The sequence below is a fragment of the Verrucomicrobiia bacterium genome (genome assembly GCA_019634635.1).
Taxonomy (GTDB): domain Bacteria; phylum Verrucomicrobiota; class Verrucomicrobiia; order Limisphaerales; family UBA9464; genus UBA9464.
In genome coordinates, this window is the sequence record JAHCBB010000010.1 from 1 (window position 1) to 57,671 (window position 57,671).

At 66.1% G+C, this 57,671-nt stretch carries 43 protein-coding genes (1 of these 43 running past the window's edge); 14 read left to right on the top strand and 29 right to left on the bottom strand.

The genetic code is table 11. From position 1 onward, the window contains the following. From KF791_08810 to KF791_08830, 5 genes are all read right to left on the bottom strand, one after another. A partial coding sequence (locus KF791_08810; GenBank protein ID MBX3732681.1) for a hypothetical protein occupies window positions 1–501 on the bottom strand: 501 nt, incomplete at its 3' end. Continuing rightward, the gene (locus KF791_08815; protein MBX3732682.1) at window positions 501–1,673 is read right to left on the bottom strand and encodes an AAA family ATPase; all 1,173 of its coding nucleotides are present in this window, start codon (window positions 1,671–1,673) and stop codon (window positions 501–503) included. The genes KF791_08810 and KF791_08815, both read right to left, overlap by 1 nt. A 479-nt stretch (window positions 1,674–2,152) precedes the next feature. Further along, the gene (locus KF791_08820; GenBank protein MBX3732683.1) at window positions 2,153–3,667 is read right to left on the bottom strand and encodes a sigma-70 family RNA polymerase sigma factor; all 1,515 of its coding nucleotides are present in this window, start codon (window positions 3,665–3,667) and stop codon (window positions 2,153–2,155) included. A gap of 328 nt (window positions 3,668–3,995) precedes the next feature. Further along, window positions 3,996–4,403 (bottom strand): type II toxin-antitoxin system death-on-curing family toxin, encoded by a 408-nt coding sequence (locus KF791_08825; GenBank protein MBX3732684.1) that lies wholly within the window; start codon window positions 4,401–4,403, stop codon window positions 3,996–3,998. Then, window positions 4,400–4,627 (bottom strand): transcriptional regulator/antitoxin, MazE, encoded by a 228-nt coding sequence (locus tag KF791_08830; protein ID MBX3732685.1) that lies wholly within the window; start codon window positions 4,625–4,627, stop codon window positions 4,400–4,402. Before KF791_08830 ends, KF791_08825 begins: the two co-directional genes overlap by 4 nt. A gap of 336 nt (window positions 4,628–4,963) precedes the next feature. Between KF791_08830 and KF791_08835 the strand changes: the two genes are divergently transcribed. After that, window positions 4,964–6,307 carry a hypothetical protein gene (locus KF791_08835; GenBank protein MBX3732686.1) on the top strand — a complete coding sequence of 448 codons (1,344 nt, stop codon included), beginning with the start codon at window positions 4,964–4,966 and terminating at the stop codon, window positions 6,305–6,307. Between the two features lie 214 nt (window positions 6,308–6,521). On the opposite strand, the gene KF791_08840 is transcribed toward KF791_08835, so the two are convergent. From KF791_08840 to KF791_08880, 9 genes are all read right to left on the bottom strand, one after another. Continuing rightward, window positions 6,522–7,544, bottom strand: coding sequence for a haloacid dehalogenase-like hydrolase (locus KF791_08840; protein MBX3732687.1), 1,023 nt, complete (start codon window positions 7,542–7,544; stop codon window positions 6,522–6,524). Window positions 7,545–7,587: 43 nt separating this feature from the next. Continuing rightward, window positions 7,588–7,797, bottom strand: a complete 210-nt coding sequence (locus KF791_08845) for a hypothetical protein (GenBank protein ID MBX3732688.1) — start codon at window positions 7,795–7,797, stop codon at window positions 7,588–7,590. Between the two features lie 7 nt (window positions 7,798–7,804). Then, window positions 7,805–8,332, bottom strand: coding sequence for a hypothetical protein (locus KF791_08850; GenBank protein MBX3732689.1), 528 nt, complete (start codon window positions 8,330–8,332; stop codon window positions 7,805–7,807). 300 nt (window positions 8,333–8,632) lie between these two features. Next, a complete protein-coding gene (locus KF791_08855) occupies window positions 8,633–10,042 on the bottom strand; it encodes a tetratricopeptide repeat protein (GenBank protein ID MBX3732690.1) in 1,410 nt (469 codons plus the stop codon). A 339-nt stretch (window positions 10,043–10,381) separates the two neighbouring features. After that, a complete protein-coding gene (locus KF791_08860; protein MBX3732691.1) occupies window positions 10,382–13,738 on the bottom strand; it encodes a sigma-70 family RNA polymerase sigma factor in 3,357 nt (1,118 codons plus the stop codon). Window positions 13,739–13,907: 169 nt separating this feature from the next. Continuing rightward, the gene (locus KF791_08865; protein MBX3732692.1) at window positions 13,908–14,642 is read right to left on the bottom strand and encodes a sigma-70 family RNA polymerase sigma factor; all 735 of its coding nucleotides are present in this window, start codon (window positions 14,640–14,642) and stop codon (window positions 13,908–13,910) included. Next, window positions 14,639–18,103, bottom strand: coding sequence for a serine/threonine protein kinase (locus KF791_08870; protein ID MBX3732693.1), 3,465 nt, complete (start codon window positions 18,101–18,103; stop codon window positions 14,639–14,641). Before KF791_08870 ends, KF791_08865 begins: the two co-directional genes overlap by 4 nt. Window positions 18,104–18,433: 330 nt before the next feature. After that, window positions 18,434–19,801, bottom strand: a complete 1,368-nt coding sequence (locus KF791_08875) for a hypothetical protein (protein ID MBX3732694.1) — start codon at window positions 19,799–19,801, stop codon at window positions 18,434–18,436. Window positions 19,802–19,925: 124 nt separating this feature from the next. After that, window positions 19,926–21,353: an arylsulfatase gene (locus tag KF791_08880; protein ID MBX3732695.1), complete on the bottom strand. Its 1,428-nt coding sequence runs from the start codon at window positions 21,351–21,353 to the stop codon at window positions 19,926–19,928. 293 nt (window positions 21,354–21,646) lie between these two features. Between KF791_08880 and KF791_08885 the strand changes: the two genes are divergently transcribed. The 4 genes from KF791_08885 (at window position 21,647) to KF791_08900 (ending at window position 28,613) form a co-directional block, all read left to right on the top strand. Continuing rightward, window positions 21,647–23,290, top strand: a complete 1,644-nt coding sequence (locus KF791_08885) for an FAD-dependent monooxygenase (protein MBX3732696.1) — start codon at window positions 21,647–21,649, stop codon at window positions 23,288–23,290. Window positions 23,291–23,616: 326 nt separating this feature from the next. Then, on the top strand, window positions 23,617–25,977 hold the full coding sequence (locus KF791_08890; GenBank protein MBX3732697.1) for a serine/threonine protein kinase: 2,361 nt from the start codon (window positions 23,617–23,619) through the stop codon (window positions 25,975–25,977). Continuing rightward, on the top strand, window positions 25,974–26,720 hold the full coding sequence (locus KF791_08895; protein MBX3732698.1) for a sigma-70 family RNA polymerase sigma factor: 747 nt from the start codon (window positions 25,974–25,976) through the stop codon (window positions 26,718–26,720). The genes KF791_08890 and KF791_08895 overlap by 4 nt, the downstream gene beginning before the upstream one ends. 588 nt (window positions 26,721–27,308) lie before the next feature. Then, entirely contained in the window at window positions 27,309–28,613 is a 1,305-nt protein-coding gene (locus tag KF791_08900) for a hypothetical protein (protein ID MBX3732699.1), read from the top strand. 167 nt (window positions 28,614–28,780) lie between these two features. On the opposite strand, the gene KF791_08905 is transcribed toward KF791_08900, so the two are convergent. After that, on the bottom strand, window positions 28,781–31,531 hold the full coding sequence (locus tag KF791_08905; protein ID MBX3732700.1) for a hypothetical protein: 2,751 nt from the start codon (window positions 31,529–31,531) through the stop codon (window positions 28,781–28,783). Between the two features lie 154 nt (window positions 31,532–31,685). Between KF791_08905 and KF791_08910 the strand changes: the two genes are divergently transcribed. Continuing rightward, the gene (locus KF791_08910) at window positions 31,686–31,943 is read left to right on the top strand and encodes a DUF433 domain-containing protein (GenBank protein ID MBX3732701.1); all 258 of its coding nucleotides are present in this window, start codon (window positions 31,686–31,688) and stop codon (window positions 31,941–31,943) included. Window positions 31,944–32,089: 146 nt separating this feature from the next. On the opposite strand, the gene KF791_08915 is transcribed toward KF791_08910, so the two are convergent. From KF791_08915 to KF791_08950, 8 genes are all read right to left on the bottom strand, one after another. Then, complete coding sequence (locus KF791_08915) at window positions 32,090–32,893, bottom strand: hypothetical protein (GenBank protein MBX3732702.1); 804 nt, start codon at window positions 32,891–32,893, stop codon at window positions 32,090–32,092. 38 nt (window positions 32,894–32,931) lie between these two features. Next, window positions 32,932–34,713, bottom strand: coding sequence for a hypothetical protein (locus KF791_08920; GenBank protein MBX3732703.1), 1,782 nt, complete (start codon window positions 34,711–34,713; stop codon window positions 32,932–32,934). Between the two features lie 807 nt (window positions 34,714–35,520). After that, complete coding sequence (gene typA, locus KF791_08925) at window positions 35,521–37,356, bottom strand: translational GTPase TypA (protein MBX3732704.1); 1,836 nt, start codon at window positions 37,354–37,356, stop codon at window positions 35,521–35,523. Between the two features lie 69 nt (window positions 37,357–37,425). Further along, window positions 37,426–37,872, bottom strand: a complete 447-nt coding sequence (locus KF791_08930; protein MBX3732705.1) for an RbsD/FucU family protein — start codon at window positions 37,870–37,872, stop codon at window positions 37,426–37,428. 35 nt (window positions 37,873–37,907) lie between these two features. Continuing rightward, the gene (locus KF791_08935) at window positions 37,908–38,624 is read right to left on the bottom strand and encodes a type II secretion system protein (protein ID MBX3732706.1); all 717 of its coding nucleotides are present in this window, start codon (window positions 38,622–38,624) and stop codon (window positions 37,908–37,910) included. A 101-nt stretch (window positions 38,625–38,725) separates the two neighbouring features. Further along, window positions 38,726–40,117, bottom strand: coding sequence for a twin-arginine translocation signal domain-containing protein (locus KF791_08940; protein MBX3732707.1), 1,392 nt, complete (start codon window positions 40,115–40,117; stop codon window positions 38,726–38,728). An 80-nt stretch (window positions 40,118–40,197) separates the two neighbouring features. After that, window positions 40,198–40,620 (bottom strand): type II toxin-antitoxin system VapC family toxin, encoded by a 423-nt coding sequence (locus KF791_08945; GenBank protein MBX3732708.1) that lies wholly within the window; start codon window positions 40,618–40,620, stop codon window positions 40,198–40,200. Then, a complete protein-coding gene (locus KF791_08950; GenBank protein ID MBX3732709.1) occupies window positions 40,617–40,919 on the bottom strand; it encodes a type II toxin-antitoxin system Phd/YefM family antitoxin in 303 nt (100 codons plus the stop codon). The genes KF791_08945 and KF791_08950 overlap by 4 nt, the downstream gene beginning before the upstream one ends. A 152-nt stretch (window positions 40,920–41,071) precedes the next feature. Between KF791_08950 and KF791_08955 the strand changes: the two genes are divergently transcribed. From KF791_08955 to gap, 3 genes are all read left to right on the top strand, one after another. Next, window positions 41,072–42,241 (top strand): glycosyltransferase, encoded by a 1,170-nt coding sequence (locus KF791_08955; GenBank protein ID MBX3732710.1) that lies wholly within the window; start codon window positions 41,072–41,074, stop codon window positions 42,239–42,241. 256 nt (window positions 42,242–42,497) lie between these two features. Continuing rightward, window positions 42,498–43,340 (top strand): polysaccharide deacetylase family protein, encoded by an 843-nt coding sequence (locus KF791_08960; GenBank protein MBX3732711.1) that lies wholly within the window; start codon window positions 42,498–42,500, stop codon window positions 43,338–43,340. Between the two features lie 69 nt (window positions 43,341–43,409). Then, window positions 43,410–44,474 (top strand): type I glyceraldehyde-3-phosphate dehydrogenase, encoded by a 1,065-nt coding sequence (gene gap / locus KF791_08965; GenBank protein ID MBX3732712.1) that lies wholly within the window; start codon window positions 43,410–43,412, stop codon window positions 44,472–44,474. A 104-nt stretch (window positions 44,475–44,578) separates the two neighbouring features. Here gap and KF791_08970 read toward each other — a convergent pair whose 3' ends face one another. Beyond that, the gene (locus tag KF791_08970) at window positions 44,579–45,976 is read right to left on the bottom strand and encodes a S8 family serine peptidase (GenBank protein MBX3732713.1); all 1,398 of its coding nucleotides are present in this window, start codon (window positions 45,974–45,976) and stop codon (window positions 44,579–44,581) included. 663 nt (window positions 45,977–46,639) lie between these two features. Between KF791_08970 and KF791_08975 the strand changes: the two genes are divergently transcribed. Continuing rightward, window positions 46,640–47,188 (top strand): redoxin domain-containing protein, encoded by a 549-nt coding sequence (locus tag KF791_08975; protein ID MBX3732714.1) that lies wholly within the window; start codon window positions 46,640–46,642, stop codon window positions 47,186–47,188. Between the two features lie 115 nt (window positions 47,189–47,303). On the opposite strand, the gene iscX is transcribed toward KF791_08975, so the two are convergent. From iscX to KF791_09000, 5 genes are all read right to left on the bottom strand, one after another. Then, on the bottom strand, window positions 47,304–47,504 hold the full coding sequence (gene iscX / locus KF791_08980; GenBank protein ID MBX3732715.1) for a Fe-S cluster assembly protein IscX: 201 nt from the start codon (window positions 47,502–47,504) through the stop codon (window positions 47,304–47,306). A gap of 87 nt (window positions 47,505–47,591) precedes the next feature. After that, on the bottom strand, window positions 47,592–48,917 hold the full coding sequence (xylA, locus tag KF791_08985) for a xylose isomerase (protein ID MBX3732716.1): 1,326 nt from the start codon (window positions 48,915–48,917) through the stop codon (window positions 47,592–47,594). 348 nt (window positions 48,918–49,265) lie between these two features. Then, window positions 49,266–49,991 (bottom strand): response regulator transcription factor, encoded by a 726-nt coding sequence (locus KF791_08990; GenBank protein ID MBX3732717.1) that lies wholly within the window; start codon window positions 49,989–49,991, stop codon window positions 49,266–49,268. Beyond that, window positions 49,988–51,994, bottom strand: a complete 2,007-nt coding sequence (locus KF791_08995) for a hypothetical protein (protein ID MBX3732718.1) — start codon at window positions 51,992–51,994, stop codon at window positions 49,988–49,990. The genes KF791_08990 and KF791_08995 overlap by 4 nt, the downstream gene beginning before the upstream one ends. A 50-nt stretch (window positions 51,995–52,044) precedes the next feature. Then, a complete protein-coding gene (locus KF791_09000; protein ID MBX3732719.1) occupies window positions 52,045–52,818 on the bottom strand; it encodes a hypothetical protein in 774 nt (257 codons plus the stop codon). A gap of 1,030 nt (window positions 52,819–53,848) precedes the next feature. Between KF791_09000 and KF791_09005 the strand changes: the two genes are divergently transcribed. The 4 genes in view from KF791_09005 to KF791_09020 are tightly spaced (at most 58 nt apart) and all read left to right on the top strand, a layout consistent with a single transcriptional unit that may run on beyond the window. Continuing rightward, window positions 53,849–54,892, top strand: a complete 1,044-nt coding sequence (locus tag KF791_09005) for an SDR family oxidoreductase (GenBank protein MBX3732720.1) — start codon at window positions 53,849–53,851, stop codon at window positions 54,890–54,892. Then, window positions 54,889–56,124 carry a methyltransferase domain-containing protein gene (locus KF791_09010; GenBank protein ID MBX3732721.1) on the top strand — a complete coding sequence of 412 codons (1,236 nt, stop codon included), beginning with the start codon at window positions 54,889–54,891 and terminating at the stop codon, window positions 56,122–56,124. Before KF791_09005 ends, KF791_09010 begins: the two co-directional genes overlap by 4 nt. A gap of 4 nt (window positions 56,125–56,128) precedes the next feature. Continuing rightward, complete coding sequence (rfbC, locus tag KF791_09015) at window positions 56,129–56,686, top strand: dTDP-4-dehydrorhamnose 3,5-epimerase (protein ID MBX3732722.1); 558 nt, start codon at window positions 56,129–56,131, stop codon at window positions 56,684–56,686. A gap of 58 nt (window positions 56,687–56,744) precedes the next feature. Continuing rightward, window positions 56,745–57,671, top strand: partial view of a Tm-1-like ATP-binding domain-containing protein gene (locus KF791_09020; GenBank protein ID MBX3732723.1) — the 5' portion only. It continues 327 nt past the right edge of the window; 927 of the gene's 1,254 nt are visible here — the first part of the coding sequence; the start codon lies at window positions 56,745–56,747; its stop codon lies off the right edge, out of view.

Here is a 57,671-nt window from a genome sequence, read left to right on the forward strand (position 1 = left end):
AACAAAATCCGACAGCAAATCATTGTAGTTGGGCCCGATTGTAGAGAGTCCAAGCGGAGTCAACCCGAGCCTGATTTTGCGGGGAGCTTTCCGGGCAAGCTGGATGAGTTTCGCTTTGGGGTCGGGGAGTGACTCGGGAGCAGACGGCAGTTTGGCGCATGGCACCTCCAAAAATCCCGCCATTGCGTCCCGGTCCGCCAGGAGCCACGCTTCAATTTCGCGAACACAGATTCGAAAAAGAAACCCTTGGCTGGGCGTGCGCCCGAGCCAGTTCGCGACCTTTCCGGAGGGGCAGGGATCGGCGTCGAGGTCTGTGAGCATGAGCACCGGAAGACCGCACTTCCCCATCTTGTCGTAGTTGGGTGTCTTGCTTTTCAAATTAGGCCAGCCACCAGCGTTTTCCTCTCGATAGATGTCTAGCTCGGGCCATTCTGCCACGAGTTTACGGCCAACGGCCAGGCCCGGCACGTCTTCGGCGGCGAGATAGACCGTGCGAAGCATCACTTCAGCGCGAGGGTGAGTTGTTCAGGGTTTGTCGGCTTGATCGAGGGCAGCAGGACGTCGGCCACGTTTAGGCCACTGGCAAACATGATCTTTTCCTGGTCATCAAGGGGCTTGATCTCCGTGCCGTCCCGCGTAGTGACCAGGCGCAACACCTCCTCCGGCGGGATGCTCCGATCGGAGAGCAAGGCCTCGCTGTGAGTCGTGATGAATACCTGCCGTGCCGTCTTGTTTTGCGCCTGAATGCGACGGATGACTTTGGGCAGTTGACGCACGATTTCTTCGTTGAGCGAGAGTTCCGGCTCTTCAAGGAGGAGAGTCGAGTTTCCTTCCATGAGTGACCAGAGCAAGCCGATCAGGCGGAGCGTGCCGTCAGAGAGCTGATTTTCCCTCTGCCAAGCGCCGGTTGGCCGCCAATGAGTGAAATTGGCCTCCAAGTGCGGCAGGCCGGTGACTTTGTCCTGCACGAACTGCAGGTCCTTGAACTGGGGGACGACGGTATCCAGCGCCTTCTGGATACGCCGAAGTCGGGCAGTGCGGGTCGTCTCGTGGGAGGCCGCAATGCGCTGGAGAAAGCCCTGGCCGAAAGGATCACTCTCGATCACGTTGCCGCCGATTCTTGAGCCATACTTGAGCAACTGCGGGACGAGGTGCAGGTAGGTTGTCTCGCTAAAAAAATGGGACAACTCGCGGAAGTCCTTGTTGGCATTGGTGAGTTCAAGCCGGGTCTGCGTGAGTTGCGCAGGGTCGCCCCTGTCCGGATCGTCAGGACGACTGAACAGCTTCACGCCGCCCTTCGTGACAGTTTCGCGGCTGACCGCGATGCGGTTGTTGGCCCGTCCCTCGCCTTTGAAGCCGAGATCGTAGGTCCACTCCACATTCCCTGCGGAGCGAAGCCAGACGGTGATGCGCACTTCGGTGTCCATTCTGGCGTTGAGGCATCGGAGCTTGGAGAGTCCGTCGCGCAGCTCTGCCACGGCATTTTGCAGACCGCCGCCCTGAGGCTTTTTACCGGCGGGTAATGCCACGTCTCGCAGAAAGCGCAGGGCGTCGAGGAGATTCGATTTCCCCGCGGCGTTCGGACCGATGATGAAGACCCGATCCCCGAGTTCTCCTGTGTTCAGTTTTTGGAAGTTGAGCCAATTTTTCAGTTCGATTCGGGTGATGCGCATGGCTTGGGTTCCCTATTCACGATTGCCAACTCTGAATGATTCGATTCCGCGGTCGGCAATGACCTATACTGTCCCGCGGCGGTGGTCGCCAAGGGGGAAGGGCATCGAGACTGTTCCGCGGAAGGCTTCCAGCTTTTCTTCATCGAGTTGAGCCTTCGAATCTTTCGAGAGCCGCGGTACAGGACGGCCGCTAGCGGGAAGCTTGGCGAAATCTGTTCTTCACTTCCAGAGGAAACAAATTGATCAAGCGACCCAATACGCTGCCCAATTTGGGTTAAGGTGAGGTTCAGCCCCTACCCGATCGCCCCTCACTGCGCAGATCCCGGGGCACTCACGGGCTCCGAGCAGGCCTTGCATCGGCAGGGCGCCGTCGCGGTGCCGGTGACCCCAGCGCGTCCGCAGGGCGTGGGACACCCCATTGCCAGCATGCGCCGTCGGCTCCAGGCAGCCGTACCCCGGTGGGTAGCGTCGCTTCCGGATCAGGGCGGACTCGCATTCTCGGGAGGTTTGGGTTCGGTCCGGAACTCCAGTTCCATGTTCACCTGCCCGTCCGCTGTGACGGTGGGGATAATGTCAACCACCATGACATCGGGCAAATCGTCCGACACCATGCCGACGGCGCCCTGACGACCGCTGATCGTGGTGAGGTGTGTATTCCCCATAATTTCGATATCCGGGCGATTTTCCACGCGGGAAAACAGGTCGGCACGTTGCACATCGGTCAGTGGCCGGTGCGAAGATCCGTGGTCCGAGGACATCCCGAGATTTTGGAAGCCGAACTCGTCCATCACCGCGTCCGTCATCAGCAGAATCCGGGACTCGACATCCACCTGGGTCTGCCCGTCATCGCCCAAGAGATGGGTGGGCGTGACGATCAACACGGCGCGGCGCCCTTCCGTCCAGTCCACCCCCCCGGTGACCAGTGAGTGGCCAGCGGGGAGGATGGCGTGGACCGGTGCCGGAAGGGGGTGCGGCGACGCGGCGGCGGGCGGCGGCGGCGGTGGTGAAGGCCTTTGGGAGGATGCGGCGGTCTCGCGCCGGAGGCGGGCGAGTTCTCCGCGCAGACGAAGCAGCTCCTGCCGAAGGGCGTCGCGTTCGTTGTCTCCGGCGGATGGCTCCCGCAGTCGCGCTTCCGCTGAAATCCGGCGGGCATCACTTTCGGTCAATAGCTGGCGGAGCGCCTCGGTTTCCGATCGGAGCCTCTCGAGGCGATCGCTCTGGATCCAGAGCCCGGTGCCGAGGAGTCCAATCACGACGGTGGTAGCGCCCATTTTCAACGCGGTGGAGTTCATCAGGGTAAAAAGGCCCGGGACCGGCGCCGCGACGATCACCGGCGGCAGTGCGAGGCTGCCAACGAGAGGTGCGAGCCCGGCAGGGGCGTCGGTGACCGCGGAGCCTTCGAGCGCCACGGTGATGGCCGATGCCGGCGAGGTAATCCCGCGTCGTTTCAAGCGGGCGCGGAGCTTGCCGAGCGCGCGCTCGACGCGCATCCGGGCGCCATTCTCGCCAAGCCCAAGGCGCCCTCCGATTTCGGGAAAGGAACGGCGCTCAAAGTAGCGCCAGAGGATGGCCAGCCGGTCCGATTCCCGGAGCTCGTGCATGGCTTCGTCAAGAAACGGTTCCAGGCGTTCCCACTCCACCGCCGGTTCGCTGTCGGACCCGAGCGTGTGCATTTCATGGGCCTCATGGCCCTGCTCCTCCCGCCGGCGCCGGTCGCGCATCCGGCGCAGAGCCATGCGCCGGGTGGTCGTGTAGAGCCATCCCACCGGGGCCGGATGCCGGGCAATGCGAGCGGCCTTGCGGGAGAGTTCGATGAACACCTCCTGGGCCACCTCCATCGCCTCGGAGGCGTCTCCGTTTACCTGCCGCAGCGCCGCCGCATGGACGAGGTTCGCGTGGCGACGCACCAGTTCCGCAAACGCGTCCCCGGAGTCGCCCTGTACGTGGCGGTGGAGCAACTCCTGATCCGGAACCGGGGTCGCGAGCGTGGTCATCCTCAACAGGAAATGCCTCCTGGCGGCCGATCCGCACGGAAATTCTACGCCTTCGGCACGGAGTCTCGACGTTTGGAAAACCAAGGGTACTGGCAGGAGCACCCTTTAGTCACGGAGGCACCCGCCCAGGATGCCAACGCCGTGGGCACTCTCCGACGGGTCCGCATGAAGTACCGCGACGGCTGCAAGATTTTGATGGACGTTCAGGAGCGGGACAAGTCCGCCGCATTCCTGGAAGGATCCGGCCACCCAGCGCATGGTCGGCGACGCTGCCGCGAACGGGTACAGCCACCCGCCGATGCGCGGCACCTGGTCGCTCACCTGAGGGTTACTTCCCGGGCCGCACCAAGGCCCGCAGGCGACGCGTGGTTTCTTCCCGGTCCAGACGGCCTGCCGCCACGTCCAGGGCCAGGGATTCCCATTCGGGACCGTCTTCCTGAGGCTGCAGGCCGTTCAAACGGAGAAACACCAGGCACGCACCCAGCGCGGCCCGTTTGTTGCCATCAATAAACGGATGATTCCGGCACAGGTGGAAGAGGTATCCGGCAGCCATCTCCTCTAGATCCTGGTAGGGCGACACCCCGCCAAAGCTGGCCTGTGGAGCCGCCACTGCCGATTCCAGCAGGGCAGGCGCCCGGGTGCCCTCCGAGCCCCCAAAGCGTGAGATCGCCGCCGTGTGGATCTGGCGGACCATTTCGACGGTCAGGTGCAGGCAGTTTGCGGGTGAAGCCCTCATGCGAGCCGCTTCATCGTCCGGGCATAGTCGTCCATCGTTTCTCGGATGACCCGGGACACGTCCTCTTTTAAAGGCCGCGGCCGCAACGGCGTCAGGGTGATCGTCCCGCCCTCATGGACTTCCACATTCACCTCGTCGCCCACCTTCAGATGGGCCAAGTCCATCAGGGCCGCGTCGAAAATCACACCCTGTGAGTTCCCCACCTTGGTGATCGTTTTAACCATGACGTTAAACTACGTTTTACGCCGGGGAACCGTCAAGAGAACTCCGGGCGGCACGTCCCCAGGCGGGGCTGCCTGCGGCCCGCCAAGGACTCGAAGATCCATGCGAAGCAGGCGGACTCCGTCGTGGCGTAAACTGGACGGTCCGTGACGTTGGTGCGGTTCTAGAACCGAAAGCACCGCCTCCCGCGTAAGTCCGTTTCGCGCCGCGCTATCGTCCGAAGCTGTTCCTTCCCACCCTTCCCCATTTCCGAAATGATCTACGGATAGATGTCCTGTCCCGGTTGGTCCCATCCTTCGTGACATCCGTCGGGCGGCGTGGTCCAAATCGCCAATCTCATGAGTTTCCTGCGGCAGCGACGGTTGGGACGCCTTGTATTGATCGCGGCGCTCGGCTTGGCGGGTCTCGTCGCAACCCTCGCGATTCTGAACCACCGCAGTGAGACCCAGGAACGCATCGCCGGGCTGCGTGCTGCTGGATATCCGGTGACGTCTGTCGAACTCGACGCCTGGTACGAATACCCGCCGGCCGACAAGAATCTGGCCACCCCCCTGTTGAACGCCATGGGGGCGTTCCGCTTCGACAAGGACGACACCAATCTGCCGACACTGGGAAGGTATCGTGAGGAACCCGCAGGAAGCCCATGGTCACCCCGTGCGCTGGACGCGGCGCGGGAATGTCTGGCCATAAATTCCGGGGCCCTGGCTCGGCTGCATGCGGCATTGGAGCGGCCCAAATCCCGGTACCCGATCAACCTCGCCAAGGGATATCTGGCAACGCTCGCCCCGCTCAGCATCATCAGGGATGCCGGACGTGGTCTGGCGCTGGAGGCCATCATCGCTGCCAAAGACAACCGCCCGAACGAAGCGGTGAAGGCGCTTCTGCTGGCCCAGCATCTGGCCGACACCCTCGAGGCAGAGCCCGTTCTCATCTCGTACCTCGTCGCGGTCTCCATCCGCGGGGGCAATCTGAAGGCGGCTGAAACCGTCCTGAGCCAGCGTGGACTCTCCCCGACCAATCTGCTGCAACTGCAGGAGGCCTTCCTGGCGTCGGCGGCCAGCACCTCCCCCGAGCGGGCGCTCGCGGGGGAGATGGCGAACTTCCTTGATTGGACCGGGCGGAGAACGCCCAACGTACGTGATCTGGACGTTCTCGGATTCGACAAGCCAGAGATGCTCGCCGTGTACTGGGCGCTGGGTCTTCGCCATCGCGACCGCCGCTTGGCCGCCTGTTATTTCGACGATTTGCTCGCCGCCCAGCGCTTGCCCGCAGATCAGCGGAGTGCAGCCGCACGAGGCGTCGAGGCCCGTCTCAGCCACACGCTTTCCGCGGGCCGGCATCCTCTGGCCTCGATGATGCGGCCCAGTGGGGGACACACGACAGCGAAGCATGCCAGCGATCTGACGCGCTTGCGGGCCGCTGCGGCCGCATGTGCCCTCGAGCGATTCCGCCAGAACGCAGGGCGCCTGCCCGAATCGCTGGAAGCGCTGGTGCCGGCGTACATGGCATCAGTCCCCACCGACGCATTCACCGGCCGGCCGCTCCATTTTCGCCAATGGGACCGCGGCTTCGTCGTGTACGGCGTTGGCGAAAATGGCGCTGACGACGGCGGACGGCCTTCCGAGCGGCGGCCCAAGCAGGGCGACCGACGTTTCGACGACACGTTCACGGTGTCCTGGTGAGCGGCAGGCAGGGACCACTTTCCACCGCCACAAGCGAATACACGTCATTCGAGTACTCCGAAAGGGCCGGTGCTGGTCTCGATGCGTCGCCGGGAGCGGGAGATGTCATACATTTAGATGCGACCCCATTGCTTCCCGGCTGTCGTTCTCTTCGAGCATTTGGCGGTGACGCCGGTCGCCCCGCACCGTCCCGCGCGTCTGGTGGCGCGGCACCCTAAAGGTCTGGGAGAACTGGAGGAGAAGGCGCCGTGACTGGAACGAAGATCGTGGACCAGTCCTTCTTCATGTCGACGACGGTCCAGCCATGGCGGTTGGCCGCGTCAAGCGCCTTGTCGAGCCGGCCGATACTTGAGTCGCGGTCGTAGCGCCATTCGCGTCCGGCATCGGTGTGGTGGACGAGCAGGCAGAGATGGGCGCCACCTCTTGCCGCGGTCCACTGCAGCATCTGAAGATCGCCGTCGGAATTGCCGAACGCCGCGATCGGGCGACGACCGATGTGCAGGTTGATGTTGACCGGCTTTCCCGGACCGTCGGTGACGCTGCCGATCTCGGGCTGCTTCACGAGCACCGGAGTGCCGTCGCGCAGTTCGAAGGTGGTCTTCAGGCTCGAGCCGATCACGCGCTCGGGCGGAACCCCGTAGGTGGCCTCCACCCAGGGTCGCATGAACTCGATTCCGCCGCCGGAGACGATGTACGTGGTGAACCCGTTCAGGCGCAGGTACCCCAGCAGTTCGAGCATTGGCTGGTAGATCATCTCCGTGAAGCGGCGCCCGGTGACCGGATGACGCGCCGTGGCAATCCACTCCCGGACCGACGCCTCGAACTCGGCAAGGGTCATCCCCGAATGCGTGGCGGCGACGATCTCCATCACCGCCTTCTCCCCTCCCGCAAGCGCCGACGGAACGTCTCCAGCGAGGAGCGATTTGAAGGGCTCCTGCGTTTTCCACTCCGGATGCCCGGTCGCCATCGCCTTCACCCGATGGATCGCATAGAAAAGCTGGAAATAGGCCGGCTGCTCTGCCCAGAGCGTGCCGTCGTTGTCGAAGACGGCGATTCGGTCCTCGACCGCGACGAAGTCTGGTGAGCCCACTTTGGTGACCTTCTCCACGAACTCGACGATCGCGGCGCGGGAGGGAACCTCGTTCCACGAGGGGAGCTCATCGGCACGCGCGGGAGGAGCGGAGGGGGCGGACAGGAGAATGCCCGTTGCGGAGACGATGGCGATCAAGCGGTGCACGTTGGCGGGGGAAGGGGCTGTCGCGATTGCGGCAAAGGGCTGGTCAGTTGCCGGTGGGCAGCGGAATGGCGAAGCCGCCCTTCTCGAGCTGCTCGCGGACGTACTGGAATCGCTGGTACGCGCTGAGCCTGATGGGACCGTTGTACACCTCGCTCTGGAGCCTGCGCGGAGGATGCTCGATGCAGGTCTTCATGAGATCCGAGATCGCCTTGTTGAAAATGACCAGCTCTGGTGCGCGAGCAGCAGTTGCCACGGCTGCTTCAAGTCCATGCGGAGCAAGCCGGATGCGGTTGGAATCGTGGTTTTGGCCGCGGGCTTGCGGAAGAGGCGGAACAGTCAGGGCCAGGACATCCCTTGTCCCGGCGAGAGGGTGCCGTATCAACGGTCGGGTCTGCCCGCCGCCGAACAACGATACGGTGGATCCCCGCGGCAAACAAGACCGCCATGCTCGCCAGCCAGAAATAGAAACCCAATCCGTACCCGACGACCCTCGTCAGGGTGCCGGACGAGTTCCTGGGTACTTCCTCGATGGAAAGCGTCGTTGCCGCGACGGCCAGCGCCGCCACCGAAAGGATCGTGGTCAGGACATCCTTCTTCTTCAGAAAGGCGATGTAGGCCGCCAGCAGGATCGGATTGGCATACCACGCGAATTTTCCCCAACCAAAGAGGAGGCAAACCATGCCCAGGATGAAACTCGAATCGCCCTCCGCGAACGCGAACGCAGGGGTGAAGAGCGCGATGGTATACAGCGTCGCGCTTGCGAGGCAGGTGAGGACCCTGGGCTTCATGGGCGGCAACACCCCTCATGCCCCTCGCGCGGAGACTTTCAATCGCGCTCGCGGATGTTGACGCCGGTGTCCCGATTGCCAGCGGTGATTGTTCATTTCAGCAGGAGGGAGCGACACTCGAACGGATGCTGATTGTCCGGCCTGTTGCGATTCATCGGAAGCGGGAGGTCGGTTCCGCCACCCGCACCTGCGCGATGTCTATCCGGCGATTGGATCCGCTTCAATGGTAGATTTTCGGGCGGCAAGGGCTGGGCTCGACCGCTTTGAGTTCTGTCCCTTGGGTGTTTGTCCTTTGGGTGTTCAAGGGCGGACGGATGCCTCGCCGGCTTGTACCTGGTGCAGGAGTTCCTGAAACTGGACGTTTTCCGGTGCAGCCCGGATCGCGGATTCTACAAGACGCGTCGCATCGTTCCAGCGTCCCTGGGATGTCAGCAGTTCGAGGTGGCGGAGGACCACATCCGGGTAGCCTGGTGACAGGTCGCGGGCCACCCGGTATATGGCCTCCGCCTCGGATCCCAGGCCGCGGTCTTGGAGCAGGGATCCTTGGGCGAGGGCCAGGTTGGCCCACGAGTCGCGGACCACGGGCGCATCCACCACCGCTGGATCATCAAGCAGACTGCCTGCCCTGGAGATCCAGTAGTCCACTGAGTTCCGGGCGTGATCAGCATCCAGGCCGTCGCCGCCCCCCAATTGGATCAGCGGGCCACTCGGGACCGCATCGGATCGAAGGCTTGGCAGCGGGAATGACTCCTCCATGAAGAAGGGAAGGTCCGGGTTGAGATCGATCAGCCGGGAGACCAGCGCTTCATTGATGGCCATTACCGCCGCCTGGCCGCCGACGTGCACCCTCCCGTCGGGATGCACTTCAATTTGCTCGCCCGGGCGAATTTGTCGCGCGTCCTGAGGGGACCCCCGATCGTGCTCGAACCGTTGCATGGCGTCCGCGATGTACGCTTGAAAGGCCCGGCGGCTGTCGTCCTGGCTGGGGAGATGCAGCCGGTCGCCATGGAGGAATTGCAGGTAGTCGAGGTAGGAGGCGTCCGCCAGCGTGTTCTGGGTGAGGACCACGCGGGCTTCCCCGTCCGTGGCGTTCATGAGGGTGGGGATGAAGCGTCCAGGGTCGGTTCCCCCAAGGACCACGCCGCCGGGAGGTGCCTGATCGAGGACTTCCCGTCCGTACTCGAGGAGTGCGGCCGCCGGCCATCGGTGCGCGACTTCGAGGACCCCGAAGGTCTCCAGGACGGGCTGCCAGATCAGGGTCATCGCATCCGACCCTTCGCTGCTCCCGCGCTGCTTCATCAGTTCCGCGTAGGCGGCCTCGACGTCCTCCCACGACCCGGTGGACGCCAGCCCGAAGAATTCGCGGAACTCAGCGGACACTTCGATGCCGTGACGTCGCGCCATGGCATCGGCCAGGTCGAGACGGCTCTGCACGAATGCCCGAACCCGCTTGGCGACTTCGATCTCATCAGATTCGGGCTCCCTCTGCGGCGCTGTGGGTTGGCGGACTCCCATCCCGGAATCCCGGAGTCCGGATGTCGAATCGGCGGCAACGGGAAGGCCCTCCGGATCGGGTGGCATCCCCCCGCCGGCGGGAGGACGGCTGGCGAGCCACGCCAGGAGGACCAGCAAGGCCAACAGGATGGCGAACGGAACGAGGTGGCGACGGCCTGCGGCCCTGTTGGCTGGCTCCGGACGTTCGGTGTTCATGTACCGGCGGGACGAGTGCGGTGTTCAACAGGCAGACACCGCATTCCAGCCGATTTGTATATTGCTTCGCGGTTCCAATCAGATCCTGCCCGCAACGGGGGCGTCACCGTTCGATACCCTGTCGCATCCTCCCGCATGGAGGGCAAGGAGCGCGCGTTTGGGCACGGCGGTCGCGCGAGGCGTGTGAAAGGGAACTGCGCTGATATCGTGACCCCTTCTACACGCCCGACGATTCGCCTGTCGGGGCGCCCGAACTTGGGGGTGGAGTGAACCACGCGGTGCCCGGCCCGCGCTGGCTTGGTCCGGGGCTGCGTCGCTGCCGACCGGATTCAAACCGGACTACGGCGCCCCGGATGATACTTCCGTTGCAATGACACCGAGTTGGAGTTCGCCAACCACCGGCTCGGACGGAATCGTCAGATCGTGTTTCGCAGTCAGCAGTGGGGCGACTGTACGGACGCCGTCCGCTTGCGGCCCGGCCGGAGGGATCAGCGCGATGGAAAGGCGGTAGTCCCCTTCGCTCACCGAGTCCGCAGCAAAGGAGCCGTCCGGCTGCAGGGCCACGGGCACCTGCTTGGCCCGGCGGGCCAGTTCCTTCATCTCCGGCGTCTGAAACCACTGCTGAAGCGTGGCGGGATCGTCGCGAATCTCTGCGGGAGGCTCGGGGAATGGCGTGTGCAGCACCGCCATCCAATGGGCTCCCGGCGGCGCCGTGAATCCTGCCGGCAATTGCAGGCGTCCGGTGACCCGATATCCGCCTCCCAGGGTCACTTGGATGCTTTCGCCAGGCATCACGGTTGCTTCCACCATCTGTCCCGACGTCGCACTGGAGCTGCCATTGCCCAGGTCCGTGACGATCCAGTGACTCACGCGGACGGGACCGGGCGGCGCCTGCGGGAACAGGAACCGTCCGTTCCCATCTGTGGCGGCTGTAAGGTCAAAATCCAGCTCCCCGTGACGCAGCTCCCATGGAAATACCCTCACCAATTTGCCCTCGCGGGAACCGGCAGGACCCAGAAATTCGCCCTCGATGCGGCCCCACGGTTGCAGGCGGACGAATTCATCGGCTTCCAAAGCGGGGAAGCTGGTTTCGAGGTACCCCGCCGGGTGCGCGAAGATCAGACGCGTCACCTGCGGGTCATCCACCAGCTTGACCCGGCCGTTGGCGTCCGCCTGCTTCAAGGCGCCGGTACGGGAAAAGGAATCCGTCGTCAACCGGCCGGCAGACAACTTTAGAGCCGCACCCGGAAAAACCAGCCCCACATGGGTTCCGGAGGCGACGCGACCGGCGGGGTCCACGACCGTCACCTCGATTTCCGACGTCACCTCCAGCGCCACGTCGAGCGTCACCACACCTTCGTCATAACGGAGCGGACGCGAGAGGTGCGGCAGATAGCCCTCCGCCTCGAACTTGACGACAAATCGAGGGTCGTCCGTGCCCTCGATCACCTGTTCCTCCAAAGAATGACGGTAGGTGCCGCCAGTGAAATCGAGCGCGAACCGGTCAATCGAACTGAACTGCGCCGTGGTGCGCTGCTGCGCTGGATCGTATCGGGGCCAGCCCAGCACCAGCCGGAACCTGGGCACCGGCCGGCCCGTGTCGGCATCCGTAACCCGCCCCTGAACCACCAGCGCCGGTGGCAACGTGACGACGTGTTCCCGGCCATCGGCGGGGATGGCGACGTGATTGGTCCGCAGGTAACCGCGCGCCTCGATATCGAAGTGATGCTCTCCCGGAGGTGCATCTTCCCAGACGACGCGACCCTCGTCGTCGGAACGTCCGTCAAAGGCGGCCTGCAGCAGCGTCGTCACCGCGCCCACCGGTTGGGGGCTCCGATCCATCGTGTTCAGCCACACATAAGCCTGGGACACCGGTGCGCCGGCCTGGTTCACCAGACGCAACCGCAACGGGGTTCCTGGCCCAAGGACGAGTTGCACGGGGGCGTTCTCCCGCGTCAGAGTGAGTTGAACGGTTTTGGATGCGTACCCTTCCGCCTCGGCCGTCACTGGCGTCGCGCCCAGTTCGGTGCCGCGAACTTCGAAGGTGCCGTCCGGTTCCGTCCTGGACTCGCGGCTTCCGACGAATCCCTTCCTGCCCACCAGGACCGTTGCACCCGCCAGCGGTTCCCCGGCTTCGTTGAGGACGATGCCTTGCAGCTGGCCGGCAGCCTTGAGTCGGAAGACATGAGTCTGGTTGCGCAACTGCTTCACCAGGGCGTCGCGTTCCGGCCAGCCATGGTGGCCCACATGCGCTGCCGGTTGAAACTCCGGATGCGTGGCGCCGCCGGTAAGGCGCTCCAGCATGGATTCCGCGATCCGGTGGATCTGCCAGCGTCCCACCGCATCGGTTTCCACCTCGATCCAGTCGAACTCCTGGCTTTCGATGCCCTTTGGATCCAGACCATCGTCAATGTGATTCCAGCCCACCTTGGCCCCGGCGACCGGCCGGCCCTCGGGATCCACCACTGTGCCGCCAATCCGTGCCGCCCGTTCCAGCCGCACCGTGTAGTTCGTGGGGATGGTGTCACCGCGCTCAGGCACCCAGCGCAGCTTCGTGTCGGCAAAGCCCTCCGCCACGGTGATCAGTTCCAACCGGGTCGTTCCCGGTGGCACCCGCACGGTCGCCTCGCCCTGTCGCGTGCCCGCAATACGGCGCTTGGTGAAGTGGGATCCCTCCCATCCGCGGTAGTTCACGATCACGTTGGGCACGGGACGGCCGGAATCCTTCGTCAGAATGGTGAGCGTGAGCGCAGGTTCGTTGTCACCCCCGGAGGCGTCGGCGGAGAGGAGTGCAGGTTCGGCTGCCGCGGCAGATGCGGGTCCGTCCGCGGCATTCTCCACGTCGTCCCCGGGAGCGATCGCCGGCCCGCCGTCTGATGCGTCCGCGGCGACCGCATGTCGGTCGAGGCCCGTGGGCGCTCCCGTGGAATCCGCGCCGTTCCAGGCGTGCCGGCTCGTCCACATCAGCGCGCCGATGCCCAGCACCAGCGCGAGTGCTGCCAGCATCAACTTCCCCGGAACCGCGCCACCGGCCGTTGCGGTGGCGGCACCCGACCTCGCCGCCGGGGCGATCCGCTCGACGAGCCCCACCGGGACGGCGCCCACCGCGTGGGCCCCCAGGGTCGCGCCCAGGGCCGCCGTGGTGGAGGTGATGCCGCGTTTCGTCAGCGCTGCATGCAGTTTATCGAGCGCACGCTCGACGCGCATTCGCGCCGTGTTCTCCGACAGCCCAAGCCGCGCGCCGATCTCCGAGAGCGGGCGCTGCTCGAAGAATCGCAGCAGCACAGCCTGCCGATCGGCCTCGTTGAGATCGTGCATCGCCTCGTCGAGGACGGGACGAAGCCGGTTCCAGTCGGGTTCAGATGCGTCGGAGGAAAGCAGTTGGGACATGGCATGGGCGGCGGTTTCACGGACAAGACGGCGGGATTCGGTGCGGCGCTGTTGGGCCGCCGCAAAGCGGGTGCTGCTGTAGAGCCATCCGGTCAACGTGGGATGGCGCGTGAGCTGCCGGGCCTTGCGCGCCAGGTCGGTGAAGACGGATTGGGTCACATCCGCGGCGGCCGACACGTCGGGACCCACCTGCCGCATCGCGGCGGAGTAGACCAGGTTCACATGGCGGTGGACGAGTTCCGTGAAGGCGCCCTCGGAGCCGTCACGGACAAACTGCTGAAGCAGCTCGGAATCAGATGCGTTCATCTCAACCAGTCCACTGCCGCCACACCCGGAAACCGCACATTCGGGCGTGTTGCGGATGTGTTTTCACCGGAGTGCAACCGGTGCTGCATGCCCTGGCGATCCCTCCGGTGGCGCGACGTCCCAGGCCCGGGTGCATCCAGCGGGAAATACCGGGGCACCGATGTGATCATCATGGCTGGGGCGGAGTCGCAAGCGCCTCGATCAAGTGCCGGAGTTCGGCACGCACGTCACTTCCGGCCGGCAGGGTCTGCGCAATCTCGGCGCGGACGTGTTCACGAAAGCGCCGGCGGAGACGATGGATGGCGACGCGCACGGCGCCCTCGGTCATGCGGAGTTGCGATGCTGCGGCAGCGTGGGAACCGGGATCGGACTCGAAGGAGAGCCATGCCTTGAGCACGTGGAATTGATCGGCGGCGCCGGCGGCAACGGCTTCGGATTCCTGAAGTCCGAGGGCCCGCTCCACAACCGCCATGGCCCAGTGATGGTCGAACATCGCCTCCAATCGCGGAGTGGCGTCGGGCAACGGGAGTTCGGAACGGGTGTCGGTGCCGGCACCGATGGGCAGGTGATCGGCCTGGCCGCCGCGCTTTTCGCGCGAGGCATGCAGGCGGCGGTTGGCGATGAAGTGCTTGAGCGCGCCCAGGAGGTAGGAGCGGAAACGCCCGCGATCCGGATTTGCGCCGGATACTCCGTGTCGGGTCAACAGAGAGGCGAAGAATTCATGGGCGACTTCGCGGGGCTCGTCGGGGTGGCATCCGGTGTGGGCGAGGTAGGCGACGACGGGGCCATAGTACGCGGAGCAGAGTTCGGCCAGCGCAGTCCGGGCTGATTCGGAATCGCCGTGGGCGGCCATGACCCGGGTCCATCGGGTGGTGACGAAATGCTGGGAATGCTCGGGGTTCACCAGGTTGGACGTTCGATGGTCACAGGCGGGATGGGCAGCGGTCTCTTGTATTGCCCGATGGTCATCCATCCGGCGATCAGCACCGCGGAAACGAGCAGCAAGAGCAGCGGGATGCCGAGGACGACGGCCATTTTGCGGGTGCGTCCACCGGCGAGGAAGGCGAGGACGAGTCCGGCCAGCAGGAACAGCACAAGAAACGGCAGCACCATCAGGATCCAGCGCCACAGGGGTGCGGGGGGCCGGACTGGCGTGATGGAATGGATCCGCATCTGAAGGGGTTCGCCCTGGATGCTGCACAACTGGAAGAGGTCGGCGCGTGAACCCTGGGCGCCCCAGCAGGTGGAACCCAGAATCGCCTGCGCAATGGTCCCGAAATCCCCGGGAACTTCCTGGGTGGTGGATGCACCAGGCAGCACGGTCCGGATGCGGACCTGGTCGTTGGCCAGCCGGTCAATCGTTACCTCGACGGTCTCCCCCTGCGAGAGCGGTGCATGTGTCGGGATGGAGGAAAGCCGGGAACCCAATGCGAACTGTGCGAATCCGGGAGCGCCCACGGTGAGGGACCATTGCAGCCGGAGCGATGATTCGTTGAAGCTGCTGGAGCCCGTGATCGAGACCCAGTCGGGAGAACCCAAGATCTGTGCGGGAACCACTTCGATCGCGGCGCGGTAGGTCCCGCCGTTGGATGCAATGGTTTCAAAGATCGGCCAGATGCCGAGCCCGGCCCCGCCCCATTCCTGGCGTTGAAGGTTCCGATAGGTTTCGACCGCGGCGGCGGCGTCGGGAAAGATGAGGGCGACCTCCCAGTTGTGGTCTCCCTGCGGGAGGAAGCGGGTGGGGCGATTTCCCGAGGGCTGACCGGAACGGGCCTCGGCAAAGGGCGGATCGCGATGGAGGGCAATCTGTTCTAAGGCCGCGTCGGAGAGGGTGGGGCCATCAAGTGCGACGCGGAGTTGGACCGGGTGGTCCGGCACCGTGGCGACGACGCGGACGATGATGCGATTGTCCTCCTGGCGCAGCGGTTCGACGGCGAGCTGGCTGACGCCAGTTGATGGGGCCGTCGAGAATCCGGATCGGACTCGGGAAAAACCCAGCAAACCGGCGAGGGCGGTGGAGGCGAGGAGGGCCGGCAAGGTCAGGGCGAAGATCCTGCGCCAGGAGTGCGAGCAGGTGTGCGGGCGGGCCAGGGCGAGCAGGGTGGTGCCGGAGATGAGTAAAAGGACGCTGCCGATCCAGGTGGTAAAGGTCAGGACGGCTTCGGCGGGAACGGGGTTCCAACTGCGGTCATTGGCAATCTGAACGGCGATCCAGACACCGAAGGCCAGCAGCGGCGTTCCGAGGATCAGGCAGGCTGCACCGGTCCATTGCATCCAGCGTCGAGGCGGAGCGGAGGACTGCGCTCCCCCGGGCGGGCGGAGGAGCAGTGCCCCGGCGAGAATCAGGGGTAGGGAAGGAAGGAAACCCTGCCAGCGGGGTGGCCGGGATGTGGGCTGACCAAGGGCACGCTCGAGGTTGGCGCGGTGTTCGGATGCGGAGGCCAGCGATCGGGCGAGATGGATGCTCAAGGCTTCGAATATGCCGGGGCTGGCGTCCGAATCTGAAGCGGTTGGGGGCGGAGGTTGGAGGGCGATGTCTTGCTGGAGACGGGATTCCTCCGCCCGGGTGACCTGAATTTCCCGAATCAATTGGGCGGTCGGAAGATCGTGCCGGGATGCGGTCCAGCTCGAGATCACAACGGGCAGCGCGAGTCCTGCCAGCAGCAGGAGCATACCGACGATCCGGCTCCAAGGACGGGTTGAAGGGACTTGAGCGTCGCCACAGGGCAGGGTTTGGCGAACGCGGTATCCGCCGCCGACAGCCACGAGAAAGGCGATCATGCTGGAGGCGTATCCCGCGATGAAGGGCAGTGGGGAGCTCCTGCCGCTTGCGTTCGCGAGGACGATTGAAACCAGGATGGGGATCAGGAACGCGATAATCAGGGCACTGGCGGCCCCGGGATGCCCGGGTGGAACTTTGAGTTGGGAACGCGGGGTGAAATCGGGTTCGCGTCCGGAGACCCGGGTGACGGCGTCCCGGAGAGTGACCTGCCATTCGGCGAGCCGTGCACTGCGGCTTGACGGCCATGAAAGCAAACCTTCGTTGGGGGCGATGAAGCGTTGGTGGAGTTGGCCGTCCACTTCATGGGTCACGCTCAGCATCTCCAATCCGAACGGGTTCATGTTCCGCGGATACTGTCCGATACTGACGTCGCGGATCGTATCGAGGGGGATGACGTACTGGACGCCTTTGACGACGTACGTGAGACGCCGTTCGTCCAGCACGAGTTGGCCGCGATTGTGCATGGCCCAGAACTGGCCGTAGAAGGTCGCAAGTTCTTCCGGGGTGTGGATCAGGGCGCCCCCGGTTTTGAGCAGGCGGGGAGCCGGCGGGGGCTGGGTGTCGAGTGGCTGGGGCGGGGAGGGACGGACGGTGATGGAATCGAGTTGGGTGCGGAATTCCGCGGCGGTGGCGTAACGGAGTTCGGGTTGTACGGCGAGCGCACGCAGGACGATTTCGTCGAGCCGGACATCCACCTGGACCTTGTGGGACGGGGGTTGGAGCCGGGCGCCGGGAAGTTCACCGGTCAGAAGTTCGTAGAGGACGACGCCGAGTGAATAGATGTCGGCCCGGTGATCGGAACCGGCGGCTGGATCGCGCTGCTCCGGGGCCATGTACTGTGGGGTTCCGGCCGCGGAATGGGCGGTCAGACTTGGGCCGCTTCTGGATTCGGATGCTGGTTGGCCGGAGTCGTTTGGGGAGGGGGTGTCGGAAAGGATGCGGGCGATGCCGAAGTCGGCGATCTTGATCCGGCCTTCTTTGTCGAGGAGGAGGTTCTCGGGTTTGATGTCGCGATGCACGATGCCGCGTTCGTGGGCGAACTGGAGCGCGGTGCAGACGGGCGGAACGATGGCGAGGGCTTGTTCGGGAGTGAACCGTCCAGCCTGCATGGCCTGACGGAGGTTCACACCGTCCACGAACTCCATGAGCAGGAAGTAGAAGCCTCCCGGTTGACCAGTGGATGCCGTCGGGGCGAAGCCGAAATCGTGGACGGTGACGATGTTGGGGTGACTGAGTGCGGCAAGCGCACGCGCTTCGCGGGCGAAGCGGTCGGCAAAGGCGGGATCCCGCTCGCGACCCGGGGCGAGGAGTTTGAGGGCGATGGGGCGGTTCAGGGATTTTTGGCGGGCACGATAAACGACGCCCATCCCGCCGCGTCCGATGAGTTCCTCGATTTCGAGTTGAGGAAAGGCGGCGGCGACGGTGTCGAGAGCCGGAGGGGAGGGCGGTGTGGCGTCGGAATCCCCCCCGGTGTCGAAGGCGACGCGGGCGAGAAGACAGCGCGGGCAGAGGCCCAGGGCGCGGCCGGGCTCCAGGGGGCGCCGGCAACCCGGGCAGCAAACGGGTGACTGCGATGAGTCCATACGCGCTTTCCTGAAACGTCGCCGGGCGGGTGTTACGGAGAAAGACCGGAATTTTGCGGTGGACCCGGTCCTGCGCCCGCCGTCGCCGGAACGGATGGGAGATGGGTCTGCACTCCAGGAAGCGCGCTGTTGACGGACGTGCGGTCCCTTTGATCCCCGTGTCTGGCCTTCGAGCTGGGTGATCGTTGCGACGAGTCCCTTCTCGGCATCCGGTCACCGGGGAATTTTCCCGGACGCCCCGGCCGCACACGTTTCCAGATCGAGACGGCAAGCTGCGTTGATCTGTGTGAGTCTGCGGTGAAACCCTTTCCACAGGCCGGATCGTTCGGCCTACGGTTTGGGCATCGCGATGGTGAATTCGGCGGTGAGGGGGCGGAGGAAAACGACTTCCGGGGTGACCACCTGGATGTCGGAAGGAAGACGGAGGAGGAACGGTTGGATGTCATCGCGTCGGCCTTGATTTTCGGGTTCCGCGGCCCACAAGCGGCCCTGCTCGTCCCGAATTCGCACCCCGATCCGGTCGTCTCCGGGAAGGGCGGGGGCGCGCAGGTAGAGGGTGGGAACTGGGGTGTAATGTCCGTACCAGGTTTGTCTCCGAGTGGGGGTCAACGAGGCCGTCACGGAAACCCAACCCGACGGCGCGCCGCCCATCACCGGAGCCATTCGGGCGTGGGGCGGTGGATTGGTGGTGAGCTGGCGCTCCGTGAATGTGTACATCCCAGGCGGCAGGACGCCGAGCGCGTCGAAGGTCACCGGACCGGTGGTGGCATTGAGCGACCAAGTCAGGCCGGGCCCGAGTTGGCGCAGGTTGATATTGGGCAGAGTCACCGCCACCTCTTGAAGCAGCGCGTTGGTCACGCTGGGAAAGACCTGAACATGGAAGCGCTGGACAGGCTCGTGCAGCCCGAGGTTCTGTCCTCGATTACCTGTGGAATCTTCCGCCCACCACTCGGGAACCAACCAGCCGTCGGCCGGTTGGCGGCCTTTGCGCAGCTCGAATTGGGGAACCCAGTGCTGACTCGGAGTCTCCCACGGCTTCTCCGGGCCCCCGTTGGTGCTTCGGATGAATCCGCTCAGAATGAGCTCCACACCCTGCTCCGAGTGAACGGCGGGCAGGGGAGTGGGGCTCCAGACCGGAGCGGCGGTAACCAGGTTCGGATTGGAGACGGTGACTGTGTGGGACTCCTGACTTCGGATCGAAGTGAGCCGCAGCGTGAGAACGGGACTGCCGCGTGGATAACTTGGAAATCCGTGCGCGACCCGGGAACCCTTGTTAAAGCCGTACCAGGACTTGTGGCTGGCCGGGAACAGGTCGCCGTGCTCATTGATGAACTCGAGCCGGCACTCCTGACAATCAATGAACTGCTTCTGGGCCGGGTCGAATCCGTTGAGCCACACGACGAGTTCCGGTTGTTTGCTGCTCCAGTGCGTCCGACCGCGGGCCGGACTCAGCCAATCCGTCACCGGCTGCGGAATCCATCGGCCGAACCGCTCCAAGAACACACTGCGCTGACCCAACACGACATTGGTCTGATAAGTGATGGCTTCGATGATCCATTGCTGCCCGTTGCTCTGGGTGACCGTGGGCAGCGCGTCCCGGCTCCCGGAACTGCGGGAGATGTAAAGGACAGCCCCGCCCAGAACGAGCAGGAGTCCGAGGATGCCCCAAAGACGATTCCTCCCGGAAACAGGGTTCATGATTTGAGCCTTGGTGAGACCGCGGTTTGACGCAAGTTGCCGTTGGAATCCGTTGCGGACTTCCCTTCAACCGCCCTTTGAAGAGAGCCAGATGATCGGGTTCACCGGGCATTGCCCGCGGGCCCTACCACTGCGGCACCCAATCCTCGGACGCCGTCCGGGCCGTTCGAAGATAAGCATCCAGCCGTGCGACCATCTCCGGGTGCGCGGCGGCCACATCGGTGAGTTCGCCGGGATCCGCGTCCAGGTCGTGGAGGACGATGGGTGCGTCAGGCGCGCCCCGACGCAGTCCCTTCCATCGGCCCTGGAGCAATGCCGCCTGCTGGAAGCCGCCCTCATGGAACTCCCAGTAGAGGAACTCGTGGGATGGCACCGTCTCCGGACGCCCCTCCAGCACCGGGACCAGGCTCAACGAGTCGAGGCCCGCAGGCATGGGAACTCCGGCCAGTTCGGCCGCCGTGGCCATCCAGTCACCGAAATAGGCGACATGGTCGGAGGTTGCACCCACCGGAACCCGGCCCGGCCACCACGCGATCGCCGGCACGCGAATGCCCCCGTCGGTCAGGCTCCGTTTGATGCCTCGAAGGGGTCCCGCGGGTCGAAACCGGGAGAGGTCATGGCCGCTCTCCCTGTGAGGTCCGTTGTCGCTTGTAAAAATTACCAGGGTCTTCCGCGAAAGTCCGAGGAGCTCCAGGTGGTCGAGGAGCCGCCCGACCTGGCTGTCGAGGCGGGTGATCATTGCGGCGTGTCCCTTGTCGGCATCGGGCCAGTCCAGGATACCGTACGGTCCGAAGTCGGGCGGCTGGGCGCCGTTGCCGAGGTCCCGGAAACGTTCGTTGTTTCCGTGGGGAGCCACCGGGCTCCAGAACAGGAAGAACGGATGGTGCGCGTGCCGGGAAACAAATTTCAGCGCCTCGTCGGCGAAGAGGTCGTCGGCGTACAAGAGGCCCTCCGCGGCATGGCCGGCCCCCTCGGTGCCGACCGGCGTGATGCGATTGGGCAGCGGGACCCGTTCTTCGTTGCGCCAGAGGAAATCCGGGAACGGGTTGTGTGCATGGCGCTGGTTGAGGTAACCGAAGAACTCGTCAAAACCCTGCTGCCGGGGCAGGCCGCCTGCCGCCGGGCCGATGTCTCCAAGCCCCCATTTGCCAACGAGGCCGGTGGCATAGCCTGCCTCCCGAAGTGTTTGCGCCACCGTTCGATCCTCCAGCCGCAGGGCCTGCGCTGCAGGGTGGTTGGGCCCCGCGTTGCCCCGCACCCGGGTATGGCCGTGGTGAAGACCGGTCATCAACACGGACCGGGAAGGGGCACAGACCGTGGCGCCTGCGTAGAAGCGGGTGAACCGCAGGCCCTCGCGCGCCATCCGGTCCAGGCGGGGCGTGCGAATCACACGCTGCCCGTAGCATCCGACCTCCCCGTAGCCCAGATCATCCGCCATCACCCAGATCAGGTTGGGCGTTTCCGTGGCAGCTTTGACCATCCATGCGGACAGGATCGTGGCGATCAGTATCCAACCGGTTCGGAGCTGGAAGCCTCGAAAGCGGAAATCCATGCCTTCATTCTGTCCGCCCGGACCCGCAGATGCGAGCCGCCGCCTGCGAAAGTTCCCCTGATTTCAGCGGCCCGGGCGGTGATCTCGCGCAGCCAATGCGCTCGAAGCCACCGGGCCAGAACGACCGCAGAGCCGTCCGGAGGTATCGAACCTCCAGCTCGCGGACCCTCCACAGGCATGCCGACAGCAGCCAGGCGCACCGAGGGATGGTGCGGGCATGGCAGGCGCGTCCCTCCAGACTCCGGGTCCGTACGACTTGACGGCAGCAGTGGCGACGAGGACAACCGCCCGTCATGCACCGTGGCAAATCCAACGTCCTCATCGTCGGTGCCGGCCCGGTCGGTTTGACCCTCGCTTGCGACCTCCTGCGTCGAGGAGTGCGACCACGCCTCATTGATCGCCTCGCGCAGCCCTCGCCCTACTGCCGCGCCATCGGGATCACGCCGCGATCGCTCGAACTCTGGGAGGGGCTCGGAATCGTGCCGGATCTCCTCGACGCCGGATTGTGGTTGACCGGCCTCCGCAGCATCGTTGACGGGATCGTGCGGGATCATCCGGTCCACCTCGATGATCTGCCCTACTCGTCCTTGGCGGTACCGCAGTACGAGACCGAACGCATCCTGACCCGGCGGCTCGAGGCGCTGGGAGGAGCGATTGAGCGGGGCGTGGAGTGCGTCGGACTGACCGAAGGGGAGCAGGGGGTTCAGGTATCGCTCGTCGATGCCGCCGGCGAGCGGAAGTCCGCCGATTTTCGATTCGTCGTCGGATGCGACGGCGCGCACAGCGCGGTGCGGAAGGCGCTGGGGATTCCCTTCGAGGGATCGGCGCTTCCCTACGAGTTCATGCTCGGCGACGTGCGAATCGCCTGGGATGAACCGCGTGGGATGGCGGTGCAGTCGGTGCATCCGGTATCCGGCGGGCCTCCCGACATTTTCATCGCCGTGCCGCTGCCGGAGCGCGGGCGCTATCGCGTCTCGATGTTCGCACCGGCGGAGGTCGCCGTGATCGCCGCCTCGGAGGTCCACGGAATCCAATCGGAGCGACCGGCGCCGGGACTTCCGGCGCTCCAGGCCGTCGCCGATCGGCTCCTTCCCGGCAAGGCGATCCTGCACGACATTCGCTGGTCCTCGATTTTCCGGATCGGGATGCGCCTCGCCGCCCGCTATCGGTCGGGGAACACTTTCCTGGCCGGCGATGCGGCGCACATTCATCCGCCGACGGGAGGTCAGGGGATGAACACGGGCATCCAGGATGCTTGCAACCTGGCGTGGAAGTTGGCGCTCGTCGCGGAGGGTGCAGCGCCACCGACGCTGCTGGAGAGTTACGAGGCCGAACGGCGACCGGTGGGGCAGGAGGTCATTGAACGGACGACGCGGGCGAGCATGCGCTTCGCCGCACCGGCGCCCGAGCCGGAGGCCGCGGCTGTCAAGCAGGCACGCCTCGCCGATACGCAGATTCTCGTCCACTACCGATCAAGCCCGTGGGTGGCGACCTGGTCGGGCGCGACCGGACTGCGACCCGGCGATCGGGTGCCCGATTGCCTCGGACTCCGCCGGGCGGGCGTCGGGTATCCGCTGCGACTCTTCGACCTGTTGCGAAGCACTGACCACGCCATGCTCGCCTTCCTGCCCCAAGCGTCGGCGCGGGAGGACGGAAGAGCGACCAAGGCGCTGCGTTTCCTGGCGGCGCGATCGGCGGCGGCGGGCAGACTTCGCATCCTCCTCGTCGCGGCCAAGGCCGATGCCATTGACCGAGTCGAGTCGTTCGATCCCGGCATCACATGCTGCCACGACGAAGCCGGGACATTCGGTTCGACCTTTGGGCCTCCGCCCCGTTTCGTCCTCGTCCGTCCCGACGGATACGCGGCCTGGTGCGGCACGAGCCTCGACGATTCGGAACTTGCCCGGGTGCTCGCCGCGACGTTTGTCGCGACGTGAGGCCAGCGACGGCGCACACGGGTCGTTCGTTTCGACGCGCCTCTGTCGCGTGACGCACCATGGCACGAGCGCATCGCACCGGCATCGGAGACGCGTTGGACGAGACCACATGTGCCGACGATGACGCGTGGACGCCCAGAAGATCCGGTCCATCGGGACCGCCGCCCGGCAGGTACTGGAGGCCCGACTCGGGCAGGAGGTCTTCCTGGATCTGGACGTGCTGGTGGAGAAGCATTGAGCTTCCAGAGTTCGCGTTATTTGTCGGTAACCTCGGGACTCCACCTCCTCAGGTATCCGGTGTCATGAAGACGGACCCTTCATCCCCCGTGTGTCCCCGTTGCGGCGGGGCGATTTCATCCGAGGCCCCCCAGGGGCTCTGCCCGCGCTGCGTTCTGCTGGGCGCGGCCACCAGCACCGAACCGGCGGCCGGTGCCTCCCTCCGGCAGGCGCCCGGTCTGGACGCGGTCCGCGCCGCGTTTCCGCAACTCGAGATCCAAGGGCTGATCGGTCAGGGCGGCATGGGGTTTGTGTATGCGGCGCGGCAGCCGCATCTGGACCGATTGGTGGCCCTCAAGCTGTTGCCGGTCGCTGCGGACAGCGATCCGGCCTTCGCCGAGCGCTTCGCCCGCGAGGGACGCCTGCTCGCGCGGCTGAACCATCCCAACATCGTCTCCGTTTACGAATTCGGCCAGGCGCCCGGATTTGCCTATCTCCTCATGGAGTATGTGGACGGCGTCAACCTGCGGCAGGCCATGCGCTCCGGGCGCTTCTCGCCGTCCGAGGCCCTGGCCATCGTGCCCAAGGTCTGTGAGGCGCTGCAGTATGCCCACGACCAGGGCGTGCTGCACCGCGACATCAAGCCGGAGAACATCCTGCTCGATGCCCGCGGCCGCGTGAAGATTGCCGACTTCGGCATTGCCAAGCTGGCGGGCGACCGGCATCTGGATCCCACCCTCACCGCCAGCGGCGCCCGCCTGGGTACCCCGCACTACATGGCGCCGGAGCAGATCGAATCGCCGTCCGCCGTGGATCACCGGGCCGACATCTACTCCCTCGGCGTGGTCTTCTACGAACTGCTCACCGGAGAGCTGCCGCTCGGCCGCTTTGCCCCGCCGTCGGCGAAGGCTGATCTGGACGCCCGCATTGACGAGATCGTGATGCGCGCCCTGGCCAAGGAGCGCGAACTGCGCCAGCAGAGCGCCGGCGAGGTGAAGACCCAGGTGGAGGGGTTGGGCGAAGCCGGTCCCGGCGTGAAGAACGCCAGCGCTCCGGCCGCCGCGCCGCCGCTCACGCCGCTCCAGGACTTTGAATACCGGTCCTCGCGCACCCTGTTTGGTCTGCCGCTCATCCATTACGTCTCCGGAGTGGATCCCCGCACCGGCCGTCCCCGCGAGGCCCGGGGCATCATCGCCATGGGACCCCGCGCCCGCGGCGGACTGGCCGTGGGCGGGAGCGCCCGGGGAATCATCGCCATTGGCGGTGGCGCATTTGGCGTTCTGGCCTTTGGTGGCATGGCCTGCGGCGGCGTGGCCGTCGGTGGCATGGCGCTCGGGTTGGTGAGCTTTGGCGGACTGGCGTTGGCAGTGCTCCTGGCCTGCGGCGGCATGGCCGTAGGATGGCACGCAGTGGGTGGTATGGCGGCCGGAGTCCAGGCAGCGGGCGGCATGGCCTTCTCAATGTTCCCGAACCCCATGCCACTGGAATGGCAACTGGCCCTGCTACGGATGACCCGCTGGCTGTGGCTGCCCGCCATGGTGCCGGCGCTGGCGCCGCTGGCGGTGGCCGCCTGGGTGCATGGGAAGCGGCGCGAGCCGCCGCCGTCCTCGCCGGCGGCGCCGCGCAATCCCTGGCCCCGCCGCCTGTTCTGGCTGGTGCTCACGCTGGCGCTGGTGCCGATCCTGTCCATCGGCACCGGACTCGCGGTGCCGGCGCTCCTTCAGAACGGCGCGGTCCGGAGCGCCCGGGTGGTGATGTGGCTGCCGCTGCTGGCGGCCATCTTCCTGGGGTTGCAGCTGGTCCGTCGCCCGGAGGGTCCCGCGTCCGACGCCCTGACCGTGGCCTGGAATCCCTGGCCGCGCCGCATCTTCCTCGCCGTCGTGCTGCTGGTTCTGCTGCCACTGCTGCTGCTGGTCGTGGGGGTGCTCATTCCGCAGCTACAGGCGAGACGAAACCCAGCCCGCCTGGACATCCCCACCGGCGCGGTACGGGAGGCGGAGACGGGTCTTGACCTGACCCTGCCACATAACCAGGCCACCCGGGTCGAGATCCGCTACTGGAGCAACGGGCTTCCGGTGGACCTCATCGGCGCGGGCTTCAGTGCGCGGCCGGGAATCGACTCCGGGATCTTGTCCGCATTCTGGACGCTTTGGCAGCGGCAACCGGACCAGCCGCGTCTGTTGTCCGGGGGCCCGGGAGGCTCCGGAGGGTTTCACGAAGTGAATTTTCCCGGGCATCTCCGGCTGCGGGGAACGAAGCTGGACCCGGTTCGCCTCGGTCCGGGCCAGTCTCGTACCGAGTGGCTATTCCTGCCCGAAGGGCTGACCGCGGCCAACCTGTTCACCAATGCCGCTCCCGACGTCGGCGCAGGAGGGCCCCAGGTGCTCGGGGCTCCTCCAGGCCAACCTATGCAGCCCCTATGGGGAATCAGCGTTGAACTGGGCCCGGAATCGCAAGGCGCACCGCCATGAGCGATTCCTCAAGCCCGGCCGCACCGGTCAGCGGCGCCTTCGCGCCCACCCGCTGGACGCTGGTGCTGCGCACCCAGGGTGATTCGGAGGAGGCGCGGACCGCACTCGGAGAGCTGTGCGCGGCGTATTGGGATCCGGTGTTTCGGTTCCTGCGGCGCGAGGGGCGGGGGGAGGATGCGGCGCGGGAACTGGCCCAAGACTTCTTCGCACGGGTGCTGTCGGGACGCGGCTTCCCCGGCGCCTCACCGGAGCGCGGACGCTTCCGCTCCTTCCTGCTCGGCGCGCTGAAGCATTTCCTCGGCGATCTCCGCGACCACGAGCGCGCCGCCAAACGCGGCGGCGGCGTGGAACCGGAACGCCTGGAGGCCGCCACGGATTCCCATCCTGGATTCGAGGTGGCCTCGCCGGAGAGCCCTGCCGCGGACTGCGCTTTCGACCGCCAATGGGCGCTCGCCGTGATGGCGCGCTCGCTGGGCGTGCTGGAGGCGGAGCAGGCTGGGTCCGGACGCGGCCCTTCGTTTGCGGTGCTCAAGGCCTGGCTGGTCGGGGATGCCCCGGCATTGTCGCAGTCCGAAGCCGCCCGCCAACTCGGCTGGACCGAGGGCGCGGTGAAGGTGGCCGTCCACCGGATGCGCCGCCGCTTTCGGGAAATCGTGCGCTCCGAGGTTGCCCAGACCGTTCCCGCAGCCGCCGACGTGGACGAGGAACTGCGCTACCTCGTGGACGTGTTGTCTGCCGGATAAGCGGGTGGGAAGCCGACGCACTGCGGGCACCCTGCCTTATCGCACCAATGTCCATCAGAGGGGGGGATTCGGCGGAGACGCTGTCGAGTTTCGAACGACACACGCTCGCGGTCCGCTGGCGGGTGGCCCCCGGGGCAACCGTACGCCATCGAACTCCGGCTCAGCGATCAGGCCCGCAATCTCCAACTGTGGGAAGGCCGCGCGCACCGATTCCAGTTGCGGAACGTTCATCGGGTTCGGGCTCTCCGCGCCATCCGTGGACGCCGCAGCACCGCGCAGAACACAACTCGGGCACAGGCCCCGGGGTGCCTCGGGCGGGATGGGGAGTCCGCACCGCGGGCAGGAGGGCAGCAATGCATCGGTATTCGTGTCACCCGCTTCCTGAGGAGATCGCGTGAGGAAGTTACCGGAATTCGTTCGGAATGGGCGACGAGGAAACGAAGCTCCGGCGGATGAGCTGATTCGGAGTCCTTCGGGGCTCCAATCGCCCCTTTCCCGACTTACCGGTGGTCGCTAAGCTGGCACGACAAAGGCGGGGCCGGCGGGATCTCGACACACCTTTGCGGACCGTCCTTCGGCCACTCCTCCATGACGAAGCTCTTTCTTGTGACGTTGATGGCCGCCTGGACCTGGACCTCGGTCGTGGCGGCGGACGAGGGAGCCGTATTCGACACCGCGACGTCGTGGATGAACGCGCCCGGAAGCATCTCCATCGAGCGCGCTGCGACGGACGGACGGATCCACGTCCGATTTGATGGCTTCGTGGAGTCTGCAGCGGAACTCGGCGGACCGTGGGTGCCGATGACCGCTGCCACGAGCCCTTTCCTGACCGGAGATCCTGACGGACTCCGATTCTATCGCGGAGGCGATTTGACCGACCCGGCGGCCTTCGGCTCCCGGTCGGTTGCCGAATGGATCATCGCGGGGCCGTTGCAGCAGCACTTCGAGCTCGCGTTCGCCGGGATGCCCGACGGAATCTTCCCGCCCCGTCGCGAGAAGCCGTACTTTGATGGCAGCGTGACGGTGGCGGGTCGGACGATTCCCGTCAGCTTGCGCGTACGCGGCAACTCCAGCCTTCAGGAGTGCCCGTTTCCCAAGATCAAATTGAAGGTGAGCCGCAAGGATCGGGAGGGGACGCCCTTCGCGAGCGCCCGGGAAGTCAAGATCGGCACGCACTGTGCCGAAGGAGGTCAGGGCTCCATCGGACGTCTGCGCGACGAGCGCGCCACCTTCCGCGAGGCTCTGGCCTACGAAGCGATGGAGCTTCTGGGGTTCGTCTCACCAAAGGTCCGCCGGGCGCGGATTGAATTCCGGGACACCAGTCCGGGCGACGATCCGGAGTTGCGGGGCTGGACCGTCACCCGGATGGCCATGGTGCTGGAGGATCCAGAGGTCGTTGCCGAGCGCGATGGTGGCCGGGCGCTCAGCGACGAGGAGGTCGGCGCATTGACCAACGCCCGGTTCGGCGCCCAGCTGATTGCCGACCTCCGATTCCTTCATGTGCTCCTTGGGAACTGGGACTTCGTGCTGACCGAGGACGGCCGGGACCTCTGGAACACCGATGTCATCCGGCGGGGCGATGGGGTGCTGGTTCCGCTGGCGGGCGACTTCGACCTCTGCTCGTGGGTGACGGCGCAGGTTCGCTCCTCCGCGCCTTGGGATTACCTCCCGGACCTGCCCGAGAGGGATCGCAATGTGCGCTTCGAACTGCAGACCCTCCGGCAATCGCTTCCCCACGCCACGTTTGATGCCGCCGCCGCCCGGTTTGCCGCTCGTCGTGCCGATTTGGAGCTTTTGGTCGCGGCGGCTCTTGTGGACGCAGCCGGCCGAACCAACGCTGCCGCCCATGTCACCACGTTCTTCAACGGTCTGACCGCGGTGGCCGGGCGTTGAGCTGGTTTCCCGGGCGGTGCGCATCCCGGGAATGCCGAAGTACCTGTCAGCTGAACTTAATCCGTGATCAACTGGCTGACCGCCTGGCCGAATCCATGGCTTCAGCGCCCGTGTCGGGGACGGGCGACGACCTCCGGTGGTTGGATCCGGCTCGCTGGCGTTATCCGCTAATCTCTCGCGGGTATGTGCAATACCCGCAGCCAACCCTCCGTACCATCCCCAGGGACCACCGTGCCGATCTGGCTCAAATAGCCGTCCCCGGCGATGCCGGTTCCTGCGTTGGTCTCGGACTGCGTCAGGGAACTCCGTATCCTCGGCTGGTATTGCCGTCCAGGCTGGGTGAAAAGTTCGGCACGGAGTTGATTTTCTGCCAGATGCGGGTTGACCAGAAGCGAGTCGGAATCTGCAGGGAGGCGACGGATCAGTGGGCCTGGGCGACCGTCGGATCCGGCGAGAAGGATGGAACCATCCGGAAGGACGCCGCACGCCGTTATCCGGGTGAAGCCCTCAAACGCGGCCGTCGGGGCATCAAAGTTGTCGTCCACGCGGCCGTCCGGCAGCCATCGCCGGAGGGTCTGCGTTGCCACTCCGCTTCCGCGAATGGGCGTCAGGAAGCCGCCTGCAGGAAGCCGGACGAGGCGCCGGTCAGGTTCAAGACCGACATCCGGGATGATCGGATTGCCGGCGAACGACCGGACTTCCTGGCCGGAGGCATTCCAGCGATGGAGCGGCATGCCCGTCACAACCGTTCCGTCTGTCTCTGGGAAGATCCCCCGGACCGGTAGTGAAATTCGTGCGAACTGCGGATCCGTGCGACCGTCCGGCAGCAGGCGGACCAGTCCGTAGGGGGCGGGGTTGGTGAGCATCCCTTCAAAGGAAATGCCGGCGCCTCCGGCGAAGAGCCGCCCATCGGGATCCAAAGCGAAGACATCCACCACCTGCCAGGGCTCAAAGGTTGGCGAGGCGTCAAATTCCGGATCGAGGGCGAAATCCGATGTCAGGCGGGCCATGCGAAATCTTGGAATCCCGGATACGCGGCTGAACCTGCCCGCGATCATCCAGTGTCCGTCCGGCAGTTCCAGCAGGGTGGTGACCGACGGCACATCCAGGTCGGGGAAGGCTCGTTCGGAACGCCTCCCGTCGGGAGTCAGCTCCGCCATCCCGGATGCCGGAGCGCCACCCAGCGACGTAAAACTGCCGGTCACGAGGACCGTGCCGTCCGCCCTCAGCCGGAGATCCTCGACGCGGCCGACGCCTTCCACGAGGCCCGCCATGCCAAACCCGGGGTCCAGGAACCCCTCGGCGGTCAACCGGCCCACCAAGGGCACCGGGCCGGCTTCACCGGAACCGGCACCGAACAGGATCCGTCCGTCCGGTTGCGGTACCAGCCGGGTGACTGGAAACACGGTCATCAGCCGTTCACCAAACTGCGGTGCAACCCTCCCGGGGATCGGACTGCGGATCCCTGCGTCCGTCCGGCCCAGATCGAGCACATTCGTCCCGAGGTCATTCCAGGCCATCAGCTGGAACGTCGCGGGCACCACGCCCGCATCAACGGGCAGTCGCAGCCCCGGGTGGATGGCGCCGGGAATTGGCAGCCCGTCGCGCAGCCACTGCACGTTGGCGGAGGGACTTCCAGAAACCTCCGCCGCGAGGTGCAGGACCTCACCCTCAGCAATCCGATGGCGGGTCGCCTTGACCGCCAGCACGGGTTCGGATTCCGCCGGGCTGTACGCAAGCAACCGCGCCAGTCCTGGTCGTGGCACCCCGTTGACCGCTGAGAAGGATCCGCTGATCCAAAGCCGCCCCTGATCGTCCAGCGTCATGGCCGAAACCGAGGAACCCGGAGGGTCGAGCGTCACTTGAAAGGAGGTGTCGAGGGAGCCGTTGGTCTCGACGCGGATGAGGGTTCCGACAGGACTTCCCGCCCAAGTCTCCATGGCTGGATCGCTGATCAGCAGGCGTCCGTCCGGTTGAACACAAATCAACGACGATCCGGCGGGGTTCCCGTCAGGAAACACGCCCACGATCGCACCCATCTCGTCAACCACGGCGATGCGGCGATCCGGGGCTCCCCGCGGGGCCACATATTCGACCCGGACCACCACGGAATCGTCGGGACCAATGGTCAGTCCCGTGGGTCTGGCATTCATGAAGGGCGGTTCCGGCCTGGGCGTGATTCCGGACAGAACGTCCGGATCTGCAGCGTTGGTCGGGCCGATGCCCAAGGCGCCTCCCGGATTCCAAGCGGGATCCGGCCGCCCATCGGCGAGCAGACGGACCAGGCCCGGCCGCTCCAATCCGCCTGCCGACAGGAAATTGCCTCCCACGATCAGACGCCCCTGGCGGTCGCTGACGACGGGCCCAGAGCCCATGCCGATGAGGACCGATCCCTCCGAACTGACAAAATGGACCGGGTCTACCTGGCCATTCAGGCCGTATCCGGGGATTTCCCGTCCTTCCGCATTCTGTCGGGCAACCCTCAGTGCGGATGGGTTGAGCAAAAAGGAGCCGTCGGGTTGGGGAAACTGCCGGGTCAGAGGGGTTCGCTGGCGTGCGAACGTCCCGTCGGGTTGCTCCAGCCAGGTCGCCGCGAAGTCACTGGCCAGGAAGCCGCCCCAGGGGGTGGGAACGAGGTCGGAAACCGGGCCCGCCAGTGGCGCATGCAGCCGCCAGTCCGGATCGGCACGGCCATCTGTGGACAAACGGCGCACGGAGTTCGCATCCGGCAGATGGAGGTAGTTCCCGACAACCACGAGGAATGCGTGGGGTCCCCGATGCTCGTCGCCGGGGGAAAACCCGGAATCCAAGATTCCGGATCCGGCGTTCGAGGTAAGGGAAGGCGTCAGGACGAGACCTGTGGCGGCGAGGATCCGAAGCAAAATCCGCCATGGGTTGAGGTTGCGGGAGGTTTTCACAGGAGATGGATTTTCAGGATTGCAGTAGTAAACGGTAGGTCTGGAGATCCGGTGTTTGCAATGATAAACTTCCCTTCATGAGTTAGCCGTGGATGTCCAGGGCCCCGGGTTCAGCGGGCTTTCCGTCTGATCGAAATGCCGATACGGTGCCGTCATGAAACCATCGGCGCGCGACGAGCTTCTGAGGCGGATCTGGATTGACCCGGGCCGCTGCGGCGGCAAGCCCTGCATCCGGGGGCACCGCATTTGGGTTTCGCTGATTCTTGACTTGCTGGCGTCCGGCAGTCCCGTCGAAGAGATCCTCAAGGACTACCCTGGCCTTGAGCGCGAGGACATCCGTGCATGCCTTGCCTACGGCTCGGAGATGACTCGGGAGCGCTACGTGGAGATCGCCTTGGAAGGGCACGCGTGAAGTTGAAACTCGACGAGAATCTTGGCGAACGTGGTCGGGCGGTTCTTTCCCAAGCCGGTCACGACGTAGTCACGGTGGTGGAACAGGGTATGGCGGCCGGACTACAAAGCCTCCCACGGAGGCTGGGGAAATCTGGCGAACGTCGTTCAGCGCTGCGATTCCAACGTCATCAACTGAAAGAGAGGGCTGGCCTCCGGAAGCGATTCCCTGGCCTTGGTAATGGCATCGGAAAGTTTGGCGGCTTCGAGTTGCCCGGCACCGCCCACGGTGTCCTTCACGATCTGATCGGCAGCCGACGTCGCATCGTCCGTGGACGGTTCCAGGAGGGGCAGCTCACCCAGCACGATCTGCCAGTTGTTCAGGATCCGCCACGCCTGGTACGACCAATACTGGCGGACTTCGGGCGGCGTTACCGGGCTCACCAGGTCCTTCGCGTCTGCCATGGCGACCAGGGCCGTCCTGAAACGGGACTCATACTGCGGATAGCTGGCGCGGACATCCTCCCGGCCTCCGGCCTCCAGGCGCTGCTTGACCCGGGAGTCCTCCACCAACCCGGGCACCATGGTGAGGATTACGGCGTCGCGGGAGTGATTCCACCGCCCGTCGTTGGGGTCCAACCGCTCCAGAGCCGTCTGGCCACGGGACACGCTTTCCAGGGCGTTTGTGAATTCCCCGCCGCGCCATTGGGAAACGGCCCGCAGAGTCCACGCGTTGGGTTGCAGGCGGGGATCCAGCGTGGCGATGAAATCTGGTGTCAGCTCACCGGCCACCTCCCGATACTGGTGGGCTGGCTCGATGAAGGGATCCGCAAAGCGCTGGTTGTCGGCCTGAACCGCCTTCTCAAACCGGTTCTGGACATCGCGATACTTCAGGGTGGAGCAGCCGGTCAGGACCGCCATGCCGGCGACGAGCGCGAGCTTGAGAAACGCCGGGAAACGAATCGGATTCATGATTGAATGAGGTTGAAGTTGCGGCTCGGGGTGCGGAATCAGGCCTGGCGCAAACTGGCCAGGGCGGCGGCCTTCACCTCGGCGGCATCCTCCAGGGAGAGGTCGTCCCAAAGGACCGCGTGCAGCAGGGCCTCCGCGACTGTCGGAAGATTGGCCCCATTGATCCGGCCGGAGAGGGCGCCCCGTGCGAGTTGGAGGGTCCGGGAAAGGGTTTCGCCGACGAGGGCGGGACGGCTCTCGATGAACGTCTGGAGGTTCGCCGAGGCGAGCGGCAGCATCCGGGCGGCCACTGCGATCAGCGTTTCCCGGGTCCAGATCTTGCGGGGACCGGGAGCCGCGACGAAGGCGGACACCACCTGGTGCAGGATCTGGAACAGTGCGTTGCTGGCGGGACTCGCCGACGCCGTGTCAATCAACAGGCGGCCGTTGTCGAGGGCGGCCTGGAGGGCGATGCGCACCAGGCTCAGGAAGCCGTCGCCGCTGGTGACCGCGGTGGGATCCTCGCCCAGGGCGCGGGCCACCGACGCAATGACCTGGGCGAGCACCGTTTTCCCCGGGTCCCCGCCAGCGTCGCCGAGCAGGTGCTCCGGATGGCGGGCCACCTCGCCGAGGACCACCCGCGTCAGTTCCAGCACCTGGCGGCGGGACAGCAGATCCTGGATGCTTCCACCGCCGGCCAGCCGCGACGAAAGACTTCCCGCCATTGCCGCCAGGGCATCGGCGAGCAACTGCTCCTGCGGATGCTGCGGATCCATCAGCAGTTCCATGTTTTCACGCGCGACCTCCAGCGCCTCATGCAGCACGGCGCCCGCGGTCTCTGCGGAGAACAGCCGCTTCCATTTCCGATCGCCGAGAACGGCCGCGGTCCGCGAGATGAGCGACTGGAGGACCTTGCGGTCGGTCATCACCTCCGGATGCTCCGCCGCCGTCCGCAGGGCGCTTTTGAAGATCAGTTCCAGCGACTGGTTGTTGAACAGGTCCTCCTGGCCCTGGAGTCCCTGAAGGACCTGTCCCAGCGTCTCCTTGACGAACAGGGCCGCATCGTCGTCCGGAAGGAACAGGTCCACGTCCGAAACCAAAGCCCCGGCGGCGCCCCGGAGCAGGCTGGTTCCAATGCGGCGGAAGAATTGTTGCCGGCGGGTCTCATCCTCATCGGCCACCGCCCGGCGCAGGTCCTCGGCCACCGCACCCGTGATCCCGGCGAAGAGGACCTTGAGCCGTTCGTCATCAACCTTCAGCGCCGCATGGTTGCTGAGGGCCGACAGGGCGGCTCCAAGGAGATCCGCCAGGATCTGCCGTCCGGCGCCCTCGGCGAAGTCCGTCTCCTTCAATCCGCCAATGAAGGCGCCGAGCACGCGCTTCGCCCCGGAATTGCGCCCCATGGCCTCCGGATGCGTGGCGAAGTAATCAATGCCGATCTCCACCACCGTTCCAAACACCCGCCGCACCGGATTCCGGGCGCCAAACTTCGCATCGAACTGCCCGAGGCCCGCCAATTGCCCGACCAGCTCCAACTGACGCTGGTTGACGTCGGACACCGGAACCACACCCGCCAGCTCCACGGAGCGCATGGCTCGGTAGATCTGGACCAGTTGCGCCGTGTCCTCTTCCAGGCCGTGGCATGGCTGTCCGGACTTGAACAATTCCCGGTGGTCCCGGAAGAACGCCATGGCCTCGCCCTGGGTGACGCTGCCCACCAGTTCCCCAAGGGGCATCAGCAGGGGCCGCTGGGCGGTTTCGTCCACAAGCACGTCGTTGATCTTGCGGCCGAGTTTGATGCCGGCTTCGACGGCAAAGAGGACCAGATTCGGGTCCATCATGGGAGCATGGGGTTGACCGTTGAAATTCAGGCCCGAAAGGTGCCGAGGGGAACCGATGAAAGGGTCCGTCAGCGTGCACGGGGAAACCAGACAAAAGCGTTCCCAACGCAATCTGCCTGCCCACGCAGTGGTGCCCGCAGCTGATGGAACGTTGGGTGCCCGGTCAAAAAGTGCTCACCATCGGAGGGGGAGCTGGAGTCCCACCAGCGGGTGAGGTCGGTGGGGCGAGGCTCCTGCCGAGCCGTGCGTGCGACTGCAAGCGGGGCCTGTGGGGACTCCACAAGCGGACGGCTCAGGAGGACCTTCGCCGCACCATCGGAAGGCGAGCTCGAGCCCCACCAGCGGGTGAGGTCGGTGGGGCGGGGCTCCTGCCGAGCCGTGCGCGCGACTGCAAGCGGGACCTGTGGGGACTCCACAAGCGGACGGCTCAGGAGGACCTTCGCCCCACCATCGGAAGGCGAGCTCGAGCCCCACCAGGGGGTGAGGTCGGTGGGGCGGGGCTCCTGCCGAGCCGTGCGTGCGACTGCAAGCGGGACCTGTGGGGACTCCACAAGCGGACGGCTCAGGAGGACCTTCGCCCCACCATCGGAAGGCGAGCTCGAGCCCCACCAGCGGGTGAGGTCGGTGGGGCGAGGCTCCTGCCGAGCCGTGCGTGCGACTGCAAGCGGGACCTGTGGGGACTCCACAAGCGGACGGCGCAGGAGGACCTTTGCCCTACCGGGTCACGCCGTCAGCATGGGTGGAACTTCGGCATCCGTGGTTGCCCGGCCAATCGGCTGCCGGACATGCCCTCCGACCCCGGGGACCCTACTCCGCCACGAAGCGGAGCTTGCGGGACTTTTCGGCCCGCTTGCGCTGGTTCTCGTCGAGGATTTTCTTGCGCAGACGCAGGCTCTTCGGCGTCGCCTCGACGTATTCGTCCACGTCAATGTACTCCAGCGCACGCTCCAGGCTGAGCTTGAGAGGGGCGTTGAGCTGGATGCCCTTGCCATCCCCCTGGGACCGCATGTTGGTGAGCTTCTTCTCCTTTACCGGATTGACCGGGATGTCCTCCTCGCGGGCGTTCTCGCCGACGATCTGCCCGACGTAGACGGCGTCGCCCGGCACGACCATCAGGCGTCCGCGTTCCTGCACCATGTTGAGGGCGTAGGACGTCGCCTCCCCGGCCTCCATGGCCACGAGGGATCCGTTCTTGCGGGCGGCAATTTCGCCGCGGTCGGGTCCGTATTCGTGGAACAGGTGGCTCATCACCCCCATGCCCTTGGTGGAATTGACGAGGTCGGTCTCGAATCCGATCAGCCCGCGCATCGGAACGAGGGCCTCGACGGAAACCTGATTTCCCACGTGGTTCATCCCGGTGATCTGGGCCTTGCGATGGGAGAGGTTCTCAAGGATGGCGCCGAGGTTTTCCGACGGCACGTCCACGAACACCTTTTCGATCGGCTCCAGCGGGTTGCCGTCGGCATCCTTCTTCCAGAGCACCTCGGGACGCGACACCAGCACCTCATAGCCTTCGCGGCGCATCTGCTCGACCAGGATGGCGATTTGCATCTCACCGCGTCCGGAGACGGAGAACACCTTGGGATCCGGCGTCTGGGCCACCCGGAGCGCCACGTTCGTGCGGGTTTCCTTCACCAGCCGTTCCCAAAGGTGCCGGGCGGTGACCATCTTGCCCTCCTGTCCGGACAGCGGGCCGTCGTTGACCGCGAATTCCATCTGGATCGTCGGCGGATCGGTGGGGATGTACGGCAGCGCCGGGCGGGCCTCGCTGTCGCAGATCGTCTCGCCGATGAACACCTCCTCGAAGCCCGTGATGCCGACGATGTCGCCGGCGTGGGCCTCCTGGATCTCGATGCGCTTCATCCCCTCAAAATGGTAGATGGCGGTGACCTTGTTTCGGGTGATCCGGCCGCTGCCATGGCGGCAGATGGCGGGATCGCCGACGCGCACCTTGCCCTCGTAGATCTTGCCGAACGCGATCCGGCCCAGGTAGTCGCTGTAATCCAGGTTGGCCACGAGCAACTGGAACCCGTCGCCGGCATGGGCGCGCGGCGGCGGGATGTGCCGGGTGATCGCCTCAAAGAGCGGTTCCATGGTGCCCGTGACGTGGTCGAGTTCGACCTTGGCGTAGCCCTCCTTGGCCGAGCAGTAGATGAAGGGGAAGTCGAGTTGCTCGTCCGTGGCATTCAGCGCCATGAACAGCTCGAACACCTGGTCGAGCACCTTCTTGGGCTGGGCGTTCTCCCGGTCAATCTTGTTGATCACCACGATCGGCTTGGCCCCGGCCTCCAGCGCCTTGCGCAGTACAAACCGCGTCTGCGCCTGCGGACCCTCGGCCGAATCCACGACGAGCAGCACGCCGTCAATCATGTTCATGATCCGCTCGACCTCGCCTCCGAAGTCGGCGTGGCCCGGGGTGTCCACGATGTTGATGTGGTAGTTCTTGTATTTGAAGGCCGCATTCTTGGCCCGGATGGTGATGCCCTTCTCCTTCTCCAGATCCATGGAGTCCATGAGGCGTTCCTCACGGATTTCGTGCTGGTTTTCGCGGAAGGTGCCGGATTGCTTCAGCAGGCAGTCCACCAGGGTGGTCTTGCCGTGGTCCACGTGGGCGATGATGGCGATGTTCCGGATGTGCAACATAAGGGCAGGCCTGCGGACAGGCGAGCCGGGAACCATGGCCAGTGGGCGGGGAAGGTCAAGCACGGGCGCTCACGCCGTGCGACAGCCAAGGGTGAGCAGCACATTGGCCCACAGGGACAGGTCCCCGGTCTGAATCGTGAGCACATGGTCCGGCGACTCCACCGCACGGTAGAAATCCCACTTCTGGATTGGTGCCAGCGACAGGCCCAGACCGGCGGCGGCGATTTCGGCCCGGAATTCGGCCCAGACCGGCGGCTCGCCGTACGCGGCATACGGATCGTCTGGCGGAATGCCCATCGTGTGAATCTCGTCCACGGGCACCGCGCCGAGCACCGCACGGAGCGCCTGGAGCACGGTGACGCACCCGGGCGACAGATTCAGCGAGACCACGGTGGCATTGGGCCCCTTCTTGGTGGCCGCCGGGTAGTTACCGTCGGCGATCAGCACTCGCGAATGGTGGCCGGCACGGCCCAGCACCGCATTGATCTCCGGATGAATCAGGGAGTGCTTCAGCATGGGAGGGTCGCCGGTTCCTGTCGTGTGCCGCAGGGTTACTTGAGGTCCTCGCCGGTCCGCAGGCCCCCGATCGTCCAGTCCAGATTGAACTCGCCGTATGGTGCGGTGCGGTTCATGCGGTTGGTCTTCACATACTCGGAGTGGCCGTCCACAAACAGCAGCGGCCAGCCCCCGCGCCCGTGCGCGAGATTCCGGTCAAACGCATTCCCAAATTCGGGCTCGGCAAAGCAGCTGGTGATGGCCTTCTTGGAGGGGGAGCCGACTTCGGTCGTCCGTCGCTGCGTCAGGCGGGCTCCCTGGTCGTCGTTGTAGAACTGGTGATAGTAATAGTAGGAGTTGCCGAAGAGCAGATCATTGGTCCGGATGCCCCCGTTGCCCGCGCCATGGACCCGCACCCAGGCCACGTTCCACGGGGGTGGCTTGTCGCCGGGGCACAGGTAGAACGACCGGTTGTTGGTGCTGATGTAGGGATTGAAGAGGTGGAGCAGATCCACGAAGGGCATGTGCGGCCAGGCGCGCCCCGAGTAGGGGAAGCGGTCCTGGTGATCCCCGGTGTACATCGCCATCGTGACACCGATCTGGCGCAGGTTGGACAGGCAGCGGACGGTCACCCCGCGCATCTTCGCCTTTCCGAGCGCCGGCAGCAGCATGCCGGCAAGAATCGCGATGATGGCGATGACCACGAGAAGCTCGATGAGCGTAAACGCAAGCGCCACGCGCGCCCCGGGCCTTCGACAGGATTCCGCGGTCATGGGGTGGAGCGTGCCATGTCGCCGGGGGGCTCGTCATCACCGGATTCGATTTCACAGCCGGCGGTGCGGCCTCCGCCAGCTCCCGCGGATGCATCCCATCATCACTCCCACTCCAGCCGGGACCTGCCCCGCGGAAGATCCAGGCAGGCGGTCATCTCCGGCCCGTTTCGACACCAGGTGTTGCGCTCGAGAAGGCGGGGTCCGGATACCTCCCGCAAGGGCACCACGTCGCCGGCGCGCCGCAGCTTCAACGGGCCGGTGGGCATGGCGCTCCAGCGGAGGGTGAGGTCGGGACAGGAAAACGGCGCGTGCAGGGCGAGAGCGCCGGTCTGGTGCGTCAGCGTGGTCAGCTCACGTGCCGCCCAGTACCGGGACAACTCGCTGAGCTTCATCCAGTGCAGGTGGTCGTAATGCTCCTTGAGCCGTCGGACGACTTCCTGGAAGACATGAAACCCGGTGTGCAGCCCGTTGAAATAGAATCCTGTCCAGTGGGCGAGCATCATCGCAGGTTCGCCCCGTCCGATGACCTCGACCAGCCGGCCCGCCTGCCCGTCGGCAGTGATGAAGCGGTCGGCACCCTCCGGCTCCGAGTTGTCCCAGCCGCCCGTCCAGTCGCCGGTGCAGGCGATCATGCTGACAACGCAGCGCGGGTCCGGACCCTGAAGTCCGGCCGCGAGTTCCACCCGCGGCGCAACGCTTTCGTCACCCGTATCGTACAGGTGCCGGAAGTAGTGCGGGATTTCGGCCCCGAAGACCTCCCGGACCGACTGCAGGCTGGCCTCGGCGAGCTGTGGCAGAGCGCGGGTGCCATAGCCGCCCGGGGTGGTGACCCCCTCGCAGTGGAGTCCGACCTCCTTGAGGATGCGCAGCGCATACGCCTGGTAGGCGGCGATTTCGTCCGCGCTGCGTCCCGTGGTCCATTCCCAGTTCTCCATCGTGCGCAGCGAAACCTCCGGGAAGGGGTGTCCGGTGCGCAGGTCAATGACCCGCGTGTGCGTGACCATTTCCGGATGGAAATCCCAGTTCGGCGCGAGCGTGGTGCGCAACAGGTCCAGGGACTCGTCGAGCTCGCGGCGGGTCCAGCCGGGCAGCCCGCGGTCAAGTCGTCCGACGCAGGCAGGCTGGGGCACGACACTGTATTTGCCCTTCACCCCCTCAGTGGCGCACCACTCGGCGAAGGTGCGCACAAACCGGTCGGGGATCTCCACCGGCCACTCGCGCCAGTCGCGGTGATACGCCGGATTGGCGTATCCGAATGCCTCGTCGAACTGCGGCATCGCGAACCGGTTCAGGTTCACGAGGCAGGTGGAGTCGTCAATGATGAGGCCCACCGGCACACGGTCCCGCGGGAGCAGCACCCGTACCCCCTCGGACGGGACGGGACGGTCCCCCGCCGGCTGGGACCAGGAGAGGCCGCCTGCCATGGCACCAGCCCCGCCGGCGGCCTGGCGCAGGAAGCGGCGACGTGAAACAGGGCGACCGGGTGCAAGCATGAGTTCCTCCGTCCACGAGCGTGGGCCGGGAGTCCTGATCCGACAAGGATCGACCGGTTGGCGACCTGGACCGGATCGGGTCAGGTCAACACATCAAACCCCTCCAATCTGGCGGCGGTAGCCAACCGGTCATCGGCGCAGACGAACGGAAGGGTGCGGGGATCATGCTGGCAGGCGACCAGGGCTGCGGCCAGCTGAAGCGCGTCTGCCGCGCGCAGCGGGTGGATGCGGAGCAGGCGAGCGGCCTGCCTGCGGACAGGATCCGCCGGCTCCACCGCCACCCAGAATTGTTCGAACTGGCGCAGTCGCGCTTCGGCGGCCTCCGCGTCTGCCGCACGCAACGCCCCCTCCCGGACCAGTCGCCGCAGGGCGGAGGCGCACTCCACCGCGGTTGCCCACCAGACCAAAATGGTGAGGTCAGATCGGAGGAGGTGCTCCCGGGCCGTGGTGGCGGGCTCCTGGACCATCAGGGGCACCAGGGCCGAGGTGTCCCAAAACTTCACCGATTCTCCTCGCGTTCCGCGATCACGGCGTTGACGCCGCTCCGGCCCGGTTCGAGTCGCGGCGCCGGAAGTGCCCGGAGCTGTTCGAAGATGGATCCCGCCTGTCGGGGGCGGCGGATGAGTCCCTCACGCTCCAAGGCCGCCAGCCGAAGGTCCTCGGGCAGCGTGTTGGCGATCACCGGCTCCAAGCGTGCCACCGGAACGTCGCGGTCGAGGATCAGGACGCCGTGGCCCGCCTTGGCCGCCCGGAGGAGTTCGCTCAGATTGTTTTTTGATTCGGTTACCGTGGCTACTTTCATCAAGCTAGATTGGCCATGTTAAAAAGGGTGTCAAGGCCGTGAGGGCTCGCGGAACCGCCGGAGCTTGCACGGGCGGCAGGGCTGAGGTTGGGTGACCCGGCCGATGGCGTTGCGGCTGAATTCCGGGAGCGCGGCGTGACGGCGTTGTCCCGATGCCCCTGCGCGTGCTCCAATTGAACACCCTCCTGACCGGAGGCGGCACGGATGACCAGTGCGTAAAGCTGGCCGGCGGACTGCACCGCGCGGGCGTGGACGTCCGGATCGCGGGCCCGGCCGGGCGCGAGTTCGCCGCCGAGGCGCAACGCCTGGGGGTCGCCCTCCACGACACCGGCGCCGAGGGCCCGATCAAGCTGCGCTACATCGCCGTGGTCGCCCGTTGGATCCGGCGGTGGCGTCCGGACGTCGTCCATGCCCACCACGGACGCGACTACTGGCCGGCCATCCTGGCCACCCGGCTGTCCGGGAAACGCCCGCGTCTTGTGTTGTCGCGACATCTGGCCAAGAGCCCGGGTTCGTGGCCCGGACGCCGATTCGTGCTGGGACAATGCGATGCCCTGGTGGCCTGCTCGCACTTCGTGGCCAGGGTGCTCACGGAGGGGCATGCCGATCCGGAGTCCCCGGAGGTCGAGCGGCATTGGCGTCCTCCGATGTGCGGCGATGCCCGGAAAATTCTCGTCGTATATGGCGGGTTCGAGCTGGACCGGTTTTGTCCGGCGCCATCCCCGGACCCGGCGGTAGGGGCGATGCGACAGCAGTGGGGAGCCGAACCCGGCGACTTTGTGTTTGGTGTCGTCGGTGGCTTCACGCTTCCGCGGGGCAAGGGGCAGCGGGAATTCCTTGCGGCCGCTGCGCGCATTCGTCCGGCGGTGCCGCGCGCCCGGTTTGTGATCCTGGGTCGCGGCAGTCTCGGCCCGGTCCTGGAGGCGGATATTCGCAGGCTCGGGCTGGGCAGCGTCGCCTCGCTTCCGGGTCACTGTAGTGACATGCCGACGGCCATGAATGCGTTGGACTGCATGGTGCATCCCCAGATTGGCACCGAGGCGATGCCCGGAGTGGTCATCGAGGCGCATGCGTGCGGGCGTCCAGTGATCGCCTCGTCCCTTGATGGCATTCCGGAAGCATTTGAAATCGGGGGACTCGGCCGTCTGGTGCCTCCCGAGAATGTGGACGCACTGGCCGCCGCGATGGCCGGCGTGGCGGCCGCGGATCCGCCGTCCCCGGAACTCCGGCACGCCGTCCATCAACGGGTCGCGTCGCGCATGTCGTTGGACCGGTATGCGCGGGAGATGCTTGAGCTCTATCGGGAGTTGCTTCGGCGGTGATTGCCTTGAGGCCATGAGGCGGGGGCTGGCGCGCCTCGCGGACCTTTCTGCGTTCATGGCTCCCGGGGGAAGTGCTGGCCGACCACAGCGCGCTTGAGCGGATCCCCCTCTGGGGTACGCTCCATTGCGTGCTGTCCATGAAGGATGAGGCGGTCCACCGCCGCCGGATGTGGTTTCGGGGATCTGCAGAACGCTTCGCCCTGATGGACTGGCTCGAAGCCTGCACGGAGTCGAGGATTCGTCCGGCACCGGGTCCATGGCCTCTCTGATGTTGCGGCACCCTGGAATGGATGCTTCGGACGGCCATGCGGATCCGGCGTCCGGAGTGCCCGGCTGTTACACCTCGCTGGCGCTGTTCGCGAACTGGTTCTTGGGGGGCGGGCTTCCCGTGCTCATGTACCACAAGCTGGGACGGTGTCCCCCACGGACCCGGTTGCGGGGTCTGTACGTGGATCCCGCGTTATTTCACCGGCAGCTGGCGGAGCTGGCGGACGCGGGGTTTCGCTCGGTGGAGCCGGGGGGGGGGCCAGGAGCGGCCGGAAATCCCGGCCGCCAGGTGGTCCTCACGTTTGATGATGGTTTTGAGAATGTGCTGCGGCTCGGACTCGAGCCGCTGCGGGCGCAGGGAATGTTGGCAATTCAGTACCTGGTGCCCGGATTGCTCGGCCGTTCCAATGAATGGGAGCAGCGCGAGGGCGAGGTGTCGGAGCGGTTGATGGATGCCGTCCAGGTCCGGGAATGGTTGGCCGCGGGACACGGAATCGGGGCGCACACCTGCACGCACCCACGGCTCACAGAGATTCCCCTGAACGAGGCCCGCGAGGAGATTCGGGCCTCAAAAACGATGCTGGAGGATCAATTCAACGTTCCGGTCCGGCACTTTTGCTACCCGTACGGCGACTGGAACCCGGCGGTGCGGGATGCCGTGGCCGAGGCGGGTTACGAAACGGCGTGCACCACGGCACCCGGGCTGAATCAATCCGGCGGTGATCCCTTCCGGCTCCGGCGTCTGACGGCCCGGCGCACCCCCGTTCAATGGAGAACGCTGGGGACCTGTTTTCGGTTGTGGCTCGTCGGACGGGGTCAGAAAACCCGTTGACCCAACCGGCTCCACCGATAGGCTGACGGTTCTGTTTACGGACAATTTGGCTCAACGAAATCAAGAACTATGGCTGTCAAAGTTGCGATTAATGGGTTCGGTCGGATCGGGCGTCTCGTGTTCCGGGCGATGGTGGAGCAGGGGTTGGTGGGGCGCGAGGTCGAGGTGGTGGCCGTCGGGGACATCGTTCCCGCCGACAACCTGGCCTACCTGCTGAAGTACGACTCCATTCAGGGCCGGTTTTCCGGGACGGTCGGCAGCCGCAAGTCCTCACCCGACAAAACCGACGACGACATCCTGATCGTCAACGGTGCCGAAATACACGTGGTGAGCGCGCGCACCCCGGCCGAGCTGCCGTGGAAGGCGATGGGCGTGGACATCGTGATTGAGTCCACCGGCCTGTTCACCGACGCCGACAAGGCGAACCCCAAGTCAGCCTACGGCCACATCACCGCCGGAGCCCGGAAGGTCATCATCTCCGCTCCGGCGAAGAACGAGGACATCACCGTCGTGCTCGGGGTGAACCACGAGAAGTATGACCCGGCCAAGCATCATGTGATCTCCAACGCCAGCTGCACCACGAACTGCCTGGCGCCGGTCGTGCACGTGCTCCTGAAGGAGGGGTTTGGCATCGAGGAGGGGCTGATGACCACCGTGCATGCGTACACGGCGACCCAGAAGACGGTGGACGGTCCGTCCCGCAAGGACTGGAAGGGCGGACGGACCGCGGCGCAAAACGTGATCCCGAGCACCACCGGCGCCGCGAAGGCCGTGGCGCTCGTCTGCCCCGAGGTCAAGGGCAAGCTCACCGGCATGGCGTTCCGCGTTCCGGTCCCGACGGTGTCCGTCGTGGACCTCACGGTCAAAACCACCCGGGACACCAGCTATGCCGAGATTTCCGACGCCATGAAGCGCGCCAGCGAGACCTACCTGAAGGGGATTCTCGAGTGGACCTCGGACGAGGTGGTGTCCAGCGACTTCATCCATAGCAGCGCCTCGTCGGTGTTTGACGCCGGCTCGGGGATCGAGCTGAACAAGCGGTTCTTCAAGCTGGTGAGCTGGTATGACAACGAGTGGGGCTACAGCAACCGGGTCGGGGACCTGGTGAAGCTGATCCTTGCCAAGGGACTCTGAACCCACCGCCTGGAGGCTCACGGGCCGGGAGCGGGGTGAATCCATCCCTCGCCCCGGCCCGCTTTCGTTTTGGAGGACTCCATCGGCGGGGCCTCCCTGCGCGGTCAGGGATTAAAGGGCATCTGGGTGAGAATCGCCGTGCGGACATCCGCCAGCGGCTTGCCCGTGCGGGCCGCGTAGCCGGCACCCATGCCCGCGGTGAGCGCGGTCGCCGGAGACGTGCCGTTCACCACCCAGTTCATGCCATTGAAGGGGACCACGCTCGTGCCCGGGGCGCCCACGTCCACATAGCTGCCATAGTTGGCCCAGGGCATGCGCTGTCCGTCACGGTTGATCGCGCTGACGGCGATGACTGCCGGATCCGCTGCGGGAAAGAAGGGGGCATCCGTACCGTGGTTGCCCGCCGCGACGAAAACCAGTCCGCCCTGATTGACGAACGAGCCGAGGGCATCGCTCAGCAGGGGGCTTCCGTTGGGGCCACCGAGGCTCAGACTCAGAATGGACACGCCATCCTGCGCGGCCTGGAACACCGCCTGGGTCACGTCAAAGGTCGTGGCAGCCTCGTTGCCCCCGTAGGCATTGTACAACCGGAGGCGAACGGTGGACCCGCCCTCGGAGTTGTCGGCCATCTCCAGTCCCTTGAGGAAGGTTTCGGCCATGGCCGTGCCGTGCCAGATCCCCTCGTCGGCCGGCTGTCCGGGCACGATGTCCGTCCGGGACAGCACAAAAGCCTCCCGACCGTTGGAGAGCGGTTGCGCGGCCGTATCAATGATCCCGACCACGAGCTGTTCGCCATCCGGGGCAAACCGGGGCTGGAGGGTGCCGCCCGCCGCCGCTGCCGGTGTCGCGACGTCGGACGCAGCCTCCGCGGGCAGTTCCCACCGGTAGTTGTTTTCCACCGCGGCCACCTCCTCAAGCAGCGCCTCCAGTTTGCGGCGGGCTGCCTCGGCCGCCTCCGGGGTCTCGAAGCGCAGGCGGTAGGCGTTGGCCGACGCCAACTTGCCCACCACCACGCCGCCCAGGGATTGGGCGAGGGATTCAATGGATCCCTTGAAGCCGGGCTTAAGGCGGACAATCAGTTCGTTGACAATGCGCCCCGCCCTCGGGGGCATCGCAATCCGGCGGGTGGCCTGGTCGCGATCCGTCCGGTAGATCAGCAGACGGGAAGGACCGGAAGCCTGGGGTTGGAGGGAGAAGTTGAGACCGCCGAGGAGCCGGGTCAGGGCCTGGCGCGGTGCCAGGTCCGAGAATGTGGCGTGAATGGGCCGGTCGGTTCCCGGTTCCACGTAGACGTCCCAGCCGGTGGCCTCTGCGATGCGCCCAAGCACCCGGGTGAGCGGCCAGCCGCTGATCCGGGCATCCACACGGTTGGATGATGCCACCCAGTTGAGCGAAGAGGCCGCGGGATCCTGCGTGGCCCCGCGCACCGGAAGGGCAGGGAGGACCGCCAGGGCCACACAGGCGATCAGCCACAGTGGACGTTGACCAAACCGGAGAATCATTGCGGAGAGGACGCCTTCGCGGCGGCGCCCGCTAACACAACACCGCGCGGGCCGCGGGGTTGCGCGACCGCTCTTGGTTTGCGGCGAGGAATCATTCATTAAACCGGCGCAGGCTAGGGCGAGGGACGGAGAGTGACAATGCAGGGCCCGCGAAAATCTGAGCCGTTCTATCCAATCGCCGGGACGGACCGCGTGTCGCGGTCCCCGATCAGGTCCGCGCCTGCAATGGGTGGGGTTGCCGCACGGTGACGTGGGACCTCGTGGTCCCGGATCTGAATGGGGCTGTCGGCACGCCAGCCCTCCCGGTCGGGAGGGACCACGTTCCACCGGCGGCCCGGACCGCTTCCGTCGCGATTGTGGACGAGTGCCGGGGAACGCGTGACGCTTCATCACCCGGGCGCTTCCCCCGATCCCCGCAATGACTCCACGCACCCGGCGGAGCAAATATCGGACGTGCGGAGCCCATCCCTACCGCGGGATCCCGCTCCCGGGAACGGAGCGGACGCCGCCGCCGTTTCCAGTAATGCATCGGCGATGAGACCGACCCATCCCTGCATGTCCCTAAAATCTGTCCTGCGTCCCACCCCTGCCGATCCCTGCCCGTCACCTGCGGCAAAGCCGCCCAGGGCGGTTCGCTGGCATGGCCGGCAACCGTATTCTGGAATGCTCCTGACCATCCTCTGCCTGGCTGCCGGGCCCTCGCGGGCGGCGTCTCCGGAGGACTTCGCCGTTCCCTCCGTGCCGGCGGGAAGCACGTTCCAATTGGCCGCCGCCCGGGGCTCGTACGTGGCACTCCATTTCCTCCTCAAGACGGAGTGTCCGATCTGCCTGAGACACGTGCGCGAATTTTCCCGCCGTTCCGGAGAGCTGGAGGGAGTCGTTCAGGTCTTTCTCAAGCCGGACAGCGTCGAGGATATCGAACGTTGGATGAACAGCCTTGGCGACGGTGTTCCGTCGGCCCCGATCATTTATCGCGATGCCGGGGCGGCCCTCGCCCGGGCCTACGGGATTCCGGACGGCTACCGGTTCCACGGCGAAATCGTTCACTATCCCGCCCTCATCCTGCTCGATCCCGACGGGAAGGAGATTTTTCGTCACGTCGGCAGGAACAACACGGACCGCGTGAGCTTTGGTCAACTGGCCGAACAGGTGGCTGCGGCGAAGGCGCGCAACGCGGCGACGCCCTCCCCCGCTCCGGCTCCGGCTCCCTGAAGGCGCCTCCCTTGTGGGTGGCCTTTACCATGCCGATGCCGGGATTTGCCGGAGCGGTCGCTGCACCGGTCGCCAGCGTGGTCCCGCATCGCAAGCCCCCGAAGCGGGGTTGCGGTTACGAACGTTCCTCAAGCCACGCCATCTGGATGTTCTCGAGGATTTTCTCGTTGGATGCCCCCGGGGCATCCGAGAAGTCCTCCAGTTCGCAGACCATCGCGTGCAACTTTGGAAAGCTCAGCTTGAGCGGATCTTGATCCGGAAACTTGTCCATCAATGCCCACGCGATTTCATCGGAGTCCTTCCAGGTCAGCTTCATGACCATGGACTCCTCGCGTGCGATGCCCCGGGCGTCAAGCGACCCGGGCAGGGCGCGGCTTCGGCAGGTTGACGGGGGCGTCGCGAGTCAGATGAACTCATTGAAAATCGCCTCCAGGAGTTCCTGCCGTCCGCTTTCGAGGTCGCGCACGTCGCCGAGGGCCAGGGCGTGCCGCTCGCAGTCGGCGAAGGTCGCCTTGCCTGCCTCGATCTTTGCGCCGATGCCGCTGTCCCAGCTGCGGTACCGATTTCGGACAAATGCGTCCAGACGTCCGTCGGCGCGCACCCGGGCCGCGATCTTGAGGCCGCGGGCAAAGGTGTCCATGCCGGCGATGTGCGCATAGAAGAGGTCCTCGGACGTGAAGCTCTCGCGGCGCACCTTGGCGTCGAAATTCACCCCACCGTGCGTGAACCCGCCGTACTTCAGCACGGTGAGCATGGTTTTCGCCGTCAGGTACAGATCGGTCGGGAACTGGTCGGTGTCCCATCCGAGGAAGTAGTCGCCCATGTTGGCATCAATGGATCCCAGGGCACCGGCCGCCCCGGCGACCTCCAGTTCATGCTCCATGGTGTGGCCGGCGAGCCAGGCGTGATTGACCTCGATGTTCAGCTGGAAGTGCTCCAGCAGTCCGTATTCGCGCAGGAAGTTCAGGCAGGCGGCGGCGTCGGAATCGTACTGGTGCCGTGTGGGCTCCTTGGGCTTGGGCTCGATCCAGAAGGGGCCGCGGAATCCGAGCTTCTTCTTGTACGCGACCGCCATGTGCATGAAGCGCGCCAGATGCTCCATCTCGCGCTTCAGGTCGGTGTTCAGCAGGGAGGCGTAGCCCTCGCGTCCACCCCAGAACACATACCCCTCACCCCCGAGCTCGTGGGTCCATTCCAGCGCCTTCTTCACCTGGGCGGCGGCGAAGCAGAAGACGTCGGCGTTGCAGCTCGTCGCGGCCCCGTGCATGTACCGGGGATGCGCGAAGTTTTGTGCAGTGCCCCAGAGCAGGCGGATGTCCGAGTCGCGCTGGAGCTTGAGGAGTTCCTTGCCGAGGGCGTCGAACTGGGCATGCGCCTCCTTCAGCGAGCGGCCGTGGGATCCCAGATCCCGGTCGTGCCAGGCGTAGAACGGAATGCCCAGCTTGCCGGCGAACTCGAAGAAGGCCTGGGCCCGGGCGATGGCCTCGCGCGTGCTGCACTCACCGGTCGCCCAGGGGCGCTGGGCCGTGCCCCAGCCGAACTGATCGCCGCCCACCCCCCGCATCGTGTGCCAGTACACCGCGGCGAAACGCAGATGATCGCGCATCGCCCGTCCCTCGACCTGTTCCTCGGGGTTGTAGTGTTTGAAGGCCAGCGGATTCCTGGAGTCAGGTCCTTCGTAACGGATCGTCCCGATCTTCGGGAAAAAGGATTTCGGGGTCTTCGGCATACGCGCGTTGGATGAGGGACGCTAGGAAAGCCTCGCGGCCCTGGGAAGCGGGGAATTGGGAAGGCGGCTGTTCGGAGTGCCTCTCAATTTCTTGGAGGAGGCGGAAAAGTCTCCCGGTCCAGGAACTCCCGTCTCAAGAGAGCCACGACCCAAACCGGTTGGGGCGAGTTTTCAACGTGCACGCAACCGCGGACCAGGCCTGTGGAGACTCCACCCGCGTACGCCGGAGGTTCGCCCCACCGGAATTCTGAGAGGCGCCCGCCGGTTCGCGGGGCATTTTCCCGACGGGTCGCCGAATAGGGGGGGACGAAGCCGCCGGGCACCCCCGGGGCGCGGGGAACTTTGGGCCTACGGCGATTCGCGCCGCTCCCACACATAGCCCACGCCATGAAGGGTGTGGATCCACCGGGGGCGGGCGGGATCAGATTCCAGCTTCTGGCGAAGCCCGGCAATGTGCCGGTCCACCGTGCGGGTGGTCGGGAAGGCGGTGCAGCCCCACACCTGGTCCAGAAATCGTTCGCGACTGATGACCTGGCCGGCGCACCGCATGAGCAGCCAGAGGGCGTCGAATTCCTTGGGCGTCAGCGGCACCTCCGCTCCCTCACGCGTGACGCGCCGTCCGGCGGGATCCACGAAGATGGTGTCGAAGCGGAGGCTTTTGGGCGGACGACCCTCCTCGGACCGTCGGCGCAGCAGGGCCCGGACCCGCGCCAGCAATTCGTCGCGACTGAAGGGCTTCATCAGGTAGTCGTCGGCGCCAAGGTCCAGACCGCGAACGCGATCGTCCACGCCGCCGCGGGCGGTCAGGATCAGTACCGGGATCCGCAGTTCCAGGCGCCGGAGTTCCCGGCACACGGCGAAGCCGTCCAGCTGCGGCAGCATCAGATCCAGCAGGATCAGGTCGGGGGACTCCCGGGTGGCGCGACGCAGTCCTTCGACCCCGTTGGAAGCCGTCAGCACGCGGTAGCCCCGCCGATCCAGGCAGTCGGCGAGGATGGTCCGCATCGCGGGTTCATCCTCGATCACCAGGATGCGTTCGCGGGGTTTGGCGGGATCCGGCGGGGCCTCGCTCATCGGGACAGGGGCAGGACGACGGTGAAGCGGGCGCCGCGACCGGGCGCGCTGCAGACCTGGAGCGTGCCCTCGTGGGCGGTGACGAGCCTGCGCGCGATGGCGAGGCCGAGTCCGACGCCGGTGGTTTCCCGGCGCAACTCGGAGCCGCGCCGGAAGAAGGGCTCGAAGATGCGGGCATGATCGGCGGACGGGATCCCGGGACCGTGGTCCGTGACGGAAATGGCGGCCACCATGGGCGTCTCGCGAAGTTCCAGGGCAAACTCGATCTCGGTGTCCGGGGGCGCGTGTTTCAGGGCGTTGTCCACCAGGTTTCCCAACACCTGTTGCAGCGCCCCGGAATCCACGGTGGCCGGCACGGGTTCTTGCGGCAGGTGCAGGCGCAGCCGCACGTCGCGTTCGACGGCGGCGGGTGCCATCGAGTCGCGGGTGGCGCGCAGGACGTCCCGGAGGTCCACGGGCGCCCGTTCCATCGGATCCGCATCCCGCTCCAGCCGGGCGTGCCTGAGGACGTTCTCCACCAGGCGGCTGAGGCGCCCGGTTTCGCGGACGATCAGGGAGTGATAGCCGGTGCGCCGGGCCGATTCGGCCTCGGGCAGATCGGACAGTTCCTCGGCGATCAGCCGTACGGCGGCCAGGGGCGCCCGAAGTTCATGAGTGACGCTGGCGACGAAGTCGGACTGCATTGCCGCGAGGCGCTGTTGACGCCGGAAGGCCCACACGATCGCCAGCGAGGCTGCGGCGGTCAGGGCGAAGGCGATGCCCGCCACCAGGACCATGCGGCGGGTTCGAAGATCGAGGGCCCGGTCGAGGCCGGCGGGGTTGGCAAGGTGCAGCGCAACCCGGATCAGTGGGGTCGGGGCGTCCGAGTCCCCGGACTGGCCCAGCAGCGCCTGTCCGGCCCCCGGCGGCACGGCCTCTTCGCCCGCGACCCGGACCGCGGCGGCGAGGTGTGCCGGCAGCTCAAGTTCCGCCAGAACCTGTGTCAGTGCCTGGTGCAGGTGGGTTGTTCGGCGGAACAACCACCAGCGTCCCTCCGGCAGGTCGTGGCGGGTCAGCAGTCCGGGGTCCTCCCCGGGGATCCATCGCCACTCCGGGACTTCATGGGTGGCGCCGTCCAATGACATCAAGTCGGTGAACCGCCGGATCGTCCGGCGGGTCTCGTCCTGATGGGCAGCCACCGCCCGCCAGGCGGCGATGGCCCGGGCCTCTTCCGGCAGGAATTCGTCGAGCAGGGATGGGGACAGCCGGCGCCGGACCAGGGATTCATGGAACAGGCGGTCGAGCAACTGGACCCGGACGGCTGCGGCGGCGGGGGTCGCGTCCACCTCGGCGGCGTGGATCCACCCGCGCAGGGCGAGGAACCGAGTCGGGATGCCGGTCTCGCCGGGCCATTCCGCCGGCGCATCGGCGACCGATCGAAACAGGGCGGATGCCGGTTCGGGGTAGCCGGATTCCAGGAGGGCGCGAGCGGTGTGGAGGCGAAGGACGCCCTCGGCGGACGTGCCGGCGGCGGCTTCGAGAGCGGCCTGCCAGGCCGTCACCCGCCGGGAGGCCGGGGCGTCGGGGGGGATTCTTGCGGCCTGATGCCATGCGCGGAGGAGCGGACCGGGCAATTGAAGGGCCTCGAGGCGGGGGCCTCCGGACGACGCGGCCGGGATCACGGGCGGGGGATGGGCGAAGCCGTCGCTGACAAACCAGGCGGTGGCGTGGGCGTGCGCGTGTGCGATGCGCAGGCCGGGATCGGCCTCCGGCGGACCCGGGCTGGCAGCATGGGCCTCGAGGTCGGCCCGGCTGGGCAGGGTCAGGTCCATCAATGCGGACCGGAGCCGCGCGGCACAGCGTCCGGCGAGGGCCGCGGCATCGTCGCGCGCCGCCATCCAGCCGAGCGCCCGTTCCCGTCGGACGGCGTGGATCCCCAGCGCGAGGACCAACAGGGCTGGCAGGGCCCCGAGGCCTGCGAGCAGCAGAAATCGGCGATGGTGGAGCGAAGGGCTGGACATCATTCCCCGGGATCCGGGGCGGAACGGTGACAGGGCGGTTGCGCGAAACCGGGCTAGAATTTTGGGGTGGCCTTACGGATCTCCTTTTCCAAGGCGGCCAATTCCTCGGTCAGGATTCGTTGGGCCGATTCGAGCCGGCTCCGATGGATTTCCAGACCACGCAAAAACTGAGACCGTGCTCTATTCATCGCACTGACGTGCATCTCCCGATATTCTCGGGTTACATTCTCCGCCATACCATCCACCTTCCTTAGGGCCTCATCGTATCCCTTGAGCAGTGTCAGCATTTCGGTGTCCTCAATCAGTGACGCGGGGAACGCATTGGGGTTCTCTATGGAAATGGCCTGCAACTCGCGTCGCACTTTTCGCAGTTGGGCGGACACCTGAGCCGTTTCGCCGCGAAGGGTCGCCAGCGCGTCCAGCCTTCCTCCCGTCAGGTTCACAGTGACCGGCGGTGGCGGCGGCTGTGCCTGTCCTTGCGCTGTTGCTGGGTTCCCGCCTTCGAACGTTCTAACCAGGCCGTAGCGTGCCGCCAGTTCCGGTGGCATGGAAAACAGTGGACCCGGAGCCTCAGATGCAAGGCGTTCACGACTGCGCGTTGCCGGTTCATTGAGGTCGGCAAACTCAGTTATGATCCGGGTGTGGAGACTCCGGGCGCGCTCCTCGTTCCCGAGTTTTGTCGCCACCTCCGCGAGCCGGAACAGAGCTTCAGCGGCTTGAGGGCGAAGAGAATCAAACCGGCTGACGACCGCCTGATATTCTTTGGTCGCCCGCTCGAGGTCGTGGTCCCCTTCTTCAGCGAGTTTTGCCGCCTGGAGGGACGCCACTTCCGGGGCGTTCTCAGGAGATTGCTGGGGGCGCACGGCCGGGGCCGCCGTGAGGACCAAGATGGCAAGGGCGAGACGTCGGACGGCAACGCAGGAATCGAGTTTCATGGTGTGGCAAGCGTGGCTCCGGCTGCGGCGGGAGTTGTTCCCGAATTGTAACGATTTGAGTTCGGCCCGTGCTTTGCAGCGTGCTTTTGGGGTTGCGAGTGAGCCAGTCGTTTCTTCGGCTGCGGCTTCGGGTTTTGTGGGCGCATCTCAGGGTCCACCATTGACCTGTCCCTCTGATGCCGGATTTCACCAACCCGGTGGGGACGCTCTGCGGAGCCGTCCGCGCGTGGGGTCACCAAAGGCCCGGCTCGCGGCGACACGTACGGTTCGGCGGGAGCCTCACCCCACCGGGTCAAGGCCTCACCCCGCCAGGGAAGATCCGCAGCCCATCCGGCCACCCATCTGTCCCCCTGATGTTGGATTTCCCCTCGGTGGGGCGCTCCTGACGAGCCGTTGGCTTCATTGCAATCCCGGGCTGTGGGGAGTCCACGGGCGCCTCAGAGGGATCTTCGTACCCCACCGGGGGGGTGGGGGGAGGGCCCACCATTGACCTGTCCCTTTGTCGACTCCCCCCGCGCGGGACCCTTGACCTGTCCCTCTGATGTCGGATTTCACCAACCCGGTGGGGACGCTCTGCGGAGCCGCGCGTGGGGTCGCCAAAGGCCCGGCTCGCGGCGACACGTACGGTTCGGCGGGAGCCTCACCCCACCGGGTCAAGGCCTCACCCCACCGGGTAGCGGCCTCACGCCGCCAGGGAAGATCCGCAGCTCATCCGGCCACCCACCTGTCCACCTGATGTCGGATTCCCCCCCGGTGGGGCGCTCCTGACGAGCCGTTGGCTTCATTGCAATCCCGGGCTGTGGGGAGTCCACGGGCGCCTCAGAGGGATCTTCCCACCGGGGGTGTGGGGGAGAGGATGAGGGGGGCGGGGGGTGGGGCTTCGGATTGCCGCGGTGGGAGTTCTTCGGCAGGGTGCCGCGCCGTGCGCATTCTGATCACCGGCAACCTGGGCTATGTGGGGCCGGGCGTCGTCCGCCACCTGCGAGCGGTGTGGCCCGAGACCGTGCTGGTGGGATTCGATACCGGATATTTCGCCCATTGCCTGACGGGCGCGGCGGTGTCCCCCGAACTGGGGCTCGACATGCAACACTTCGGGGACTTGCGCCGCTTGCCGGCGGGCTTGCTGGCGGGCGTGGATGGGGTGGTCCACCTGGCCGCCATCTCCAATGACCCGATGGGCAGCCAGTTCGAGGAGGTGACGCTCGAGATCAATCACCGGGCCGGCGTGGCGCTGGCCCGGGCGGCCCGGGCCGCCGGGGTGCGATCCTTTGTGGTGGCCTCCAGTTGCAGCGTTTACGGGGCGGCGGCCGAGGGCGCCCGCAGCGAGGCCTCGGCGGTGGACCCCTTGACCGCCTATGCGCGCAGCAAGGTGCAGTTGGAACGTGATCTGGAGGCGCTGGCCGGACCGGAATTCCGCGTCACGTGCCTGCGGTTTGCCACCGCGTGCGGGTGGAGTGAGCGGCTGCGACTGGACCTTGTCTTGAATGACTTCGTGGCCAGCGCGCTGGCCACGGGACGCATTTCCGTGCTGAGCGACGGGTCGCCATGGCGTCCGCTCATCCACGTGGACGACATGGCCCGGGCCATCGAATGGGCGGCGACGCCCGGGCGGGCCGGGCACGACTACCTGGTGATCAATGCAGGTTCCGACAGCTGGAATCATCAGGTGCGCGATCTGGCTGCGGCGGTCGCGGTGGCACTGCCGGGCGTGACGGTGTCGTGCAACGCCTCGGCGGCACCCGACCGCCGGAGCTACCGGGTGGACTTCTCCAAATTCCGAACGCTGGCGCCGGACCATCAGCCTGTCGTGGATCTGGCGACGGCGGTGGCGGGGCTCCAAAGAGGCCTGGAGGTGATGAAGTTTTCGGATCCGGAATTCCGGCAATCTTCTTGGATGCGTCTGCACACCCTGCGCGCGCACTTGGCCGCGGGACGACTGGACGACCGTCTGTACTGGCGCGCATGAATCCGTTTGTCTGCCGTTCCTGCGGGTCGGGCGATGGGCTGCCGGTGCTGGACCTCGGCCTGCAGCCTCTCGCCAACCATTTGTTGCGTCCGGAGGAGCTTGCCGCCGCGGAACCGCGGTTTCCGCTGCGCGTCGCGGTGTGCAGGGACTGCTGGCTGCTGCAGATCCTCGACGTCATCCCGCCGTCCGAATTGTTCTCCGAGTATCTCTACTTTTCGTCGGTCTCCGACGCCCTGCTGGCCCATGCCGCGGACGCGGCGGCGCGCCACCGGCGGGAGTGTACGCTCGGGGCGGGCAGCCTGGTGGTGGAGATTGCGAGCAATGACGGATATCTGCTGCGCAACTTTGTGGAGGCCGGCGTTCCCTGTCTGGGCGTGGAACCGGCGCGCAACATCGCCGAGGTCGCCCGGCAGCGGGGCATCCGGACCCGCACGGAGTTCTTTGGTGCAGACTGCGGGCGCCGGATCGCCGCGGAGGAGGGAACGGCGGACCTCATCCTGGGCAACAACGTTTTCGCCCACGCACCGGACACCAACGATTTCGTCGCCGGGCTGGCCGTACTGCTGAAGCCGGGTGGACGCGTCGTGCTCGAATTCCCCTATGCCTGCGATCTGGTCGAGCACGGCGAGTTCGACACGATTTATCACGAGCACGTGTTTTATTTTACGCTGACCGCGGTGGAGCCGCTGCTGGCACGCCACGGACTGGAGGCGTTTGACGTCGAACGTCTCGACATCCACGGGGGATCCCTGCGGCTGTCCCTGGGTCATTCGGGGGCGCATCCGGTCCGCGACACGGTCGCGTCCCTGCGGCGCGAGGAGATGGACAAGGGCGCGGGTGGCCCCGGCTACTATCAGGCCTTCGCTGCGCGGGTGCATCGGCTCCGGGACGAGTTGATCGCCCTGCTGGAGCGTCTGCGGGCGGAGGGGCACCGGTTGTGCGCCTACGGGGCCTCGGCGAAGGGCAGCACGCTCTTGAATTTCTACGGGTTGGGACGCGACGGGCGGGACTGGATCGAGTTCGTGGTGGATCGCAGCCCGGCCAAGCAGGGGCGCCTGACCCCGGGCAGCCATCTGCCCATCCTGCCCGTTGGCGAGTTGCTGACGCGGGAGCCACGGCATGCGCTGCTGCTGACCTGGAACTTTGCCGACGAAATCCTCGCGCAGCAGGCGGCGTGGCGCGCAGCGGGCGGCCATTTCATCGTGCCGCTGCCGGAGGTTCGCATCGTCTGAGGCCATGCAGTTCACGCCCGCACGACTGGATGGCGTCTGGGTCCTCAACCTGGAGCGGCGCGAGGATGCACGGGGATTCTTTGCGCGGACCTTCTGCGAGCGGGAATTTGCGGCGCACGGGCTCAATACCCGATGGCCACAGGCGAACCTGACGCGCACCAACCGCCGCGGCATGTTGCGGGGATTGCACTGGCAGGCGGCGCCGCAAGCGGAGATCAAGCTGGTCCGATGCGCCGCGGGGAGGATCTGGGATGTGGTGGTGGATGTCCGCCCGGAATCACCCACTGCTGGCGGGTGGGAGGCGTTCGAGCTCACGGGAGACGGAACGCAGCAGGTTTATGTGCCGGCGGGATGCGCCCATGGGTTCCAATGTCTGGAGGACGGCAGCGAGGTGACCTATCTGATGTCCGCAGTTTATGAGCCGGCGCTCGCCCGCGGACTTCGGTGGAACGATCCGGACCTCGCCATCCCATGGCCGCTGCCCGACGCGGTGGTGTCCGATCGGGACGCCGCGCTGCCGTCCTGGGAGGCGGTTCGGGAGACCCTGCGCGGGCCCGGGTGACCGGGGGGACGGCGGGGTTGTCCCCGGGGGCGGAAGTTCCCTAGGCTCGTCCCACGCCATGGCCACGATTGCGGTTCTCGGAACGTTCGACACCAAGGGTGCGGAGCATGCGTATGTTGCGGACCTGATCCGCCAGCGGGGCCACACTCCCCTGCTGGTGGATGTCGGCACACTGGAGGCGCCGACGGTGACGCCGGAGATTGGACGGGAGGTGGTGGCCGCCGCGGCGGGTGCGGATGCTGCGGCCCTCGCCGCGCGCCGGGATCGGGGCGAAGCGGTGGCGGCGATGACGCGCGGGGCGCCGATTCTGCTTGCGCGTCTGCATGCCGGGGGGCGGTTGGACGGCGTGATTTCGCTTGGCGGCGGGGGCGGCACGGCCATCGGCACGGCGGCGATGCGGGCGTTGCCGCTGGGGGTGCCCAAGCTGATGGTGTCCACCCTCGCCAGCGGCAACACGGCCCCCTACCTGGGCGTGAAGGATCTTGTGATGATGCCCAGCGTGGTGGATGTGGCCGGGCTGAACCGTCTCTCGCGCCGGCTGCTGGCCCAGGCCGCCGGGGCGATCTGCGGGATGGTGGAGGCGCGTGTGCCGGAGGGCGCCGCCGACCGCCCGGTCATCGTGGCATCGCAGTTCGGCAACACCACCGCATGCGTCACCGCCGCCCGGGAGCTCCTGGAGGCCGCCGGATTTGAAGTCCTGGTGTTTGCCGCCACGGGCAATGGCGGACGCACCATGGAGTCCTTGATCGAGAGTGGTCTGGTGTCCGGGGTCCTCGATGTGACCACCACCGAGTGGGCCGACGAACTGGTGGGGGGCGTGCTGACTGCGGGCCCGACCCGCTGCGAGGCGGCGGCCCGGCGCGGGGTGCCCGCGGTCCTCGCCCCGGGCTGCCTCGACATGGTGAACTTTGGCGAGCCGTCCAGCGTACCGGAGCGATTTCGCGGACGACGTTTCTACCAGCACAATGCCCAGGTGACGCTCATG

Excerpts from the sequence above, each read along its gene's own strand:
- KF791_08815 (MBX3732682.1), bottom strand. The coding sequence starts at position 1,673 with ATGCGCATCACCCGAATCGAACTGAAAAATTGGCTCAACTTCCAAAAA.
- KF791_08820 (MBX3732683.1), bottom strand. The coding sequence starts at position 3,667 with ATGACCACGCTCGCGACCCCGGTTCCGGATCAGGAGTTGCTCCACCGC.
- KF791_08825 (MBX3732684.1), bottom strand. The coding sequence starts at position 4,403 with ATGAGGGCTTCACCCGCAAACTGCCTGCACCTGACCGTCGAAATGGTC.
- KF791_08830 (MBX3732685.1), bottom strand. The coding sequence starts at position 4,627 with ATGGTTAAAACGATCACCAAGGTGGGGAACTCACAGGGTGTGATTTTC.
- KF791_08835 (MBX3732686.1), top strand. The coding sequence starts at position 4,964 with ATGAGTTTCCTGCGGCAGCGACGGTTGGGACGCCTTGTATTGATCGCG.
- KF791_08850 (MBX3732689.1), bottom strand. The coding sequence starts at position 8,332 with ATGAAGCCCAGGGTCCTCACCTGCCTCGCAAGCGCGACGCTGTATACC.
- KF791_08855 (MBX3732690.1), bottom strand. The coding sequence starts at position 10,042 with ATGAACACCGAACGTCCGGAGCCAGCCAACAGGGCCGCAGGCCGTCGC.
- KF791_08860 (MBX3732691.1), bottom strand. The coding sequence starts at position 13,738 with ATGAACGCATCTGATTCCGAGCTGCTTCAGCAGTTTGTCCGTGACGGC.
- KF791_08870 (MBX3732693.1), bottom strand. The coding sequence starts at position 18,103 with ATGGACTCATCGCAGTCACCCGTTTGCTGCCCGGGTTGCCGGCGCCCC.
- KF791_08875 (MBX3732694.1), bottom strand. The coding sequence starts at position 19,801 with ATGAACCCTGTTTCCGGGAGGAATCGTCTTTGGGGCATCCTCGGACTC.
- KF791_08880 (MBX3732695.1), bottom strand. The coding sequence starts at position 21,353 with ATGGATTTCCGCTTTCGAGGCTTCCAGCTCCGAACCGGTTGGATACTG.
- KF791_08885 (MBX3732696.1), top strand. The coding sequence starts at position 21,647 with ATGCACCGTGGCAAATCCAACGTCCTCATCGTCGGTGCCGGCCCGGTC.
- KF791_08895 (MBX3732698.1), top strand. The coding sequence starts at position 25,974 with ATGAGCGATTCCTCAAGCCCGGCCGCACCGGTCAGCGGCGCCTTCGCG.
- KF791_08900 (MBX3732699.1), top strand. The coding sequence starts at position 27,309 with ATGACGAAGCTCTTTCTTGTGACGTTGATGGCCGCCTGGACCTGGACC.
- KF791_08910 (MBX3732701.1), top strand. The coding sequence starts at position 31,686 with ATGAAACCATCGGCGCGCGACGAGCTTCTGAGGCGGATCTGGATTGAC.
- KF791_08915 (MBX3732702.1), bottom strand. The coding sequence starts at position 32,893 with ATGAATCCGATTCGTTTCCCGGCGTTTCTCAAGCTCGCGCTCGTCGCC.
- KF791_08920 (MBX3732703.1), bottom strand. The coding sequence starts at position 34,713 with ATGATGGACCCGAATCTGGTCCTCTTTGCCGTCGAAGCCGGCATCAAA.
- typA (MBX3732704.1), bottom strand. The coding sequence starts at position 37,356 with ATGTTGCACATCCGGAACATCGCCATCATCGCCCACGTGGACCACGGC.
- KF791_08930 (MBX3732705.1), bottom strand. The coding sequence starts at position 37,872 with ATGCTGAAGCACTCCCTGATTCATCCGGAGATCAATGCGGTGCTGGGC.
- KF791_08935 (MBX3732706.1), bottom strand. The coding sequence starts at position 38,624 with ATGACCGCGGAATCCTGTCGAAGGCCCGGGGCGCGCGTGGCGCTTGCG.
- KF791_08940 (MBX3732707.1), bottom strand. The coding sequence starts at position 40,117 with ATGCTTGCACCCGGTCGCCCTGTTTCACGTCGCCGCTTCCTGCGCCAG.
- KF791_08950 (MBX3732709.1), bottom strand. The coding sequence starts at position 40,919 with ATGAAAGTAGCCACGGTAACCGAATCAAAAAACAATCTGAGCGAACTC.
- KF791_08955 (MBX3732710.1), top strand. The coding sequence starts at position 41,072 with ATGCCCCTGCGCGTGCTCCAATTGAACACCCTCCTGACCGGAGGCGGC.
- KF791_08960 (MBX3732711.1), top strand. The coding sequence starts at position 42,498 with ATGGCCTCTCTGATGTTGCGGCACCCTGGAATGGATGCTTCGGACGGC.
- gap (MBX3732712.1), top strand. The coding sequence starts at position 43,410 with ATGGCTGTCAAAGTTGCGATTAATGGGTTCGGTCGGATCGGGCGTCTC.
- KF791_08970 (MBX3732713.1), bottom strand. The coding sequence starts at position 45,976 with ATGATTCTCCGGTTTGGTCAACGTCCACTGTGGCTGATCGCCTGTGTG.
- KF791_08975 (MBX3732714.1), top strand. The coding sequence starts at position 46,640 with ATGCTCCTGACCATCCTCTGCCTGGCTGCCGGGCCCTCGCGGGCGGCG.
- iscX (MBX3732715.1), bottom strand. The coding sequence starts at position 47,504 with ATGAAGCTGACCTGGAAGGACTCCGATGAAATCGCGTGGGCATTGATG.
- xylA (MBX3732716.1), bottom strand. The coding sequence starts at position 48,917 with ATGCCGAAGACCCCGAAATCCTTTTTCCCGAAGATCGGGACGATCCGT.
- KF791_08990 (MBX3732717.1), bottom strand. The coding sequence starts at position 49,991 with ATGAGCGAGGCCCCGCCGGATCCCGCCAAACCCCGCGAACGCATCCTG.
- KF791_08995 (MBX3732718.1), bottom strand. The coding sequence starts at position 51,994 with ATGATGTCCAGCCCTTCGCTCCACCATCGCCGATTTCTGCTGCTCGCA.
- KF791_09010 (MBX3732721.1), top strand. The coding sequence starts at position 54,889 with ATGAATCCGTTTGTCTGCCGTTCCTGCGGGTCGGGCGATGGGCTGCCG.
- rfbC (MBX3732722.1), top strand. The coding sequence starts at position 56,129 with ATGCAGTTCACGCCCGCACGACTGGATGGCGTCTGGGTCCTCAACCTG.